The following is a 55,093-nucleotide window of genomic DNA, read 5'->3' on the forward strand; positions in this document are numbered from 1 at the left end:
ATGAACATCACCTGGCCATCGGGAGCGCCCCAACGGCTACCCGCGACCACGAAGGCCAGGGCGGCGGCGTTCATCATGATTTCCAGACTCATGAGCACGAAGAGGATGTTGCGGCGGACCATCAGGCCCACCAGGCCAAGGGCGAACAGGGCGCCGGCGAGGGCCAGGCCGTGTTCCAGAGGTATGGCGTTCATTGGCTGTTCTCCAGTCCTTGGCGACTCACTCGCCGATCCCGTCTTTGACGTCGCTGCGACCCAGGTGGTAGGCCGCGACCAGGGCACCCAGCAACAGCATGGAAGCCAGTTCGACCGCCAGCAGATAGGGTCCGAACAGGCTGATGCCCACGGCCTTGGCTTCCACCGAGGTATGGCCGATGGCGGCGCCGCCCGGGGTGCGCGACAGCACCACCAGCAATTCCACCAGCAGCGCACCGGCGAGGATCGACGGACCGATCCAGACCTTGGGGGTCAGCCACTTGCGCTCCTGCTCGGCGACGACCGGCCCGAGGTTGAGCATCATCACCACGAAGACGAACAGCACCATGATGGCGCCGGCGTAGACGATGATCTCCAGGGCCCCGGCGAAGGGTGCGCCCAGGGCGAAGAACACCATGGACACGGCCAGCAGCGAGATGATCAGGTACAGCAGCGCATGCACCGGATTGGTGTTGGTGATCACCCGGAAGGTGGCCAGGACGGCCACCCCAGCGGAGAAATAGAAGGCGAATTCCACGACAGCTCCTTAGGGCAGCAGGCTCTTCACGTTGATCGGCTCTGCCTCGCTCTGCGCGGCACCCTTGGGCTTGCCCGCGATGGCCATGCCGGCCACGCGGTAGAAGTTGTATTCCGGATACTTGCCCGGACCCGAGATCAGCAGGTCCTGCTTCTCGTACACCAGCTCCTGGCGCTTGAACTCGGACATCTCGAAGTCCGGGGTCAGCTGGATGGCGGTGGTGGGGCAGGCCTCCTCGCACATGCCGCAGAAGATGCAGCGCGAGAAGTTGATGCGGAAGAACTCGGGGTACCAGCGACCGTCTTCGGCCTCGGTCTTCTGCAGCGAGATGCAGCCGACCGGGCAGGCCACGGCGCACAGGTTGCACGCCACGCAGCGCTCCTGGCCGTCGGGGTCACGGGTGAGCACGATGCGGCCGCGGTAGCGCGGCGGCAGGTACACGGGTTCCTCGGGGTATTGCAGGGTGTCGCGCTTGCGGAAGGCGTGGCCGAAGACCATCACCACGCTGCGCAACTGGGTGTAGGTGCCATGCAGGACGTGCAGGATTTCCTTGATCATGACGGATACCTCACTGGCCGATGGCCGGCGTGGCGCTGTAGAGCACCACCGCGCCGGTCACCAGCAGGTTGATCAGGGTCAGGGGCAGGCAGAACTTCCAGCTGAAGGCCATTACCTGGTCGTAGCGCGGACGCGGAATGGACGCGCGCAACAGGATGAAGATCATGATGAAGAAGGCGGTCTTCAGGGCGAACCAGACAAAGGACAGCCAGGGCAGGGTATCCAGGAAGGGACCGTGCCAGCCGCCAAAGAACAGGGTCACCAGCAGCGCCGAGATCAGCACGATGCCGATGTACTCACCGACGAAGAACATGCCCCACTTCATGCCCGCGTATTCGATGTGGTAACCGTCGGCGAGCTCCTGCTCGGCCTCCGGCTGATCGAAGGGGTGACGGTGGGTGACGGCGATGCCGGCGATGAAGAAGGTGCAGAAGCCGAAGAACTGGGGAATGATGAACCACCAGCCCTGGTGCTGCGCCTCGACGATGTCCCTCATGTTGAAGGAGCCGGTCACCGCGACGATGCCCATTACCGACAGACCCATGAACACCTCGTAGGAGAGGGTCTGGGCCGCGGCGCGCATGGCGCCCAGCAGCGAGAACTTGTTGTTGCTCGCCCAGCCGGCGAAGAGCACCGCATAGACGTTGACGCCGGCCATGGCGAAGAAGAACAACAGGCCGATGTTCAGGTCCGCCACGCCCCAGGTGGGGGTGATCGGGATGACCGAGAAGGCCACCAGCAGCGAGCCCATGGCGATCACCGGTGCCAGGGCGAAGATCATCTTGTCGGCGAACGGGGGCGTCCAGTCCTCCTTGAAGAACATCTTCAGCATGTCGGCGCCCAGCTGGAAGGCGCCGAAGGGACCGACCCGGTTGGGACCGTGGCGGTCCTGCCAGAGACCCAGCAGGCGCCGTTCGACGAAGCTCAGCAGCGCCCCGCAGATGACCACCGCCAGCAGGATGACGATGGCCTTGAGGACGCCGATCACCACGGCGATGAGGGTGGGGGTGAGCCAGGTCATGCCGCGGCCTCCTGCAGTCCTTCCACGCTGAGGCCGGCGAAGTCCACCGGAATCCCTTCGAAGCCGGCGGGCAGACCGACCAGGCCGGCGGACAGCTCGGGCTTGATCTGCAGCGGCAGGCGCAATTCCTGACCGGCGACCTGCAGGCGCAGCAGGGCCCCTTCGTTGACGCCCAGGCGGTCGGCATCGGCCTTGGCCAGCGCCACGTAGGCGGCCGGGATGCGCTCACGCACCGGCTCGGCGCGCGAAGAGGTCTCTTCGCTCCCGAACAGGTGGTACAGCGGCACGGCCTGGAAGCCGGACGCGGTACCGCGGACGGCGGCGGCCGGGACGGCGAACCAGTTCAGGCGATCGCCCTGGGTCTCGATCAGGCGCACGCCCGGATCGCCGGCGCGCAGGTGACCACCGACCTCGTCCTGGAACTTGTTCCAGGCCTGGGGCGAGTTCCAGCCCGGGGACCAGGCGAAGGGGATCTGCTGACGCGGCTCGGCACTGCCGGCATAGCCTTCCATGGAGAAGGCGAAGGCGGTGTCGGCGTCCTGGGGGGCGCGCGGCTCGTGCACGCTGAGGTTGGCGCGCATGGAGGTGCGGCCGCTGTAGCGGTGCGGTTCGCGGGCGAGCTTGAGGCCCTTCACCCGGAAGCTGGCGTTGGGCGCGGCGTCGCGGATGCCGTCCAGTTGCGGCGCGGCAGTGGCCACGGCGTCGGTGACATGATCCAGCTGGGTCCAGTCCACCGGACGGTTGTCCAGGGTGTTGCGCAGGGCGTGGAGCCAGCGCCAGCCTTCGCGGACCAGGCTGGAGGGATCGTAGTAGCTCGGCTCATAGACCTGGAAGAAGCGCTGGGCGCGACCTTCCTGGCTGACGAGGGTACCGTCGCCTTCGGCGAAGCTCGCTGCCGGCAGCACCAGATCGGCACGCTGGGCGGTGGCGGTGCGCTGGTGATCCAGCACCACCAGCACCTGAGCGCGGGCCAGGGCCTGATCCACCTGCTGGGCAGGGGCGCGGCGATAGAGGTCGTTCTCCAGCACCACCAGGGCATCGGCCTGGCCGTTTTCCAGGGCCGCGAAGGCGTCTTCGACGGACTCGCCGCCATAGAGCGCCAGACCCAGGCTGTTGGCTTCGGGCACCACCAGGCTCAGGGAGCCGGCCTTGCCCTTGGCGGCCAGAGCCTTGGCCAGGTTGGCGGCGGCTTCGATCAGCGCCGGTTCACCCAGGGAGGTACCGGACACCACCAGCGGACGTTCGGCCGCCAGCAGGGTCTCGGCCAGCAGACGCGCCTGCTCGGCGACTTCGTCGCTCAGACCGTCGACGGCCGGGGCGCTGGCGTCGATGGCATGGGCCACGGCATGGCCGAAACGGGCCAGTTCCAGCGGCGAGCCATGCAGACGGGCGTCGGCGACGTCGTCCAGGCGGGTGGCGGCGACGCTGGCGATGAACAGCGGATTGCGCTCGCTCTGGCCGATATTCTGCACGGCCGCGTTGAGCCAGGGCTGGATCTTCTGCGCCGCGGCCATGGCCTCGGGCTTGCCCTTGACGGACTGCCGCAGGGACAGCGCCAGGCGGGCCGCGGTCTGGGTCAGGTCCTCGCCGAGGACGAAGACGGCGTCGTGCTTTTCCATGGCGCGCAGGGTCGGGACGGGCAGGGGGCTGTCCTTGAGCACCTGCAGCACCAGGCGCACATTGGCCAGGTCACGGGCGCTCATGCCGCTGTAGAAGTTCTCGGCGCCGACCAGTTCGCGCAGGGCGTGGTTGCTTTCCAGGCTGGCACGCGGCGAGCCGATGCCGATCACCTTCTTGCCGCGCAGCAGCAGGGCGGCGCGATCCAGGGCGGCGTCGATGCCGGTTTCCAGGCTGCCATCTTTCAGCAGGGCCTGGCGCGGACGATCCTTGCGATTGACATAGCCATAGCCGAAGCGGCCACGGTCGCAGAGGAAATACTGGTTCACCGAACCGTTGAAGCGGTTCTCGATGCGGCGCAGTTCGCCATAGCGCTCGCCGGGGCTGATGTTGCAGCCCGACGAGCAGCCATGGCAGATGCTCGGGGCGAACTGCATGTCCCACTTGCGGTTGTAGCGCTCGGAGTGGGTCTTGTCGGTGAACACCCCGGTGGGGCAGACCTCGGTCAGGTTGCCGGAGAATTCGCTCTCCAGGGCACCGTCCTCGACGCGGCCGAAATAGACGTTGTCGTGGGCGCCATAGACGCCCAGGTCGGTACCGCCGGCGTAATCCTTGTAGTAGCGCACGCAGCGATAGCAGGCGATGCAGCGGTTCATCTCGTGAGCGACGAACGGGCCGAGGTCCTGGTTCTGGTGAGTACGCTTGGTGAAGCGATAGCGGCGCTTGTTGTGGCCGGTCATCACCGTCATGTCCTGCAGGTGGCAGTGGCCGCCTTCTTCGCAGACCGGACAGTCATGAGGATGGTTGGTCATCAGCCATTCGATGACCGAGCTGCGGAATTCCTTGGCTTCGGCGTCTTCGATGGAGATGTAGGTCTTGTCGCTGGACGGGGTCATGCAGGACATGACCAGGCGCCCGCGGGTGTCGTTCTCGTCGGCGAACTGCTTCACCGCGCACTGGCGGCAGGCGCCGACGCTGCCCAGCGCCGGGTGCCAGCAGAAATAGGGGATGTCGAGCCCCAGGGACAGGCAGGCTTCGAGGAGGTTGTCCGCCCCGTCGACCTCGTACGTCTTGCCGTCTACGTGGATAGTGGCCATAGGGTTTTCTTCTCACCCGCGCAGGGCGGGTCTGGCTAATGGGAAAACGTTCGCGCCGCCCTGGCGATCGCCAGGGGCAGCGCCGGCCGGAACGGGTCCGGCCAGAAAGCGATGGAAGCGGCCCCCGCGGCGGCCGATTCTCAGGTCACGCTCGCCGAAGCAGTCGGCCGCGGCTCGCTGGGCGCCTTGCGCACACCGGCCTCGAACTCTTCGCGGAAATACTTGATGGCACTACCCAGGGGCTCGACGGCACCCGGTGCGTGGGCACAGAAGGTCTTGCCCGGGCCGAGGAAGTTGACCAGCTGCAGCAGGGTGTCCAGATCGCCCTGCTGCCCCTCGCCCTTCTCCAGGCTGCGCAGGAGCTTGACGCTCCAGGGCAGGCCGTCGCGGCAGGGGGTGCACCAGCCACAGGATTCCCGGGCGAAGAACTCTTCCATGTTGCGCAGCAGCGAGACCATGTTGACGCTGTCGTCCACGGCCAGGGCCAGACCGGTACCCATGCGGGTGCCGACCTTGCCGATGCCGCCGGCGTACATCTGCGCCGAGAGATGCTCGGGCAGCAGGAAGCCGGTACCGGCGCCACCGGGCTGCCAGCACTTGAGCGTGAAGCCGTCGCGCATGCCGCCGGCGTAGTCCTCGAACAGCTCCTGGGCGGTGATGCCGAAGGGCAATTCCCAGACGCCGGGATTCTTCACCTTGCCGGAGAAGCCCATGAGCTTGGTGCCCATGTCTTCGCTGCCTTCGCGGGCCAGGCTCTTGTACCAGTCGACGCCGCCCGCGACGATGCCCGGCACGTTGCACAGGGTCTCGACGTTGTTGACGCAGGTCGGCTTGCCCCAGACGCCGACGGCGGCGGGGAAGGGCGGCTTGGAGCGCGGGTTGGCGCGGCGGCCTTCCAGGGAGTTGATCAGCGCGGTCTCTTCGCCACAAATGTAGCGACCGGCGCCGGTGTGGACGAACAGCTCGAAGTCGAAGCCGCTACCGAGGATGTTCTTGCCCAGCAGGCCGGCGGCCTTGGCTTCTTCCACCGCGCGCCGCAGGTTGGCGGCGGCGTCGACGTATTCGCCACGCAGGAAGATGTAGCCGCGATAGGCCTTGAGCGCCCGGGCACTGATCAGCATGCCTTCCACCAGCAGGTGCGGCAGCTGCTCCATGAGCAGGCGGTCCTTCCAGGTGTTGGGCTCCATCTCGTCCGCGTTGCACAGCAGGTAGCGGATATCGAGGGATTCGTCCTTGGGCATCAGGCCCCATTTCACGCCGGTTGGGAAGCCCGCACCGCCGCGGCCCTTGAGGCCGGAGTCCTTGACTTCCTGGACGATGGCATCGGGGGCCAGCTCGGTCAGCGCCTTGCGCGCGGCGGCGTAGCCGTCCTTCGCCTGGTATTCCTCCAGCCAGACCGGAGCGCCGTCTTCACGCAGGCGCCAGGTCAGGGGATGGGTCTCGGGGGTACGGGCGATGCTGTTGGCAGGCCCGAAGGAGGTCAGTCTCATGCGTATCCCTCCAGCAGTTTGGCCACGCCCGCGGGTTGGACATCGCCATGGGTGTCGTCGTCGATCATCAGCGCTGGGGCCTTGTCGCAATTGCCCAGGCAGCAGACCGGCAGCAGGGTGAAGCGGCTGTCGGCGGTGGTCTGGCCCAGGCCGATGCCCAGCTGGCGCTGGATCTCGCCGACCACGGATTCGTGGCCGCCGATGTAGCAGGTCATGCTGTCGCACACCCGGATGATGTGGCGGCCGACCGGTACGCGAAAGATCTGGCTATAGAAGGTGGCCACGCCCTCGACATCGCTGGCGGGAATGCCCAGCACCTCGCCGATGGCGTAGATGGCGCCGTCCGGCACCCAGCCACGTTCCTTCTGGACGATCTTCAGGGCCTCGATGGACGCCGCGCGCGGGTCCTCGTAGTGGTGCATCTCGTGCTCGATGGCCGAGCGCTCGGTTTCGCTCAGGACGAAACGGTCGGTTTGGATCAGGGTTTCGGTGCTCATGCTCAGCGGTCCACGTCGGCCATGACGAAGTCGATACTGCCCAGGTAGGCAATCAGGTCGGACACCATGCTGCCGCGGATGACGGCCGGGATCTGCTGCAGGTGCGGGAAGCTCGGCGTCCGGATGCGGGTGCGGTAGCTCATGGTGCTGCCATCGCTCGTCAGGTAGTAGCTGTTGGCGCCCTTGGTCGCCTCGATCATCTGGAAGGCTTCGCCGGCCGGCATCACCGGACCCCAGGACACTTGCAGGAAGTGGGTGATCAGGGTCTCGATGTGCTGCAGGGTGCGCTCCTTGGGCGGCGGCGTGGTCAGCGGGTGATCCGCCTTGTACGGGCCTTCGGGCATGTGCTGCAGGCACTGCTCGATGATGCGCAGGCTCTGGCGCATCTCCTCGACGCGCAGCATGCCGCGGTCATAGCAGTCGCCGTTGTGGGCGATGGGCACTTCGAATTCGAAGTTCTCGTAGCCGGAGTAGGGGCGGGCCTTGCGCAGGTCGAAGTCCAGACCGGTCGCGCGCAGGTTGGGACCGGTGACGCCCCACTCCAGGGCTTCCTTGGTGTTGTAGACGGCGACGTTCTTGGTCCGGCCGATGAGGATGCTGTTCTTCATCGCCGCCTTTTCGTACTCGTCCAGACGCTTGGGCATCCAGTCGAGGAATTCGCGGACCAGCTTGTCCCAGCCACGCGGCAGGTCATGGGCGACGCCGCCGATGCGGAACCAGGCGGGGTGCATGCGGAAGCCGGTGATGGCCTCGATCACCTTGTAGGCGCGCTGACGGTCGGTGAAGGTAAAGAACACCGGGGTCATGGCGCCGACGTCCTGGATATAGGTACCCAGGTACAGCAGGTGGCTGTTGATGCGGAAGAACTCGGCCATCATCACGCGGATGAAGTCGACCCGCGACGGCACCTTGATGCCGGCGAGCTTTTCCACCGAGAGGACATAGGGCAGGTTGTTCATCACCCCGCCCAGGTAGTCGATCCGGTCGGTGTAGGGGATGTAGCTGTGCCAGGACTGGCGCTCGGCCATCTTCTCGGCACCACGGTGGTGGTAGCCGATCTCCGGCACGCAGTCGACGATCTCTTCGCCGTCCAGCTGCAGGATGATGCGGAAGGCACCGTGGGCGGAGGGGTGGTTCGGCCCCAGGTTGAGGAACATGAAGTCGGAATTCTCCGCATGCTCCTTCATGCCCCATTCCTCGGGCTTGAATCTCAGGGTTTCCTGTTCGAGGTCCTGCTTGGCGGCATTCAGCGCATAGGGATCGAACTCGGTCGCGCGCGCCGGATAGTCCTTGCGCAGCGGATGACCCTGCCAGTTGTCGGCCATCAGCATGCGCTTGGGCAGCGGGTGGCCGTCGAAGTGGATGCCGTACATGTCCAGCACTTCCCGCTCGTACCAGTTGGCATTGGGGAAGATGCCGGTGGCGGTGGGCAGGCGCAGGTCGTTGGCGGACAGGGCCACCTTGAGCATCACATCGCTGTTACGGTCGATGGACAGCAGGTGGTAGAAAACGGTGAAGTCCGCGTTGGGCAGGCCGCGGCGGTGGGTCCGCAGCCGCTCGTCGACGCCATGCAGGTCATAGAGCATGACGTAGGGGCGGGGCAGATTGCGCAGGAAGCGCAGTACTTCGATGATTCGTTCGCGTGCCACCCAGATCACCGGCATGCCGGTACGGGTGTCTTGCAGGGTCAGGGCGTCGGCGCCGAATTGGCCCTGGAGTTCGCCAACCACCGACGCTTCGCCGGCAGGGGCGAGCGCAGAGGCGGACAGAGCGGTGTCTGCGGTCATGATGTTCCGTCGCTAATCGATCGTCGTCAGCGTGCAGGTCCCGAAGGGGACTTACACTTCGTCTGGGCTGCGCAGGTTGGTGACCTGGATGCGGCGCTCGCGGTTCTGCTCGCGCTGCGAAGGCATCTCGGCGCGGTAGATACCCTGGTCGCCCACCACCCAGGAAAGGGGGCGGCGCTCTTCACCGATGGAGTCCTGCAGGAGCATCAGGCCCTGGAGGAAAGCTTCGGGACGAGGCGGGCAGCCGGGCACGTAGACGTCGACGGGCAGGAACTTGTCCACGCCCTGAACGACCGAGTAGATGTCGTACATACCGCCGGAGTTGGCGCAGGCGCCCATGGAGATCACCCACTTGGGTTCCAGCATCTGCTCGTACAGGCGCTGGATGACCGGAGCCATCTTCATGAAGGGGGTGCCGGCGATGACCATGAAGTCGGCCTGACGCGGCGAGGCCCGGATGACTTCGGCGCCGAAGCGGGCGATGTCATGAGGCGCCGTGAAGGCGGTGGTCATTTCCACATAGCAGCAGGACAGGCCGAAGTTGTACGGCCACAGGGAATTCTTGCGTCCCCAATTGACCGCGCCCCGCAGGACATCTTCGAGCTTGCCCATGAAGATGCTGCGGTTGACCTGACTTTCGACGGGGTCGGCCACGGTTTCCCGCTGGCCGGCCGGATAGCGGTCTACTGCCGCATCGGGATCGATCCGGGTGAGATTGTATTGCATTGCCAAAGCCTCATTGTTTCGACTTCGCCTGCCGCTCGCGACGGCTCGCAGGCGCCCAATCGAGCGCTCCGATTCGCCACAGGTAGACAAGACCCGCCAACAGAATTGCTATGAAAATGGAGGCTTCCACGAAGCCGGCCCATCCCGATTCACGGATGGACACCGACCAGGCGAAGAGAAAGAGGGCTTCGACGTCGAAGATCACGAAGAGCATCGCGACCAGGTAGAACTTGGCAGAGAGACGGAGACGGGCACCCCCGGTGGGGACGATGCCGGACTCGAAGGGATCGTTCTTGCTACGGCCTACGGCTTTGCTGCCGAGCAGGCTCGAGACTCCGAGCATGAAGGCGATCAGACCGACCACGCCCAGGAGAAATACCGCGAAGCTCCAGTTGTGGGTCAGTAGGCTGATCGACTCAGACATGCTTTGAATCCTTAATTATTGGGTATCAGGCGCTATCAGTGCGACACGGTGTCGCAAGACAGACAGATTTTATGCTCTATCGATTCATTCTGTAAATTTATTGGTCCAAAAAGATTCTATTGGACTGCTTTGAATCAAACTAAACAGAACTTCCGGATTATTTGAGAATGAATATAAGAATTATTCGCAAATAACTTCCTGCTGTTCCTGTGTCCTAGATTGCCAGGCGCCGCAGGAGTTCTGCCGTTCGCCGGTTTGCTAGTCGATGAGGTCGGCGCGGATGCTCAGCTGACGGTCGTCACGGCCTTCGGTGGAGTAGTGGCGGACAAGGCCGCTCTGCTCGCCCTCGATTTGCTGCCGGAAGCCGCCCAGGTCCAGCCACTGGCCCAGGGGGCCGCTGATGCGGGTGGCGGCGCTCTGGGTTTGCACCGTGCCCGGACGCATGGCAGCGGCCCGGTCATCGACGCTGCTGATGTCCAGGTGCACCAGATTGCCGCTCAGGCGGGCGGTGACCTGAAAGCCCCGTTCGAGGCGGCGATAATCGGTCTGGGCGTAGCTCTGACCATAGGGCGAGGTCTGGTAGGTAGTCACCGGGACGTCTTCACCGAAGCGGATGAAGGCGGGGTAGCCCTCGGTGACCTGGACGCGCTGGGCGCCATCCTCCTTCTGGTCGGTGCTGTCTTCGATGATGCGTACCTGGGGCGCACGCACGTCGCCGTTTACCGAATAACCCTGACTGGCGCCCGAGCTGCCGGCGCGGGTGGCCAGGGTGATGAGCAGGCGCTGCGGCTGGGTGTCCAACTGGGCCAGCAGACTCTTGAGTTCGGCCAGCTTGGCCGGCTCGGCATTGACGATCAGCTGGTTGCCGTAGACGTTGACCTTGCCTTCGCTGCCAAGGACGGCTTGCAAGGTGGGCAGCAGATCGTCGGCGGTGCGGTATTGCAGGGGTATGACCTCGGTACGAGGGGCGGCCCAGGCTGTGGCCGTCAGCAGCAACAGGAACGCCAGCAAACCTTTCACAGCACCATCCTCCGCAATTCCTGATCCGGCTGGCTGCTGGCCCAGAGGCGATCGAAGACCTGCTGCTGAACCTTGACGGCGGCGCGGTCGCCGTAGCGGACGAAGCCGGTAGGCGCGCTGCCCGAACGGCGCAGCATAGCCTGGTCGTCGACGATGAGGCAGCTGCCTTCCGGTTGCTGCTCGGCCGGTGGCCGCCGGATCAGCAGATTGCTGGTCAGGCGTTGCGCCAGGGCGATGAGTCGGTGCCCCTGGCGCATGGCGAGGGCGCTGTCGTTGATGAGGATGCGGACCTGATGCCGTGGATGCCCCAGCAGCAGACGCTTGATCGCCGCTTCGACGGCGGGATTGTCGTAGAGCGGTGCTTCCAGGTCGGGCGTCTGGATGCTCAGCTGGCGGCTGGCTTGGCCGATGAGGCGGACACCGTGCTCACGCAGGGCGTCCAGGCCTTCGAGGCGCAGGGAGAGGTCCTGGCCGAGCCGGGGTTCGGGCAATCCGTCCAAGGTCAGATCGGCAAAGAACTCGTCCACGGCGGCTCCCTATCACTCGTCGTCGTCTTCTCCGGCGAAGATCAGGCTGCCCTGCTGGAGCAGTTCGCGGATCAGGCGCATGGCATCGTCGTCCTGCAGCCAGGGCGCGAGATTGGCCTCGTGCAGGACGTCCGCCGAGCATAGCAGGTCGAGCAGCGGTTGCAGCCGCATGGGCAGCAGGCGGCTCTGGCCGCTGGCGAAGACCATCACCTCGTCTTCCAGGCGACTCCAGGCGATGCGGCCGCTGGGGTTGCGCATCAGCAGGGCGCCTTCGTCGAGTTCCTTGCGCAGCTGCTTGGCGCTGAGGTTTTCTCCGGCGACGCGCTCCGGGTAGCGCGGCTCGGTCATGTGCTGGCCGAACCAGGCCAGCAGCAGGCGATCGTCGCTCAGGTGACGCTCCATCAGGCCGCGCAGCCGCTCGATGGCCTCGGGCGGGATCTCGGCCGGATGCTCGCTGGCCGGGGCGCAGCCGGCGTCGCTGTAGCGCTCGTCCTCGGGGATGAACTGGTTGAGGAAGTCGGTGAAATGGGTGAGCACCTCGCCGGCACTGGGGGCGCGGAAGCCGATGGAGTAGGTCATGCACTCGTCTTCGGCGATGCCGTCGTGGGCCAGGCCCGGCGGCAGATAGAGCATGTCGCCCGGTTCCAGCACCCATTCGTCGGTCTGCTGGAAGTCGGCGAGGATCTTCAGCTCCAGGCCGTCGATCAGCGGACTGTCGGCGGTGCACGGCTGACCGATGCGCCAGCGACGGCGGCCATGGCCCTGCAGCAGGAAGACGTCATAGTGATCGTAGTGGGGGCCGACACCGCCACCGGGGGCGGCGTAGCTGATCATGACGTCGTCCACGCGCCAGCTGGGCAGGAAGCGGAAGGCCTCCAGCACCTCGGCCACCTCGGGAACGAACTGGTCGACCGATTGCACCAGCAGGGTCCAGTCGCGCTCGGGCAGGCTGGCGAAGGTGTCTTCCGGCAGCGGGCCGCGGCGCAGCTCCCAGGTGCGGTCCTGGCCGATGATCAGGCGGGATTCGATTTCTTCTTCCAGCGACAGGCCGGCCAGCTCGTCCGGTTCCAGGGGGCTCTGGAAATCCGGGATGGCCTGGCGGATCAGCAGGGGTTTCTGCTGCCAGTAGTCGCGGAGGAATTCACGGGCGGTCAGGCCGCCGAGCAGTTGCAGGGGTTGATCCGGGTTCATGCACACCTCGCGCAATGAAAAACGCCCGGCGAGGCCGGGCGTGAAAAAGAAGGCAGCCTCAGACCCGACGGGCCTGCTCGGCAGCGTTACCGATATAGCCGGCCGGGGTCAGCTGGCGCAGTTCGGCCTTGGCGGCTTCAGGGATTTCCAGGCCGTCGATGAAGTCCTGCAGGGCGCTGGCGCTGATGCCCTTGCCGCGGGTCAGCTCCTTGAGCTTCTCGTAGGGGTTGGCCACGCCATAGCGGCGCATCACGGTCTGCACCGGCTCGGCCAGGACTTCCCAGCAGGCGTCCAGGTCTTCGGCGATGCGCGCGGCGTTGAGCTCCAGCTTGCCGATGCCCTTGAGGGTGGCTTCGTAGGCGATCACGCCGTGGGCCAGGCCGGTGCCCAGGTTGCGCAGCACGGTGGAGTCGGTCAGGTCGCGCTGCCAGCGGGAGATCGGCAGCTTGCTGGCCAGGTGCTGGAGGATGGCGTTGGCGATGCCCAGGTTGCCTTCGGAGTTCTCGAAGTCGATGGGGTTGACCTTGTGCGGCATGGTCGAGGAGCCGATCTCGCCGGCCACGGTCTTCTGCTTGAAGTAGCCGAGGGAGATGTAGCCCCAGATGTCCCGGTCGAAGTCGATCAGGATAATGTTGAAGCGGGCGATGGCGTCGAACAGCTCGGCGATGTAGTCGTGCGGCTCGATCTGGGTGGTGTAGGGATTCAGGGTCAGGCCGAGGTCGCCTTCGATGAAGGTGCGCGCATTGGCTTCCCAGTCGACGTCCGGGTAGGCGGACAGGTGGGCGTTGTAGTTGCCCACCGCGCCGTTGATCTTGCCCAGCGGCCGGATGGCGGCGATCTGTTCGATCTGGCGCTCCAGGCGATAGACCACGTTGGCCAGTTCCTTGCCCAGGCTGGTGGGGGAGGCGGGCTGGCCATGGGTGCGCGAGAGCATGGGCACGTCGGCGAAGCGATGGGCCAGCACGCGGATCTCGCCGGCGATCTGGCGCATCAACGGCAGCAGCACCTGGTCACGGCCTTCGCGCAGCATCAGCGCGTGGGACAGGTTGTTGATGTCCTCGGAGGTACAGGCGAAGTGGATGAATTCGCTGACCGCGGCCAGTTCCGGTAGGCCGGCGACCTCTTCCTTGAGCAGGTACTCGATGGCCTTGACGTCGTGGTTGGTGGTGCGCTCGATGTCCTTGACCCGCTGCGCCTGCTCGACGCTGAACTCGGTGGCCAGCTTGTCCAGCAGGGCATTGGCCTCGGCGGAGAAGGGCGCGACCTCGGGAATGCCCGCGTGGGCGGCCAGGCGCTGCAGCCAGCGGACCTCGACCTGGGCGCGGAAACGGATCAGGCCGAATTCGCTGAAGATGGGGCGCAGGGCGGCGGTCTTGCCGGCGTAACGGCCGTCGATGGGCGATACGGCGGTGAGCGAGGAGAGCTGCATGGGCATTCTCTTGGTAGCGGGGGAGAAAGGGGCGGAATTCTACACGCAAAGGCCGGGGCTTTAGTACCGCCGCCGGCCGGTCCGGGATCATCCGTTGCGCAAGGGATAGAGGTTGTCGAGCAGCTTGCGGCGGTTCAGCACCAGTTGCCAGCGATGACCGCCGAGCTGCCGCCATAGACGCGCGGAGCGGATACCGGCCAGCAGCAGGGCGCGCACCCGCGAGGCGGTGGCGGATTGCTGCAGGTAGCGCATCTCGCCTTGCACCTGGATGCGCTGCTTGAAGGTGCTCAGGGTGTCCTCGTAGAGACCCCCGCAGGCCGCGATGACGTTCTCGTGAGCGACCCCGAAGTGCTCGACCTGGGACTGGATCTGGGTGAGGCGCCGGCCAATGAGATCGAGCAGGTCGCCGCGCTTCTCCAGCTTGCGTTCCAGGGCGGTCATCGCCAGGGCATAGCGCAGGGGCTCGCGCTGCAGGCTGTTGGGGTTGCGCTCCAGGGTGCTGGAAAGGGCGCCCAGGCCCTCACGCAGGGGTGTGACGCTGCCGCCATAGACTTCCAGGGTGCTGCCCGGATCGCGCACCAGTAGGCTGCCGAGCAGGCAGGCGAGGGGTTCTTCCGCGACCTGGCCGGTGCGTGCCAGCTGGTCGACCAGCACGGCGGCCTGGAAGACGCCGCCCAGGGCGATGAGTTGTTCCTGGGTACGATTCATGCGGCGGGCGCCTCGGCGCAGGCGGGTTGATAGTGTTCGATCACACCGCCGCCCAGGCAGACGTCGCCGTCGTAGAAGACCACCGACTGGCCGGGGGTCACGGCGCGCTGGGGTTCGTCGAAGACCACCCGGTAGCCGGCGCCCTGGCGCTCGATCCGGCAGGGCTGGTCCTGCTGGCGATAGCGGACCTTGGCGGTGAGGCGGCGTGGTTGGGCGAGCTCCAGGTCATTGACCCAGAACATCTCGCTGACGGTCAGCGCCTCGGCGAACAGCCAGGGGTGGGCATTGCCCTGGCCGACGATCAGCACGTTGCGGGTCAGGTCCTTGCTCAGGACGTACCAGGGATCGTCACCGGCGTCCTTCATGCCGCCAATGCCCAGGCCCTGGCGCTGGCCGATGGTGTGGTACATCAGGCCGTGGTGGCGGCCGATGACCTCGCCGGTGGTGGTCTCGATGTCGCCCGGCTGGGCCGGCAGGTACTGCTTGAGGAAGTCGCTGAAGCGACGCTCGCCGATAAAGCAGATGCCGGTCGAATCCTTCTTGCGCGCGGTGGCCAGGCCATGCAGCTCGGCGATGGCGCGGACCTCGGGCTTTTCCAGCTCGCCCACCGGGAAGAGGGTGCGCGCCAGCTGCTCGCCGCCCACGGCGTGGAGGAAATAGCTCTGATCCTTGTTGGCATCCAGGCCCTTGAGCAGCAGGGTCTGGCCGTCGACGTCGCGGCGGCGCACATAGTGGCCGGTGGCGATCAGGTCGGCGCCCAGGGCCAGGGCGTAGTCGAGGAAGGCCTTGAACTTGATCTCGCGGTTGCAGAGGATGTCCGGATTCGGCGTGCGGCCAGCCTTGTATTCGGCGAGGAAGTGCTCGAAGACGTGATCCCAGTACTCGGCGGCGAAGTTGGCCGTGTGCAACTTGATGCCGATGCGGTCGCAGACCGCCTGGGCATCGGCCAGGTCTTCCTTGGCCGTGCAGTACTCGGTGCCGTCATCCTCGTCCCAGTTCTTCATGAACAGGCCCTCGACCTGATAGCCCTGCTCCTTGAGCAAGAGGGCCGAGACCGAGGAATCCACTCCGCCGGACATGCCGACGATGACGCGGGTGCCGTTCACTTCAAAAACCTCTCATATCTACGATCATCGACAGGGGATAGCGGTGGCCGTCCAGGTATTTCTCGATGGCGTCCAGGACCAGGGGGCTGCGCAGGCGGGCCTGCTCGGCACGGATCTCGTCGAGCGTCAGCCACACCGCGCGGGTGATGTCGGCATCCAGGGCGCGCTCCGGCTGGTGGGCCAGGGGGCGGGCATGGAAGGCCGTGCGATAGTAGGTGACGCCATTGGCCGGGGCGACATAGAGGCCGATGCCGATCACGCCGAGGATCTCCACCTGCCAGGCGGTTTCTTCCAGGGTTTCGCGCCGCGCCGCCTCGATCAGGCTCTCGCCTGGCTCCAGGTGCCCGGCCGGCTGGTTGAGCACCAGGCGACCCTGCTTCTCTTCTTCCACCAGCAGGAAGCGACCGACGTCTTCCACCACGGTGGCCACGGTGACGTGGGCGTGCCAATCCATCTCGGACTCCGCTATCGGTAATCGCGCAGTATACGCCTTAAGCTTTGCGTGCCCCAAATGCAGCGAACCCCGGTCGGGGCCGGGGTTCGCTGTGATCACCCATTCAGGCTGCGGACGCAGCCCTCAGGTTCAGCCCTTGAGCTGTTCCAGGGCGGCGTTGAGCGTGGCGCTCGGACGCATGGCCTGGCGGGTCTTGGCCTGGTCGGGGTGGTAGTAGCCACCGATGTCCACGGCCTGGCCCTGGACGCCGTTCAACTCGGCGACCACCTTGGCTTCGTCGGCGGTCAGCGACTTGGCCACGGGCTCGAACTGGGCCTTGAGCTGGGCGTCTTCGCTCTGCTCGGCCAGGGCCTGGATCCAGTACAGCGCCAGGTAGAAGTGGCTGCCGCGGTTGTCCAGTTCACCGGCCTTGCGCGACGGCGACTTGTTGCTGTCGAGGAACTTGCCGTTGGCCTGGTCCAGGGTCTTGGCCAGGATCTTGGCCTTGGCGTTGCCGGTGGTCTCGCCCAGGTGGTTCAGGGATTCGGCCAGGGCCAGGAACTCGCCCAGGGAATCCCAGCGCAGGTGGTTTTCCTGCACGAACTGCTGGACGTGCTTGGGCGCGGAGCCGCCGGCACCGGTCTCGAACAGGCCGCCGCCGTTCATCAGCGGGACGATGGACAGCATCTTGGCGCTGGTGCCCAGTTCCATGATGGGGAAGAGGTCGGTCAGGTAGTCGCGCAGGACGTTGCCGGTCACCGAGATGGTGTCCTCGCCCTTGCGGATGCGCTCCAGGGACACGCGGGTGGCTTCCTCGGGCGCCAGGACGCGGATGTCCAGGCCGTTGGTGTCGTGGTCCTTGAGGTAGCGCTCGACCTTGGCAATGACCTGGGCGTCGTGGGCGCGATTCTGGTCCAGCCAGAAGATGGCCGGGGTGTTGCTGGCGCGGGCGCGGTTGACGGCCAGCTTGACCCAGTCCTGGATCGGCGCGTCCTTGGTCTGGCACATGCGCCAGATGTCACCGGCCTCGACCGGATGCTCGAAGACCACCTTGCCCTGGTCGTCGGTCACGCGCACGGTGCCGTCGGTGGGGATCTGGAAGGTCTTGTCGTGGGAGCCGTATTCCTCGGCCTTCTGTGCCATCAGACCGACGTTGGGCACGCTGCCCATGGTGCTGGGATTGAAGGCGCCGTGCTGCTTGCAGTCCTCGATCACCACCTGGTAGACGCCGGCATAGCAGCGGTCGGGGATGATGGCCTTGGTGTCCTGCAGGTTGCCTTCGGCGTTCCACATCTTGCCGGAGTCACGGATCATGGCCGGCATGGAGGCGTCGACGATGACGTCGCTCGGCACGTGCAGGTTGGTGATGCCCTTGTCGGAGTTGACCATGGCCAGCGCCGGACGCTGGGCGTACTGGGCGTCGAAATCGGCCTTGATGGCGGACTGGGTGGCTTCCGGCAGGCTGGACAGGCGGGCGTAAAGGTCGCCGATGCCGTTGTTGCGATCGAAGCCGGCTTCTTTCAGCGCGGTTTCGTGCTTGGCCAGCACGTCCTTGTAGAACTCGCCGACGATGATGCCGAACATGATGGGGTCGGAGACCTTCATCATGGTGGCCTTCAGGTGCACGGAGAACAGCACGCCCTTGGCCTTGGCGTCTTCGATCTGGGCGGCGATAAAGCTCTGCAGGGCCTTGCGGCTCATGGTCGAGGCGTCGACGATCTCGCCGGCCTTGACCGCGGTCTTCTCTTTCAGGACCTTGCTGCTGCCGTCCTTGCCGATCAGTTCGATCTTCAGGCTGCCGGCGTTCTCGATGGTGGCCGAGCGCTCGCTGCCATAGAAGTCATGGGCGTCCATGTGGGCGACGTGGGACTTGGAGTCGGCGCTCCAGGCGCCCATGCGATGGGGGTGCTTGCGGGCGTAGTTCTTGACCGACAGCGGCGCGCGGCGGTCGGAGTTGCCTTCGCGCAGGACCGGGTTCACGGCGCTGCCCTTGACCTTGTCGTAACGCGCCTTGACGTCTTTTTCCTTGTCGTCCTTGGGCTCGTCCGGATAGTCCGGCAGGGCGTAGCCCTGACCCTGCAGTTCCTTGATCGCCGCCTTGAGCTGCGGGACCGAGGCGCTGATGTTGGGCAGCTTGATGATGTTGGCTTCGGGAGTGGTGGCCAGTTCGCCGAGTTCGGCGAGGTGGTCGGAGATGCGCTGCTCTTCCTTCAGGTACTCGGGGAAGAGGGCGATGATGCGACCGGCAAGGGAGATGTCACGGGTTTCGAGGGCGACGCCGGAGGAGGCGGTGATGGCCTCGACGATGGGTAGCAGCGAATAGGTCGCCAGGGCGGGCGCTTCGTCGGTCAGGGTGTAGATGATCTTCGACGTGGTGGACATGTCTTGCTTTAACTCCTCTTTATCACAGCTGTGGCGCGAAGCCGGGCGAGCGAGGATCGACCCTTGAGTCGATAGACGCCCCAAGAAGGCGTTATCGGGCCGCGCGACAGGCGCGGCGGCGATGGACGTGCGATGCGACAAAGCGTCGCTGCGGAAATTGCGGGATCGGCCGATACAGCCAGCGGAACCGGCAGGGCCTGCAGCGACCCGTCAGTCGGCGGAGTATACCAGCGCGGCGCCTGGCGTGCATTCGCGCTGCCTCGGCCTGGCGGTGGGCAGAGGTTGCCGCTGTGCTGGGTCCGTTGGAAGCGATCGCCTGCATCGAACAACCAGGTCAAGAGACTTGACCATTCGACGGCTGGCGCTGCACGGCAGTTGCTTAAGGGACTAAACTATTGCCCCTCTTAATCTGATGAGGTCGTTATGAAAACCAAGGACAATGCGTCCAAGAGTCGTTCCTGGGCTATCGTCGGGCTGGAAACGCTCGTCATCGTCGCCCTGTCGCTGTACGTCGCCTTTGGCGCCGGGCTGTTCATCAAGCACCACTGCTGGGACACCCTGACCCCGCAGCAGCAAGACCAGATCCTCGAGCAGATGAGCCGCAGCGCTCAGGAAAATACCCTGCTCACCTGATTCGCCTTCGCTCGAATCCCTTCCTTTCAAACAATAAGAATCCTTCTTTTTTCTCCCGCGCACTCCCTGGGTGTCGAGGGGGCCTCGTCACGTCCGCAGTTCTAGCAGACCAGGTGTTTGGCTGGACTCACGGGGGCGGTGGGGGTGGCCTTGGGCAGCACGCTGGGCGAGGAGGTCGCCACGGGTCTGGCGCGACGTGCCAGGCGCAGCATGGCCCAGAGTATGGCCAGCGCCAGGGCCAGCCAGCCCAGAATCAGAAGAAGGATGTAGGTCGCAGGAGTCATTGACGTTCACCGTACGGCTGTCTCGGAAAGGTGTCTCTGCTGGGACACATTTCACTAGACTCGTCAATAGCTATCCTGTTCAGGCTTTCCCGACGAGGGGTCCGACCGGGCGCCGCCGATGCGGCGCCCGGTCGGCGCGGATCACAGGAACAGGTGCGCCAGCCAGAACAGGCCGGCGGAGAGGGCCATGGAGGCCGGCAGGGTCAGGACCCAGGCCATCAGGATGTTGCGCACCGTGCTGCCCTGCAGGCCGCTGCGATTGGCGACCATGGTGCCGGCCACGCCCGAGGACAGCACGTGGGTGGTGGAGACGGGCAGGGCGAAGACGTTGGCCATGCCGATGGCGGCCACGGCCGTCACCTGGGCGCTGACGCCCTGGGCATAGGTCATGCCCTGGCGCCCGATCTTCTCGCCGACGGTCAGCACCACCCGGCGCCAGCCGACCATGGTGCCGATGCCCAGGGCCAGGGCGACCGCGATGATGACCCAGAAGGGCGCGTATTCGGTGGTGCTGGTGAGATCCTTGCGCAGGCGGCTCAGGTCGTCGCGATCGCGCGCGGTCAACACCGGCAGCTTGCTCACCTTCTTGGCGGTGTCGTCCAGGCACAGCAGGTAGCGGCGCACCTGCTGGCGATGGTCGTCGCTCATGGCCCGGTAGTCGGTGATGCCTTCCAGATCGGCCAGCAGTGCCTGCAGTGTCGGCACGGTCATGTGCGGGGCGCAGCGGAATTCCTGGGGCAGGTCGCGATTGCCGGGCACTTCGGCGAGGAAGTCCTTGAGGTTGTCGCCCTGGCGCTCGTAGAACTGACCCAGGTGGATGGCGGCGTCGCGGGTGCGCTCGATCTGGTAGGTGGTGCTGTCCAGGTCCAGTACGAACTTGGCCGGGACGATGCCGATCAGCACCAGCATGATCAGGCCGATGCCTTTCTGGCCGTCGTTGGAGCCATGCACGAAGCTCATGCCCATGGCCGAGAGGACCAGCATCAGACGATTCCAGAACGGCGGATGCTTCTTGGCGTCCACTTCGCGGCGCTGTTCCGGGGTCTTGTGCATCTTCGACAGCGGCCGCCAGCGCTTGAGGGCGAGCAGCAGCAGGCCGGCGACGGCGAAGCCGGCCAGCGGCGAGAAGATCAGCGACAGACCGATGTCGATCGCCTTCTGCCAGTTCACCCCTTCGCTCATCGGGATGCCGGTGAGCAGGGCGTTGGTCACGCCGACGCCGAGGATGGAGCCGATCAGGGTGTGGGAACTGGAGGCGGGGATGCCGAAGTACCAGGTGCCCAGGTTCCAGGTGATGGCCGCGGCGAGCAGGGAAAACACCATGGCCAGGCCGTGGCCGGTGTTGACGTTGATCAGCAGCTCCACCGGCAGCAGGTGGACGATGGCGTAGGCGACGCCAACGCCGCCGAGCAGCACACCGAGGAAATTGAAGATGCCGGAGAAGAACACCGCGAGGTGCGGCGGCATGGCCTTGGTGTAGATCACCGTGGCGACGGCGTTGGCGGTGTCGTGGAAGCCGTTGATGAATTCAAAGGCCAGCACAAAGGCCAGGGCCAAGACGAGGCTGATGGCGACCCAGGCGTGGAGTCCGCTGAAAAGTTCGAACATGGGGATACGTCGACAGTTGGCAGGCGCGAATTATGGCAGAAAAATGACTGCCGCCATCGCCACCTTGAATGGGAGGGGCGAATTAGTCGCCGCGGTAGATGCAGCCGCAGGTGCAGGTCTCATGGACGCGGACCTGGCTGAGCTCGGGGAGCTGGGGCTTGAGTTGTTGCCAGATCCAGCGGGCGAGCACCTCGCTGGTAGGGTTTTCGAGGCCCGGGATGTCGTTCAGGTAGTGATGGTCGAGACGCTCGTACAGGGGTTTGAAGACGGCCTTGATGTCGGCGAAATCCCGGACCCAGCCGGTATGGGGATCGACCGCGCCTTCGATGTGCAGGCCTACCTTGAAGGAATGCCCATGGAGACGGCCGCACTTGTGACCTGCCGGAACATTGGGCAGGAAGTGCGCGGCTTCGAAAATGAATTCTTTGAAAATTTCCACGATAACCACTCGCGTTGGGCCACGGGGTGTGGCGGCTGCGGGGCGGCAGTCTATCAGCTCGACAGCGCCTTGCCGAACCTCCCGCTGCCCGGCAGCGGCCAGCGGCTAGCCCGGCATCGACCAAGGTTCCAGCCGATGGCCGTCGTGCGCCAGTTCCAGGCGGGTCCGCTCGATCAGCGCGGCGAGGTGGCCGGCGTGGCTGTACTGGCTGCGGGCGACGTGGGCGACCGAGGCCAGGACCTGGCTGCCGTCCGTCACCACGAAGGAAAAGCTGGCGTCGCTGGGGTCTTCACGGACCTCGCCGTGCAGCGGCAGAAAGGCCTTTTCGACGATGTGGACGGCGCGGGCGAGATCGATGGTCATGGACGGATTCCTCTGCAGATCGCCTTCTATAGAGGGCCGGGTAGCGGAGAAATTCTGATTTGCCAACGCCTGCGGGCTTAGGCAGTCTCCCGGTCTTTGTCTGGACGTTTCCCATGCGCAACAGCAATCCTCGTACCTTCTGGGCTCTGGTCGGCCTGGCCGCGGTCTTCGGTCTCGCCGGCCTGATCGGCAATCGGGTGGGCTGGGAGCGACTGGAGATCGGCTATCGGACGGTGCCGTCGCCCAGTGGCCTGGACATCGGCGTGGCAGGGCAGGTCATCACCGGTCTGCCGGCGCTGTGCATAGCCCTGGCGCTGGTCACGATAGTGACGGCGCTGATCATCCGCGGTGGCCGCCGCTTTCGTTCGCGGCTGCCCCTGCCGGTGACGGCGGGCATTCTCTGGGTGCTGCTGGCGGGCCTGCTGGTGCTGTTCTATCCCAGTACCCTGGCGTTCCAGTGGGAGAATCATCGCAGTGCGGCGGACATCGACTTCTATGTGCTGCAGGAGCGCCAGGGCCCGTTCCAGGGTACCGCGCAGAAAAGCCAGCGGCTGACCTACTACCGCGACTGCGGCGCCACCGGGCAGGCGGCCTGCCCGGTGTTCGAGTGCGTGGTGGAAAGACGCAGCTGGCTGGGCGGCCTGCAGAAGATCGAAGGCTTCTACCCGGGCCTGGACCAGGAGCGTCAGTTGGAGCTGCTGCGCACCCGCTGCCTGCCCGGCACGCCGTGACCGACGAAACCGCCGGTCTGGTGGCGCCATAGGCGGGCATAGAGACCGTTGTAGGCGATCAGCTCGTCGTGGGAACCCATCTCGACGATCTGGCCGCGCTCCATGACCACCAGGCGATCCATGCGCGAGATGGTCGACAGCCGGTGGGCGATGGCGATCACCGTCTTGCCTTCCATCAGGGTTTCCAGACTCTCCTGAATGGCCGCTTCCACCTCGGAGTCGAGGGCGGAGGTGGCTTCGTCCAGCAGCAGAATGGGCGCGTCCTTGAGCAGGGTGCGGGCGATGGCGATGCGCTGGCGCTGGCCGCCGGAGAGCTTGACGCCGCGTTCACCCACCTGGGCGTCCAGGCCGGTACGGCCATGGGCGTCGGTGATGCGAGCGATGAAGTCGTCGGCCTTGGCCTTGCGCAGGGCGGCGTGCAGCTCCTCGTCGGTGGCCTCGGGGCGGCCGTAGAGCAGGTTCTCGCGAATCGAGCGGTGCAGCAGCGAGGTGTCCTGGGTGACCACGCCGACCTGGCATCTCAGGCTTTCCTGGGTGACGTGGGCGATGTCCTGGCCATCGACCAGGATGCGACCGCCTTCCAGGTCATAGAGACGCAGCAGGACGTTGATCAGGGTGGACTTGCCGGCACCCGAAGGGCCGACCAGGCCGATCTTCTCGCCCGGGGCCACGTCGAGGGTCAGGCCTTCGATGATGCCGGCGCCCTTGCCGTAGTGGAAATGGATGTCCTCGAACAGCACGGCGCCACGGCTCACCTGCAAGGGCTTGGCGTCCGGGGCATCGCCGACCTGACGCGGCTTGGCGATGGTGCTCATGCCGTCCTGCACCATGCCGATGTTCTCGAAGATGCCGTTGACCACCCACATGATCCAGCCGGACATGCTGTTAATGCGGATCACCAGGCCGGTGGCCAGGGCAATGGCGCCCACGGAGATGACGCCCTGGTGCCAGAGCCAGAGGGCGAGGCCAGTGGTGCCGGCGATGAGGAAGCCGCTGAGGATGGCGATGGTCACGCCCATGGCGGTGATCAGGCGCGCGGCGCTCTCGGCCTTTTCGGTCTGCTCTTCCATGGCCTGGCGGGCGTATTGCTCCTCCTGGGCCGAATGGGAGAACAGCTTGAGGGTGGAGATGTTGGTGTAGCCGTCGACGATGCGCCCGGAGAGTTGCGAGCGGGCTTCGGAGGCGATGGCCGAGCGCTCCTTGGTCTGGGGCACGAAATACCAGAGGGCGATGACGTAGCCGATGATCCAGAGGACCAGGGGCACCATCAGCCAGACGTCGGCCTGGGCGAACAGGATCAGCGAGGTGACGGCAAAGATCAGCACGTGCCAGATGGCGTCCACCGCCTGCACCGCCGAATCGCGCAGGGAGACACCGGTCTGCATGATGCGGTTGGAGATGCGCCCGGCGAAGTCGCTGTGGAAGAAGCCCAGGCTCTGCTTGAGCACATAGCGATGGTTCTGCCAGCGGATCAGGGTGGTGAGGCTGGGGGTGATGGTCTGGTGCACCAGCAGGTCGTGCAGGCTGATGAACAGCGGCCGGATGACCAGGGTGACAACCGCCATCCAGATCAGGGTGCCGCCGTGTTCTTGGAAGAACACCGTGCTGTTGGGCGCGCTGCCGGCCAGGTCGACGATCTGGCCGATGAAGTTGAACAGGGCGACCTCGATCAGGGCGCCGATCAGGCCGACCGCCAGCAGCAGGGCGAAGGCCGGCCAGGCTTGTTTGAGGAAGTGCAGATAGAAGGCGCCGACACTGGCGGGGGGCATTTCGTCGGGGGCTTCCCGAAACGCATCGATGATGCGTTCGAAGCGGCGAAAGATCATGCGGGGTCCTTGTGAGGGGGAGACAGCGTCTCGCGTCGCTGGGTAGGGACCTCGCCACTCGGGCTGGACGGCGCGGGGCCCTCCAGCCGGACGGGTCGGCTTACAGCCGTTTGGCAGCGAGAATCATGACCGGTTCACGGGGAATGTCGCGCAGCATGCCCTGGCGAGTGGTCTGCACCCCGGCGATCTGGTCGACGACTTCCATGCCGCGCACGACCTTGCCGAACACCGCATAGCCGAAGTCGCGCGAGCCGTGGTCGAGGAAAGCATTGTTCTCGACGTTGATGAAGAACTGACTGGTGGCGGAGTTGACGTCCGAGGTCCGCGCCATGGCCAGGGTGCCGCGCAGATTCTTCAGGCCGTTGTCGGCTTCGTTCTTGATCGGCGCCTTGGTGCGCTTTTCCTGCATGTCGCGGGTGTAGCCGCCACCCTGGATCATGAAGCCGGGGATGACCCGGTGGAACAGGGTGCCCTTGTAGAAGCCGCTGTCGACGTAGCCGAGGAAGTTCTCGGTGCTGACCGGTGCCTTGGCCGCGTCCAGCTCGACCTCGATGTCACCCTTGTTGGTGCTGATGAGCACGTGCGGATTGTCCGCGGCCCAGGTGGAGGAGGCGACGAACAGCGCGCAGGCGGCAAGCAGGGCTTTGAACATGATGGATCCTTGAGTGGCAGAGACGACTGGCGAACGATAGCAACCCGGCCGGCACCCCGCCACGGTCAGCGTGGCAGGGCATGCTTGCGCAGCAGGTTCATGAGGATCTGCGAGGCCGGGCCCAGCTCGTGCTGGCGGGTCTTGTAGAGCTGGAAGGGATGAAAGCGCTGGGCGCCCTGTTCCAGCGGCAGCGGCTTGAGCAGGCCGGCCTCGAGATCGGTCTGGATGGCGTCCCGGGGCAGCCAGGCGAAGCCCAGGCCGTCCCGCAGGAAGGTCGCCGCGGTGCTGATGCTGCCCACCGTCCAGCGCTGCTCGGCGGCCAGCCAGCCGGCATCCCGTGGCTGGGCGCGGCCGCTGTCGCGGATCACGATCTGCAGCTGTTCTTCCAGATCGGCGGTCACCAGGGTGCGCTGCAGCTGGTGCAGGGGGTGCTCGGGATGGGCCACGGCGACGAATTCCACGGTGCCGAGGGAGGCCCCCAGGTGCGCGGCGATCACCAGCCCGGTGATCGCCAGGTCCGCCGAGCCGTCGAGCAGGGCCTCTTCCACGCCGGACAGCACCTCTTCGCGCAGCCGTACCCGGCAGCCGCGACTCTGCGGCATGAATTCGCGCAGGCACAGCAGCAGCGGGCGGGTGGGGTAGGCGGCGTCCACCACCAGCCGCACCTCGGACTCCCAGCCCTGTTCCATGTGGTAGGCCAGTTCCTCCAGCTGGCTGGCCTGCTGCACCAGGCGGCGCGAGCGACGCAGAAGCACGGCACCGGCATCGGTCAGTACGGCGCGGCGTCCCTCCAGGCGCAACAGCGGCACGCCGAGCTGCTCCTGCATGCGCGCGACGGTATAGCTGACCGACGACTGGGAACGATGCAGCACCTCGGCGGCCTGGGCGTAGCCGCCGTGATCCACCACCGCCTGCAGGGTCCGCCACTGATCGAGGGAAACGCGAGGAGTCTTCATCAAGCGCTCTGGGCTCACGAAAGGGCGCATGTTAGTGTCTAGCCTGGCAATGGCAAAACGCGGCGTCCATCACGGCATGAAAAAATGTCGGCTGGCGGGTCAAATGTCCCGCCGGCGCCAGCCTCCAAGCCTGCCGATGAGTTTCCCACTCTAGGCAAGACAAGGAGTCTCCATGTCGTCATTCAAGGCGTTGCTGGGTTGCTGTCTGGTCATCGCGCCGCTGCTGGTCCAGGCCGAGGAATCTCGCGCGGCGGCCGCCGATCCCATCGATATCGAAGGCATGAACATCACCCGGACCCTCGACTGCGAGGGGCGCGACGTGTCCCTGTCCGGCGAGGGCAATACCCTGACCCTGAAAGGCCAGTGCGGTGAGGTGTCGGTCTATGGCAGCCATCATCGCCTGGTGCTCGACAGCGCCCGGGCGCTAACCATCCATGGCCTGGGCAGCGTGACCACGGTCAGGGGCGCCGTGGCCAGCCTGAGCATCGGCGGCGGCTATCAGCAGGTGCAGGCCAAGGTGCGCGGCAGCGATGGCCTGGCCAAGGTCGATGCCTACGGCTACGGCGCCAAGGCGCGGCTGACCCTGCTCAGCCAGGCCGACATCGCCGTGGGCGGTTCCAGTCAGCAGGTCTACTGGTCCCGCGCGGCCGGGGTGGCCGAGCCCAAGACGCTGGTCTCTGGCGCCGACAACGTGCTGCAGGCCAACCAGTCGGTGGCGGGCCTCACCGGCGGCGAACCCTCGGGCCTGAACGCCACCCGCTAGGCCGCGACGGGCCGGGGGTTTTCCTCGCGCGGCGGGCACGTTAAGGTCGCGCACCTTTTTCGTGCGTCGCCGTCATGCCTTATCTCCTGCTCGTCACCCTCATCTGGGCGTTTTCCTTTAGCCTGATCGGCGAATACCTCGCCGGTCGGGTCGACAGCGACTTCGCCGTGCTGGTCCGCGTGGCCATCGCCTTCGTGCTGTTCCTGCCCTTCACCCGCTGGCGCGGGGTGCCGGGACGCTTCGCCCTGGGGCTGATGGCGGCGGGCGCGCTGCAATTCGGCATCACCTATCTGTGCCTGTATCGCAGCTTCGCGGTGCTGACGGTGCCCGAGGTGCTGCTGTTCACCGTGCTCACGCCCATCTACGTGACCCTGCTGGACGACGCCTGGGAGCGGCGCTTGCGCCTCTGGTCGCTGCTGGCGGCCGTGGTGGCGGTGGGCGGCGCGGCGCTGATCCGCTTCCAGCCGCTGACCGGTGACTACCTGCTGGGTTTTCTCCTGCTGCAGGTGGCCAACCTGACCTTTGCCGCCGGCCAGGTGCTGTGCAAGCACCTGGGGCATGCCTATGCCGGGCAGGGCGCCCTGCATCGCCATTTCGGGCTGTTCTTTCTCGGCGCCCTGCTGGTGGCGGCGCTGTCCTTTCTGCTGTTCGGCAATCCGGCGCGGCTGCCCGGCACCCTGTTGCAATGGGGCGTGCTGGTGTGGATGGGCGTCTTCGCCACGGCGCTCGGGCTCTACTGGTGGACCCTGGGCTCGTTGCGAGTCAACGGCGGCACCCTGGCGATCATGAACGAAGCCCATGTGCCGGCGGGCCTGCTGGTCAGTCTGCTGATCTGGCAGCACCCGGCCGATCTGCCTAGGCTGTTGCTGGGCGGTGGGATCATCCTGCTGTCGCTATTCATCAATCGTCTGGGGCGTCAGTCATGAACGTGCTGTCCGGCAAGGGCCTGGGCCTTTCGGTGCTGTCGTCGGTGCTGTTCGCGCTGATGCCGGTGTACTTCGCCTGGCTGGCGCCGCTGGACGGCCTGCAGGTGGTGGCCCTGCGGGTGGTCTGGTCGCTGCCTATGGTGCTCCTGCTGGTGGTGGTGCTGCGGGAGGGCAAGGCCCTGTGGGCCACGCTCAAGCGACTGGTGCGCGAGCCCCGGCTGTGCCTGGCGATCCCGGCGGCGGCGCTGCTGATGGGCATCCAGTGGTGGGTGTTCGTCTGGGCGACCATGAATGGCGAGGCCATGGCCATGTCGCTGGGCTACTTCCTGCTGCCCCTGGCCATCGTGCTGACCGGCCGGCTGGTCTATGGCGAGCGCCTGCGACCGCTGCAGCGACTGGCGGTCGGCTGCGCGCTGCTGGGGGTGGTCAACGAAGTCTGGGTGACCGGGGCGCTGTCCTGGGTCAGTCTGCTACCGGTGGTGGGCTATCCGCCGTATTTCGTCCTGCGCCGCTGGATGGCGGTGGACGCCCTGTCCGGCTTCGTCCTGGAGATGGTCTGCCTGCTGCCCTTCGCGCTGCTGGCGCTGCACTGGTTCTCGCCCGGCGTCATCCTGCAGCAGTCGCCCTGGCTCTGGGCGCTCCTGCCGGGCCTGGGCCTGCTCAGCGCCATCGCCTTCGCCGCCATGCTGGCGTCGAGTCGCATGCTGCCGCTGAGTCTGTTCGGCATCCTCAGCTATGTGGAGCCGGCGCTGCTGGTGTTCGTCGCCCTCTATGTGCTCGGTGAGCAACTGCCGGAGGGCGCGATCTGGACCTATGGTCCCATCTGGCTGGCGGTGGCCTGGGTCTGCCTGGACAGTGCGCGCCTGCTGCGCAAGCAGCTCAGGCGCGCGCCGGTGGCACCCTAGAGCGCCAGGGTCGGGCACTCCGCGGCCGCGAAAAAGAACTCGTCGCAGTTGGGCAGGCTGCCGGCGCGATCGACGATGAGGAATTCGTCTTCGTCGCGCAGGGCCAGCACCGGGTGGTGCCAGACGCCGGCATGGTAGTTGATGCCCTGGCGGCCATCGGTGCGGAAGACGCGGATGGCACCGGCGTCCGGCACCGCCGCCGGCGGCGCCACCACCACCAGGAAAGGTTCGCCGCGTAGCGGCACGAAGGCCTGGCTGCCGTGGGGATGGCGTTCGAGCATGGCGATGGTCAGCGGATAGTCCAGCCGCCGGGCGCGAAAGATGCTGATGATCGCCGCGCCGTCCGCCGGCCCCGTCTCGACCCGCGCCAGGGCGTGGTATCTCTGGGTCGAGCCGTTGTTGATGGGATACCAGTCCCGGTCCGCCGTCTCTATGACCTCGCCGAAGGGCGCGAAGCCCTCGGCGGTCAGCGGCTCGATGCGCAGTGGCCGGCTCATGCCTGGCCCCGCGCCACCTTGCCGAACAGTCGCAGTCGGCTGACGCCGCCGTCCGGGAAGATGTTCAGGCGCACGTGGGTGATGGGGCCGAGGTCGCGCACCTGCTCGCGGAAGCTGTGCTCCTGGTGCATCTGCAGCTTTTGCGGCGGCAGCAGCTCCTTCCAGAACAGACTCTGGGTCTCGATCTGGCCGTCGGTGCCGCCGCGCACATAGGCGCCCTGGATCTGGCAGCTGTCCGGGTAGTTGCCCTTGAAGTGCAGGGTGTCCACCAGGATTTCCTCGACGATGCCGGCGTGGCCCAGGGCGACGATCACCCAGTCGTTGCCGGGGGTGCGGCGGCGCGCGGTTTCCCAGCCGTCGGCCATGCTGGCGGCGCGGCCCGGGTTGAGGATGTTGCTCATGCGGCCATAGTGCTCGTCGTTGCAGGCCAGGGCGCGGCCACCGTTGAGGGCGGCGGCCAGGTCCAGCACCTCGTCGTCGGCCTGGGCCGACCAGTCGCGATGGGGAATGCCATAGACCCGCAGGCGGGCCACACCACCGTCGGGATAGATGTTCAGGCGCAGGTGGGTCCAGGGACGGTCATCGGCGATGGCGTGATAGTGGTGGCTGTTGCCCTGCATCTCGATGGCCGGCAGCACCTCGGTCCAGGCGGCATCGGCGGCCGGGTCGCCCTCGGCGCAGAAGCAGGCTTCCAGGGAGGCGGAGGGTGGGTAGTTGCCGGTGAACCAGCGGGTGTCGATGTCGACGCCCTTGATCGAACCGGGTACGCCCAGGCGGATCACCGCATGGTCGTAGCCTTCGAAACGCTTGCGCCGCGACTCCCAGCCGTCCATCCACTTGCCGTTGTCGTCGTAGACGCCTTCCTTCCACTCCGGCTCGTGGGGTTGGAGCATGCGGTCGGCGGCGGCGAACCAGTCGTCGGTGACGCTGATGACCCGGGTACCGAGGCGGGCATCGGCGAGGTTGAGGTATTTCTCGAAGGGCGCGGCGTAGGTGCGTTTCATGGGGGACTCTTGTCGGGGAAAGGTCAGAGGGTCTGCAGGCGGAAGAGGGCGATGCGGTCGATCTCGGCCAGGGCGCGCTGGAATTCCTGCTCCGGGCTGTTGGGCAGGCGTTCTTCGAAGGCGGCCAGGATCAGGTGCCGGTTGCTGCCCTTCACCGCCATGATGAAGGGGAAGCCGAATTTGGCGCGGTAGGCCTCGTTGTGGCGGGTGAAGCGTTCGAGTTCGTCCGGGGTGCATTGATCGAGGCCGGCGCCGGCCTGTTCGCCACTGCTGGCGGCGGTCAGTTCCCCGGCCAGGGCGGCGCGGCCGGCGAGATCCGGGTGCGCCTGGATCAGCGCCAGCTGTTCGGCCCGGTTGGCGCGGGCGACCTGGGCGGCGAGGCGCTGGTGCAGGGCTTCGACGCTGTCCGGCAGCGGCTGGCCCTCGTCGAAGGCGCGCTCGGCGACCCAGGCGGAATGCTCGTAGATGCCGCCAAAGGTCGCGACGAAGGCGGCGCGCTCCAGTTGGCTGGGGGTAACGGTCTGGAAGGTGCTCATGCCGGTGGATGCTCACTGTGCCAGTGACGGGCGATGTCCACCCGACGGGCGAACCAGACGCGCTCTTGGCTCTGGGCGTATTCGAGGAAGCGCTTGAGGCCCACCAGGCGACCGGGGCGACCGATCAGCCGGCAATGCAGGCCGATGGAAAGCATCTTGGGTGCGCTGGCGCCTTCTTCGTAGAGGGTGTCGAAGGCGTCCTTGAGGTACTGGAAGAATTGCTCGGCGGTGTGGAAGCCCTGGACCTGGGTGAATCTCATGTCGTTGGTGTCCAGGGTGTAGGGAATCACCAGGTGCGGCTTGCCGGTCGGGGTGTCGGGTTCCCAATAGGGCAGATCGTCGTCGTAGGTGTCACTGTCGTAGAGGAAGCCGCCTTCCTCCATCACCAGGCGCCGGGTATTGGGACCGGTCCGGCCGGTGTACCAGCCCAGCGGTCGCTCGCCGGTCAGCTCGGTGAGGATTTCGATGGCGCGCTGCAGATGGGCGCGCTCCTCGGCTTCGTCCATGTACTGGTAGTCGATCCAGCGATAGCCGTGGCTGCAGATCTCGTGGCCGGCCTGGACCATGGCGCGGATGACCTCGGGATGGCGCTCGGCGGCCATGGCCACGGCAAAGACGGTCAGGGGCACCTGGTGCTTGGCGAACAATTCCAGGATGCGCCAGACGCCGGCGCGACTGCCGTATTCGTAGAGCGATTCCATGGACATGTTGCGTACGCCCGGCAATGGCTGGGCGGCGACCATCTCGGAAAGAAAGGCCTCGGACTCCTTGTCGCCGTGGAGGATGTTGCGCTCGCCACCCTCTTCGTAGTTGAGCACGAAGGACAGGGCGATGCGGGCGTCACCCGGCCAGCGGGGGTGGGGCGGCTGGGCGCCATAGCCGATGAGATCACGGGGATAGGTCATGGAAGGGGCATCCTGGCAGTCGAGATGTTTTGTATACAATGTTTGGAGACCTTTGCCGAGTCCCAGCAAGAATCCTGCCTAACTGGTCTGACCGGTCTGAAGACTTTCAACCAGCTGGAACGCGCCCAGGGCGCAAACAGAGCCTCAGGCAGGGCTGTATACAATCGCTGGCTGAAAAACTGCTAGGCTGGCTCATCCCCCTGCAGGAGCTCTCCCATGTCCGTTTCTCTCCCTGGCGGTTACCTGACCACCCATGTGCTGGACACCGCCGGTGGCTGTCCGGGCGCGGATATCGCCTTTCGCCTGTACCGTCTGGAGGGGGCCGCGCGGCAGGCCCTGGGTGAAGGGCGGACCAACGCCGATGGCCGCAGCGATACGCCGCTGTTGCAGGGCGGCGCCTTCACGGCTGGGGTCTATGAGCTGGAGTTCGAGGTGGGCGCCTACTACCGGCGCTGCCAGGTGGCGCTGGATGAGCCGGCCTTTCTCGATACCGTAGTCCTGCGCTTCGGCCTCGCCGACGAGGGCGCGCACTACCACGTGCCGCTGCTGGTCTCTCCCTACAGCTACTCCACCTACCGTGGCAGCTAGCGGCAACTGCTCCGCGGCGGTGCGCTTCCGCCCGAATCGGCACCAGGGTAGGGCGCAGGTCCCGCGGAGCTAGTGGAAGGTCGGCTCGGTGTTGAGTCGCGCGGTGGCGAGCAGCGGGCGATCTGGCACGGCACTGCCGGGCCAGGTCTGGGCGATGCGTTCCAGCACCACCTGGGCCAGCATGCTGTGGGTACGACTGGCGAAATGCCCGCGGGCGCCAAAGATATAGGCCTGGTCGGCGCCCGGTTCGACGTAGCTGTCCGGATCGCAGAATTCGCGACCCGGCAGGCAGGCATCCCCTTCGGCATGGGTGAAGCCGTAGTTGCCGTAGTGGGCGAAGACCTCTTCCATCACCCGGTAGGCATCCACCAGCAGCAGGCGGTCTCCAGCCGGCAGGTTGGCCTGCAGGGTGTCGTTGTAGAGCTTGACCAGGTCATGGTTGCGCTGCGCCACCTGCTCGGTCCAGGGCTCGAGATAGGGCGCCTTGCCGTAGTCGGTGTTGTTGAGCACCACCAGCCGCTGGGCACCCAGGCTCAGCAGATAACGCAACAGCTTGACCTCGTTCAGGGCGGTATGCCGGATCCGCGCCTCGACTTGCTCGCGGACCTCGGGGGGCAGCGGGGCGTCGGCCATCAGCGCGGCCTTGAGCTTCTTGTCGTAGAAGGGGCCGATGATGTCATTGCCGCCGATCTGCACCAGCACCAGATCCTGCTGGCGAAAGCGGCCATGCTGCATCTCGAAGTTGCGGATCTGCTGGGAAAAGGCCAGCGGCGCCTCGTTGTGGTCGAAGCCCGGTTCGGTGAAGCTGCCGGTCACGGCGCCGCCCTCGGCGTAGCAGAGGCCGTCGGGATCGCTCGGCCCTTCGTGGCCATAGCCTTCCACCTGGCGATTGGGACCCAGCTCGATGCCGTAGGCGTCGGCGATTTCCTGAGGGTAGGTACGTCCCGGATTGGTCGCGTAGATGTGGCCGAAGGTGCCGCAATCCATGAGGCTGTCACCAAAGGCGATGACCCTCTGGATACCCCGCGCCTCGGCGATGGGCTCGGGGCTGGGTACGAGGGCGAGTAGCGCGGCGACACCCGCCAATGCGGTGGCCAATCCCCAGTGCTTGCCCATCCTCTACCTCCCGGCAGCGCCCAGCGTCTGTGCTGCCCGTGTCTGTTGCAACCTTCATACCGGGAAGAGCGGAAAAAATGGCGGAGAGTTCCCCGCGCCCGGACCAGGCGAGACGGCAGGCGACGACAGGCACGGACCTCGGGTAGGGCAGGACGATTGCGGCCCGCCCGCTGCCATTCAGGGTGGGTCAGTCCGGTTTGACGACGGGATCGGAAGATTGCGCCAGGATGGCTGCCATCAGACCGGGGAAGCGCTGATCCAGGTCTTCGCGCCGCAACTGGTTCATGTGCGTGGTACCGGCGTTGCGGGTGTGCACCAGGCCGGCGTCGCGCAGGACACGGAAGTGATGCGACATGCTGGACTTGGGACGGCCGCCGTCGAGTTCGCCACAGGTGGCCTCGGCGACCCGCGCCAGGTAGCGGACGATATCCAGGCGCACGGGATCGCTGAGCGCGTGGAACAGACGCTCAAGGGAAAATTCGTCGGGACTGGGATGTTTGAAAGGGCGCATGCGCCAATCATACACCGGGGGTTGGCGATTATGTTATGTTCTATTAATATCGAATTAACGAACAAGACTTCGACGTACACCTTGTCACCATACGGGAGACCGCTCAGATGTCCGCATTGTTCCAACCCTTCACCCTCAAGGACGTGACGCTGCGCAACCGCATCGCCATTCCGCCCATGTGCCAGTACAGCGCCGTGGACGGCGTCATCAACGACTGGCACCAGGTCCACTATGCCGGCCTGGCCCGTGGCGGTGCGGGTCTGGTCGTCGTCGAGGCCACGGCGGTCTCGCCGGAAGGCCGCATCACGCCCGGCTGCGCCGGCATCTGGTCGGACGCCCATGCCCAGGCCTTCGTGCCGGTGGTCCAGGCGATCAAGGCTGCCGGTTCGGTGCCGGGCATCCAGATCGCCCACGCCGGCCGCAAGGCCAGCGCCAACCGGCCCTGGGAAGGTGACGACCATATCGCCGCCGACGACGCCCGCGGCTGGGACACCATCGCCCCATCCGCCGCGGCCTTTGGCGCCAACCTGCCCAAGGTCCCCAAGGCCATGACTCTGGACGACATCGCCCGGGTCCGTCAGGACTTCGTCGACGCCGCCAAGCGCGCCTACGAGGCCGGCTTCGAGTGGCTGGAACTGCACTTCGCCCACGGCTACCTGGCGCAAAGCTTCTTTTCGGTGCACTCCAACCAGCGTGACGACCAGTACGGCGGCGACCTCGCCGGCCGCAGCCGCTTCCTGCTGGAAACCCTGGCCGCGGTGCGCCAGGTCTGGCCGGAGCACCTGCCGCTGACCGCACGGTTCGGCGTGATCGAATACGACGGTCGCGACGAAGAGACCCTGGCCGAATCCATCGAGCTGGCCCAGGGCTTCAAGCGCGAAGGCCTGGACCTGCTGAGCGTCAGCATCGGCTTCTCCACCCCGACCGCCAACATCCCCTGGGGCTCGGGCCTGCTGGCGCCCATCACCGAGCAGGTGCGCAAGGCCACCGGCCTCAAGGTGGCCTCGGCCTGGAACATCGACACCCCGGCCCTGGCCAACCAGGTGGTGGCCGACGAGCAGCTGGATCTGGTGATGGTGGGTCGCGCCCACCTGGCCGATCCGCACTGGCCCTACTATGCGGCCAAGGCCCTGGGCATCGACAAGCCGTCCTGGGTGCTGCCGGCGCCCTACGCCCACTGGCTGGAGCGCTATCGCACCAGCTGAGTCGGCTTAGGCTGAACATGAAAACCGCCCCTTGGGGCGGTTTTTTTATGCGTATTGGGTGGGGTGTAAGCGGTTCTTGTTGGGCTTTGCTGACGCTCAACTCAACCTATGTTGATGGGTAGGTTGGGTTGAGGCGGCTCCATCGCCGAAGCTTAATAGACCTGGGCATCTTGGCTCCGCCCTTGGCCCACCAGTGGAAAACGCTGCGCGGTTTTCCACGCTACCGGATTGAGGCTCGGCCTTGGTCGTTTGGGTTTGTTGGGCTTCGCTACGCTCAACCCAACCTACGGTGATCGGTGGGTTGGGTTGGGGGGGGCGTCGCCGAAGCCCGGCAGGCTCAGGCGTCGCGGCCGTGTACCCGGCGGCCGGCGGCATGGGTTTCCCGTACTACGCGGTCGTCGCCCAGGGTGGTAAGGACGAATAGGGTTTCTTCCAGACTCTTTGACTGCTGCAGGCGGTAGTCCAGCAGCGGAGTGGCCTTGAGGTCGAGCACCACGAAGTCGGCGTCGTGGCCGGGCGTCAGGCTGCCGATGCGATCCTCCAGGCGCAGGGCGCGGGCGCCGCCGAGGGTGGCCAGGTACAGCGACTTGAAGGGATGCAGGCGATGACCGCGCAGTTGCTGCACCTTGTAGGCCTCGCCGAGGGTCTGCAGCAGCGAGAAGCTGGTGCCGGCGCCGACATCGGTGCCGAGACCGACATTGACCTTGAAGGCTTCCATCCGCTCGAGATCGAACAGCCCGCTGCCGAGGAAGAGGTTGGAGGTGGGGCAGTGCGCCACCGCCGAACCGGTGTCGTGCAGGCGCTGGCATTCGGCGTCGCAGAGGTGGATGCCGTGGGCGAACACCGAGCGCGGACCGAGCAGCTGGAAGTGGTCGTAGACGTCCAGATAGTTGCTGCGCTCCGGGAACAGCGCCTTGACCCAGTCGATTTCCTTGAGATTCTCGGAGAGGTGGGTGTGCAGATAGACGTCCGGGTACTCGGCCAGCAGGCGGCCGGCGGCTGCCAGTTGCTCCGGCGTGCTGGTGGGGGCGAAGCGCGGGGTGACGGCATAGTGCAGTCGGCCCTTGCCGTGCCAGCGCTGGATCAGCGCCTTGCTGTCGGTGTAGGCGGACTCGGCGGTGTCCTGCAGATAGTCCGGGGCATTGCGGTCCATCAGCACCTTGCCGGCGATCATGCGCAGATCGAGGCGTTCGGCGACCTCGAAGAAGGCATCCACCGACTGCGGATGGACGCTGCCGAATACCAGGGCGGTGGTGGTGCCGTTGCGCAGCAGTTCGCCGACGAAGACCTCGGCCACCTTGGCGGCCTTGGCCGGATCGGTGAAGGTGCCTTCGGTGGGGAAGGTGTAGGTGTCCAGCCAGTCCAGCAGCTGCTCGGCGTAGCTGGCGATCATGCCGGTCTGCGGATAGTGGATGTGGGTGTCGATGAAACCGGGGGTGATCAGGGCGTGGGGGTGCTCGATGACCGGGGTGCCGGCGGGTAGGGTGGGCAGCAGCTCGGTGGCCGGACCCATGGCCTGGATGCGGCCGTTCGCGACCAGCAGGAGGCCGTCGGCGTGGTATTCGTAGGAGGCGTCCAACCCCACCTCGGCCGGGTCGGCGAGGCTGTGGAGCAGGGCGGCACGATGGGCGATGGCAGTCATAACGATCTCTGAAAGACGAAGCGGCGGAAAAGGGATCAGCTGGGCGCGACGGCGTTGACCAGGCGCAGCGGCTGGTCCGCCTGCCGGGCCTGGCGGCCGTAGTGGGCGATGACCTCGCCGGCCACGGCGATGGCGATCTCCAGCGGCAACTTGCCCTGGACCTCGTGCAGGCCCAGCGGGCAGCGCACCGTGGCCAGGCGGTCGGCACCATGGCCGCGCGCCGCCAGGCGGTGACGGAATTTGGCCCACTTGGTCTTGGAGCCGATCAGGCCGAAGTAGCCATGGTCGCCGCGGGCGAGGATGGCGTCGGTCAGCTCCAGGTCCAGGGGGTGATTATGGGTCATGACGATGTAGTAGGCACCCGCCGGCATGCGGGCGATCTCGTCGACCGGCTCGTCGGTGAGGCGCTTTTCCACGCCGGCGGGCAGGACGGCGGGAAATTCTTGGGCACGCGAGTCCACCCAGCGCACCGCGCAGGGCAGCCCGGCGAGCAGCGGCACCAGGGCCCGGGCGACGTGGCCGGCGCCAAAGACGATCACCGGGACGTCCTGCGCCAGCTGAGGTTCGAACAGCAGGGTGGTGACGCCGCCACAGCACTGGCCGAGGCTGGCGGCCAGGGAGAAGCGCTCCAGGCGCGGCTGGCGGGTGCCGGCGGCGAGCATTTCCCGGGCGATGTCCACCGCGCGGTACTCGAGATGACCGCCACCGATGGTCAGGTGCTGTTCCTCGCGCCCCACCAGCATCTTGGTGCCGGCCTCGCGAGGGGTGGAGCCCTGTTCGTCGGCCACGGTGATCAGCACGCAGGGTTCGCCGCGTGCCTCGAAGTCGGCCAGCAGGGCCAGCCAGCCACGTTTGGGGTTCATGCGGGCTCCTCCGTGGCGGGGGCCGGGGTGGTCTGCAGCTCGGCGGCCAGGCGGCGCATGCGCTCCACGCCCCAGAGCACCCGTTCCGGGGTGGCGGGCGCGTCCAGCGCGGGATGGAAGCGGTAATCCGCCACGCTGGCCACAGCGTCCTGCAGGGCGCACCACACCGAGATGCCGAGCATGAAGGGCGGCTCGCCCACGGCCTTGGAGTGGAACACCGTAGCCTCGGGATTCTGCCGATTCTCCACCAGGCGCACGCGCAGATCCGGTGGCACGTCGCTCACCGCCGGAATCTTGTAGGTAGAGGGGCCGGCGGTGAGCAGCTTGCCGGCGTCGTTCCACACCAGTTCTTCCATGGTCAACCAGCCCAGCCCCTGGACGAAGCCGCCTTCCACCTGGCCGATGTCGATGGCCGGATTCAGGGAGGCACCGACGTCGTGGAGGATGTCGGTGCGCAGCAGGCGGTATTCGCCGGTGAGGGTGTCGATCAGCACCTCGGAACAGGCGGCGCCGAAGGCGTAGTAGTAGAACGGCCGACCGCGGGCCTGGTCGCGGTCGTAGTGGATCTTGGGCGTGCGGTAGTAGCCGGTGCTGGACAGCGACACCTGGCCGACATAGGCCAGCTGGATCAGCTCCTCGAAGCTCAGCAGGCGATCGCGCACCCTGACGTGGCCATTGCGGAAATCGACCTCTTCGGGCCCGACGTGGAAGTGTCGACTGGCGAAATCGATCAGCCGGTCCTTGATGGTCTGGGCGGCGTTCTGCGCGGCCTTGCCGTTGAGATCGGTGCCGCTGGAAGCGGCGGTGGGCGAGGTGTTGGGCACCTTGTCGGTGTTGGTGGCGGTGATCTGGATGCGGCCTATGTCGACCTGGAAGACCTCGGCCACCACCTGGGCGACCTTGGTGTTGAGGCCCTGGCCCATCTCGGTGCCGCCATGGTTCAAGTGGATGCTGCCGTCGGTGTAGACATTGACCAGGGCGCCGCCCTGGTTGAGGAAGGAAGAGGTGAAGGAGATGCCGAATTTCACCGGGGTCAGGGCCAGGCCCTTCTTCAGTACCGGACTGCTGCGGTTGAAGTCACGGATGGCTTCGCGGCGGGTCTGGTAGTCGCTGCTGGCGGCGAGGTCCGCGGTCATCTCCTCGAGCAGGTTGTCTTCCACCACCTGGTGGTAGTGGGTGAGGTTGCGCGTCTCTTTGCCGTAGTAGTTGCGCCGCCGGACCTCCAGCGGATCGAGACCGCGATGGCGGGCGATGGCGTCCATCACGTTCTCGATGGCCAGCATGCCCTGGGGGCCGCCAAAGCCGCGGTAGGCGGTGTTGGACGCCAGGTGGGTCTTGCATCTGTGGCCGGTGATCTGGGCATTGCCGAGGTAGTAGGCGTTGTCGGCATGGAACATGGCGCGGTCGATGATGGCGTTGGACAGGTCCGGTGAATAGCCGCAGTTACCCGCCAGTTCGAAGCGGATGCCCAGCAGACGGCCGTCGTCGTCGAAGCCGACGTCGTACTCGATGTGGAAGGGATGGCGCTTGCCGGTCATATGCATGTCTTCGAACCGCGGCAGGCGCATCTTCACCGGCCGCCCGGTGAGATGGGCGAACACCGCGCAGAGCGCCGCCGGCATGCCGGCCTGGCTCTCCTTGCCGCCGAAGCCACCGCCCATGCGTCTCATGTCGACGGTAACCCTGTTCATGGAGACGCCGAGCACCTCGGCCACCTGTTTCTGCACCTCGGTGGGATTCTGGGTAGAAGAATAGACCAGCATGCCGCCGTCTTCGGTGGGCATGACCGAGGCCATCTGGGTTTCCAGGTAGAAGTGCTCCTGGCCGCCGATGGCCAGTTCGCCCTGCAGACGATGGGGGGCAGCGGCCAGGGCGGCGGCCGCGTCACCCAGGTGGTGGCTGTGGCTGGGCGAGATGAAGTGCTCGCGGCGCAGCGCTTCCTTGACGTCGAGGATGGCCTCCAGCGGCTCGTATTCGATGAGGGCGGCCTGGGCCGCACGGCGGGCGGCGTCGAGGCTGGTAGCGGCCACCGCCAATACCGGCTGGCCCAGGTACTGCACCTCGCCATCGGCGAGCAACGGATCGCCGGGGAGGACGGCGCCGATGTCCAGCTGGCCCGGTACGTCGGCGGCGGTGATGGCCAGGGCCACGCCGGGAATCCCGTAGCAGGGCGCGAGATCGATGTGCTTGATCCGCGCATGGGCGTGCTCGCTCATCCGCGCATAGACGTGCAACTGGTTGGGGAATTCCAGGCGATCGTCGATATACAGGGCCTCGCCACTGACATGCTTGTCGGCGCTCTCGTGCTTGAGCGATTTTCCGACGCCGGTGGCAAGGCCCGCGGCGAAGGCCGCGGCCATTTCCTCGGGGGTGCGAACGGGGAGGGTGCTAGACATGGGCGGTGACCCTCGTGGCGAGCGTGGGCTGGGTGGTCTCCAGGTGACATTTACGCAGCAGATTCTGCGCCGTCAGCAGGCGGTATTCGCGACTGGCGCGAAAATCCGACAGCGGGGCGAAATCCTCGGCCAGGGCCTGGACGGCGCGTTCGATGGACGCGGCATTCCACAGCTGGCCGAGCAGCGCCTGCTCGCACTGAGCGGCACGCTTGGGCGTGGCGGCCATGCCGCCGTAGGCGATGCGTACCGCTACGACGCGGTCCCGGTCGAGCTCCAGGGCGAAGGCGGCGCAGACCGCGGAGATATCGTCATCCAGTCGCTTGGACACCTTGAAGGCGCGGAACACCAGGCCCTCACGCGCCCGCGGCACCCGTACCGCCTGGATGAATTCGCCGGGTTCCAGGGCCGTCTTGCGGTAGTCGAGAAAGAAGTCGTCCAGCGCTAATTCGCGCAGGCGTTCACCCTGGCGCAGCAGCAGGCTGGCGCCCAGCGCCAGGAGCAAGGGCGGACTGTCGCCGATGGGCGAGGCGTTGCCGATATTGCCGCCCAGGGTGCCCTGGTTGCGGATCTGCAGGGAGGCGAAGCGTTGCAGCAGGGCGCCGAAGTCCGGGTAGTCGGCGGCCAGGGCGGCGGCGCAGTCGGCCAACGGAGTGGCGGCGCCGATCTCGATAGAATCGTCGCCGACGGTGACGCCGCGCAATTCCGGGAGGTTGCCCAGGTAGATCAGGGTCTCCAGACGGCGATGCTGCTGGGTGACCTCCAGGGCCAGGTCGGTCCCGCCGGCCAGCAGCCGGGCCGCGGGATGGGCCTGGTAGAGCGTCGCCAGCTCGGCCAGGGTGGTGGGGCTATGACTGCGCCGATCGGCGCCTTCGAGACGGGTCTCGGGCTGCGGCGCCAGGGCTTGCAGGCGCTCCAGGGTCTGGCGTTCGCGGGCATCGAACTGATCCGGCTGCCGACTGGCGCAGGCCTGTTCGGCCGCGGCCAGGATCGGCCGGTAGCCGGTGCAACGACAGAGATTGCCGGCCAGAGCCTCGTGGGTCGCGGCGTCATCCGGCGCGGCGACGTTCTTTTGCAAGGCGAAGAGCGACATGACGAAGCCCGGGGTGCAGTAGCCGCACTGGGAACCGTGGCAGTCGACCATGGCCTGCTGCACGCTGTGCAGGCGGCCCTGATGCTTGAGGTCCTCCACGCTGATCAGCTGTCGGCCATCCAGGGCTGCGACGAAGGTCAGGCAGCTGTTGACCGTGCGATAGCGCAACCGGTCACCGTCGGGCTCGGCCAGCACCACGGTGCAGGCGCCACAGTCGCCGGAGGCGCAGCCTTCCTTGGTGCCGGTCTTGCCGCAGCGCTCGCGCAGGTACTGCAGCACGGTAAGGTTGGGATCGAGCCGCTCTTCAACGCGCAGCTCCTGGTCCAGCAGAAACCTGATCACGGCCGCTCTCCACCTGGTCTCGAATGCCTTGATGGTGGGTAAAGCTGACCGATAGGTCAACATTTGCCCGGGTGAGTGGCGCCCCTCTGTCGTTTTTGAGCAAGAGGTGCTGGAAAGGCTGCGCCGTCGTGGCGCACTTGGTGCTTCGGCGCCCACGGATGGTGCAAAAGCAGCCGCTCTAGCGAGCCCTTCTCCGGAATATTTATGCGAAGGCTTCAAGCCGCCCAAGGTAGTGCCGATAAAAAGGCAGACGATTACGGCCTGGCCGCCTGCCGTCAGCACCCCCGTACAACCCGTTGCGACAGGTCGCTATCGTGCCTACCCAACTCAATCGCGTCGCCCGTCAGGCCTCCCTCGGCTTCTTCGCGCTAGTTACCCTCATCTTCGCCCTGGCGGGCTGGATGCTGTTCGACCTGTGCGCGCGCATCGACGAGCAGCAACGCCACCACAGCGAGGCGGATGCCCAGCGCGCGCTGGAAACGCGGCAGGACAAACTGGGCCGGGTGCTCACTGATTATTCGTTCTGGATCGAAGCCTATGCTCGGACCAACAAGAAGGTGGACGTCAACTGGGCCTACGAGGAGGACAATGTGGGTCCGTCCCTCTACAGCGGCTACGGGGTGAGCGGCGCCTTCATCCTGGCACCCAATGGCGTGACCCGCTATGCCGTGGTCGGTGGCGGCCGCAGCAAGATGCAACTGGACACCTGGCTCGGCGACGACCAGACGGCGCTGCTGGCGCTGGCGCGGGAGCGCTCGCTAAAGGATGGCTATGCCCAGGGCTATTTCCTGATCGATGGCCAGCCGGCCAGCGTGCTGGCCGCGGTCATCCGCCCGGATGCGACCTACCAGGACTTCAAGCGGCTGTCCTATATGGTGTTCGTCGACATCCTCACGCCGGACAAGCTGGCCCAGCTCGGGCACACCTTCGAATTGCCCGGGCTGACCGCGGAGCCCGGGGACCTGCCCGCCCTGGCGGAGCGGCCGACCCTGGTGGTGAGGTCCGATCCAGGTATCGCGGTGACCTTCCACTGGCTGGTGCACGGCATGGGGCATCGCCTGCTGACGCAATTCGTGCCGCTGCTGGCAGCCATGTGTGGTCTGGCGCTGCTGCTGGTCTGGTACCTGCGCCGGCGGATCGCCCTGGCGGCGCGGCAGACCGACGTGGCCGAAGATGCCCTGAGGCACAGCGAGCAGCGCTTTCGTACCGTTTCCGAGGCCTCGTCCGACTGGATCTGGGAGAGCGACGCCGAACAGCGGCTGGTCTATCTCTCGGAGCGCTTCGTGGCGGTGACCGGCTTCCGTCGGGAGGACTGGCTGGGGCGTCCGTTGCACGAATTGCTGGGCTATGCGCCGAGCCAGGTCGAGGAGGTGGCCCGGACGCCGCTGGCCGCCGGCCGTACCCGTCGTCCGCTGCCCTGCGAGATGCGCGATGCCCAGGCCAAGCTCAGGTACTGCCAGCTCTCGGCGCAGCCCATCATCAGCGGCGGCCTGCTGGTCGGCTTCCGTGGCACCGTGTGCGACGTGACCGAGGAGATCGAGGCCAAGGCCCGCATCGAGCACATCAGCCAGCACGACGCCCTGACCGGACTGGCCAACCGTCATCAGCTGCACCGCTACCTGGCGCAACGCTTCGCCGAGGGTGTCAGTGCCAGTCAGCCGCTGCATCTGCTGGCCCTCGATCTGGACCGCTTCAAGCCGGTCAACGACTCCCTCGGCCACGGGGCGGGCGATCAGGTGCTCTGCCAGGTCGCCCGGGAATTGCGCGCCAGCGTCCGGGAGGGCGATCTGGTCGCGCGCATCGGCGGCGATGAATTCCTGATCGCGGTGAACGGCTGCCTGAGCGCCGAGCAGGTGAGCCTGATGGGCAACCGGATGCTGGAGGGCATCGGCCGGACCATGCGCATCGACGAGCACGACATCAATATCGGCGCGAGCATCGGCATCGCCCAGGCGCCCCAGGATGGCCATGGCGCCGAGGATCTGCTGCGCTATGCGGACATCGCCCTGTACGAAGCCAAGGCCGCCGGGCGCAACACCCTGAGGTTCTATGAGCCCACCATGAACCAGCGCATCCTCGAACGGCGCCAGCTGGAGACCGAATTGCGCCTGGGGTTGCAGCGGCTGGAATTCGAGTTGGACTTCCAACCGCGCTTTGCCGCCAATGGCCAGCGCCTGCTGGGCGCCGAGGCGCTGGTGCGCTGGAATCATCCCGCCCGCGGGCGCCTGGCACCCGCCGAATTCATCGGGGTGGCGGAGGAGACCGGACTGATCCTCGGCCTGAGCGACTGGGTGCTGCAAGAAGCCTGCAGCCAGGCGCTGCTCTGGGACCCGGAGCTGATCGTGTCCATCAACCTGTCGCCGCTGGAGTTCCAGCGCGACGATCTGGTCGCGCGGGTCCGCAAGGTGCTCGACCGCACCGGTATCGATCCGGTGCGGGTCGAGCTGGAGCTGACCGAGAACGTCCTGCTGGACGACGCCGCGGGCGCCCTGGAGTTGATGAAGAAGCTCAAGGCGCTGGGGGTGCGGCTGTCCATGGACGACTTCGGCACCGGTTATTCCTCGCTGAGCTATCTGCGTACCTATCCCTTCGATTGCCTGAAGATCGATCGCAGCTTCGTCTCCAACATCGAGGTGAGCGAGAGCAACGCGGCCATTGTCGAGGCCATCGTCAGCATGGGGCGGGCGCTGTCGCTCACGGTGGTGGCCGAGGGTATCGAGACCGCCGGCCAACTGGCGCGCATCGCCGATCTCAGGTGCGACCAGGCCCAGGGCTTCCACCTGCAGCGACCGCTGTCCCAGGCGCGTTTCGCGGCCTTGCGGCAGGAACAGTCACGGCCGCGGGAAGCGTCCAACGACGTCAGTCGCACCCTGGTCGCCACTAGGCACTAGGAGAGCTCAGGGCCGCACTCAGCAGCAGCGCGGCGAACAGCAGAAAGAGTCCGCCCGCCGCCCGGTTCAGGCGCGCGAGGGTAGAGCCTGCGGTCAGGTGGGTACTCAAGGCTGCCGCGGCCGCGGCGTAGCTGCAGTGAATGAGCAGGCTCAACAGGCAGAAGCTCGCCACCAGCAGCACCAGCTGCGGCAGCACCGGGCGGTCGGCCTGGATGAAGGGCGGAAACAGCGCCAGAAAGAAGATGATCAGCTTGGGATTGGTGAGGGACACCAGCAGACCTTGCCGGAGGCGTCTGGCGACGCCGATCGCCGGCCGGGTCTTGCCGGTCCACTGGCCTGGGAGCGAGCCCTGGCGCAAGCGACTCAGACCCAGCCAGCCCAGATAGAGCGCGCCGAGCAGTTGCAGCCCCTGCAGCGCCCGTGGCGAACTGCTCACCAGGGCGCCGAGCGCGGTGCTGGCCAGAATGGCTACCAGCAGGATGCCCAGCACCACGCCGAGGATGCCGGGTAGGGCGCCGCGCCACTGCAGCAGCAGGGCATTGTTGATCGTGAGCAGTACGCCCGGACCGGGACTGGCAATGGTGAGGCCGCACAGCAGCAGGTAGAGGGCAAAGGTGTCCATGGCTTTCCCGGGCGGTCTGGTGGCCGGTCCTGGGCTGGCCGGTCCTGCGCTGCCGGCGACCGAGCGCTGACAACGACGCCCAGTCTGGCGACAGGGCGCGCCGGCGTCGCCGTCCAGAGGGACGGCTTTTCCACCGTACAGCGGCCGGCGCGTGGCTTAGGACACCCGGAAGCGGCCGACCAAGACTTGCTGCTGTTCGGCGAGGCGGGCCAATTCACGGCTGGTGACCGCGGTCTGCTCGGCGCCGGCGCTGACCTGGATCACCAGGTCGTTGATGTCGTTGACGTTGCGGCTGATCTCTTCGGCGACCTGGCTCTGCTGTTCGGCGGCCGAAGCCACCTGGATGGTGCGATCGTTGATCAGGATCACGCCCTCGGCGATCTCGCCCAGCAGCTCGCCGGCGCGAACCACGTTGCTGGCGCCGGTCTGCACCTGGCTCAGGGTTTCCTGCATGGCCTGGGTGGCGCGGTCGGAGCCGCTTTGCAGATTATTGATCATCTGCTGGATGCTGCCGGTGGATTGCTGGGTCTTTTGCGCCAGGGAGCGCACCTCGTCGGCTACCACGGCGAAGCCACGCCCGGCCTCACCGGCGCGGGCGGCTTCGATGGCGGCGTTGAGCGCCAGCAGATTGGTCTGCTCGGCGATGCCACGGATCACGTCCAGTACCGAGGAGATGGCATCGCTCTCGTGCTTGAGTTCGGCGATGATGTCCGAGGTCCGTTCGGCCTGTACCGACAGCCCCTGCACCAGGCCGATGGTGGCCTGCAATTCGCGACGACCCTGGCGGGTGTTGCCCTCGACCTGGCGCGAGCCCTCGGCGGCCTCGGTGGTGCTGCGGGCCACGTCCTTGACGGTGGCGCTCATCTCGGCGATGGCGGTGGCCACCTGATCGGTGCCCATGCGCTGCTGGGCGACGTTCTGGCTGGTCTGGATGGCGACTGCCGAAGCCTCCTCGGCAGCGGTGGCGACCTGCACGGTGGCCGCGCGGATCTCCTGGATCACCTGGCCCAGCTCCTGGCTCATCTGGTTGAGGTTGCCGGTGATGGTGCCGAATTCGTCCCGGCCCTGATAGGCGCAACGAGCGGTGAGGTCGCGGGTGGCCAGGCGGGTGAGGGTGCCATTGACCTGTTCGACCGCCTGCTTGATGTTGCGGATGATCACCCAGGCCAGCGCCGAGACGGCCACCAGCACCAGCAGCACCAGGCCCAGGGTGATCCAGAGGTCACGAACGGCCTTGGCGCGGGCCTGCTCGGCCTGGGCCCCCACGCTGGCGCCGAGGTCCGCCTCCACCTTGCCCATCAGGTCGATGCGCTGGGTGGCCAGGTTGAACCAGTCTTCCGGCTTAACGCCCAGGGCGTCGCCAAGGGGGACGGTAAAGGCCAGTTGCTGCAGGCGGCTGACTTCCTGAGCGCTGGGTTGCTTGAAGGTGTCGTCGAGCTGGCGGATGAAGTCGGGCGTGGCCTTGCGCTGGAAGGCGTCGGCATAGGCGGAGAATTCACCCAGGTTGCGGGCGAAGCGCGACAGCAGGCTGGCATCGAAGCGATTCTGGTTGAAGGCCAGACCCAGCAGCACCCGCTCGCGGCCGGCGCGTTCCTTCATCTCGACGAACAGATTGAGGGCGCCCAGGGCGCGCAGGATGGCCGGATCGTCGACCCCGGCTTCCAGCGAGTGGGTGTAGCCGATCAGCGTCTTGATCAGGTCGGTGTAGGCCGCACCGGACTGGGTGCTGTTGAGCGCCAGGCCGTCCACCTTGGTGCGTAGATCACGTAGACCATCCAAAGCGCGCACGGCCGTCTGGATCGCGGTGTCGTCACCGGTGGCCAGAGCCCGCAGCTCTTTCTCCGCCTTGTCACTGTCTTCGCGAAAGGTCTTGAGCTTGTCTTGCATCGACTTGCCGCCGCTGCCCAGGAACACGCCGCTGGCGCCGCGTTCGCGCTGCAGGCTGGTGACCACGGCACTGACACGCTGGGCCGTGGCACTGGCGGTCACGGTGTGCTCCATGTCCTTGAAGGTTTCGTAGCGGTCGGCGGTGTAGAGGCCCGAGATCACCAGGAATCCGGCCAGTGGCAGGAGCAGGATCAGCAGGAGCTTGGTACTTAGGGGGGCATTCCTGAGCATGGTGGACTTCTCTGAGGCGGTCAGCGGGTACGTCGGCGGCAAAGGGGAAGCCGGCGCGGGCAAGATCGATTCCGGTTATGTCGGCACCCGCGGACGAACCTTGACAGTCAAGTTGTTCATCGGCGTGAGTGGCGCAGCGCCCGGGGAGGCCGGGCGCTATCGTCAGACGTCAATCAGCCAAGGTGCGCCTTGACGAGCAGGACGTAGCCGAGCACCAGCAGCGGCCAGCCCACCGCCGGCCCGAACAGCAGGCGCCAGAGCCACAGGCGCGGCACGAAGCCGACGCCATGGACCAGCCCGGCGGAGACACCGAGCATCACCGCCATCAGCAGCGGATGGCTGTAGTAGCCGCTGGCGTCGAGCATCAGCCCGGGATGGATCAGCAGCAGCAGGGCCAGGGGCGCCGCCAGCAGCAGGGACAGCGTCCGCCCCAGCGGGTGGACGCGGGGCAGGGCTTCAGCATTCGGCATCGTCATGGACGTCCAGCTCCCGGGTGCTTTCCAGCCAGAGGGCGTTGATGATGCCGAAGCTCGCGGCGAGCAGGACACCGAGGATCCAGGTGAAGTACCACATGGTGTGTCTCCTTGAGAGGCTGATCAGTAGAGGCCGTGGGGGTTGGCGTCGATGAAGCGGTCATCGACCTTGCCCCACATGCGGACGTAGCTCCACAGGGTGTAGGCGAGGATGAGCGGCACGAAGAGGGCCGCGGCGACGAACATGATGCCCAGCGTCTTGTGGCTGGAGACGGCGTCCCAGACGGTCAGGCTGGAGGCCGGATCCAGGCTCGACGGCAGCACGAAGGGAAACAGCGCACAGCCGGCGGTGGCAAGGGTGCCGACGATGGCCAGGGCCGTGCCGGTAAAGGCCAAACCGGCCTGACGCCAGCTGCTGCCCAGCAGCGCCAGAACGCTGCCCAATACGGCCACGACCGGGGCGATCAGGGTCAGCGGCTGCTGATGATAATTGGCCAGCCAGCCCGGGTTGCCGGCGGTCACCACCTTGTGCAGCGGATTCAGGGCAGTGCCCGGATCGCCCTGGCTGATCAGCACATAGCCGTCGATGCCATGGGCCAGCCAGACGCCGGCCAGGCCAAAGGTCGCGAGATGCAGCAGGGCGCACAGGCCGGTGGCGCGGCGGGCGCGCTCGCCCAGGGCCTGGTGGGTGCGCAGCATCAGCCAGCTGCCGCCATGGGCGCAGAGCATGGCCAGGCTGACCCCGCCGCAGAGCAGCGCGAAGGGGTTGAGCAGGGCGAAGAAGCTGCCGCTGTAGGTGGATCTCAGGGTGTCGTCGAGCTGGAAGGGCACGCCCTGGAAGAGATTGCCGAAGGCCACGCCGAACACCAGTGCCGGAACCAGGCTGCCGGTGAACAGGCCCCAGTCCCAGGCGCTGCGCCAGCGGCCGTTGTCCAGCTTGCTGCGGTAGTCGAAGCCCACCGGGCGCAGGAACAGGGCGAAGAGCACCAGCAGCAGCGCCCAGTAGAGTCCGGAGAAGGCGGTGGCATAGACCAACGGCCAGGCGGCGAAGAGGGCGCCGCCGGCGGTGATGAACCACACCTGGTTGCCGTCCCAGTGCGGGGCGATGCTGTTGATGGCGGCGCGGCGTTCCTTGTCGGTCTTGCCGATCAGGGGCATGAGGATCATGGCGCCCATGTCGAATCCGTCGGTGAGGGCGAAGCCGATCAGCAGCACGCCGATCAGCACCCACCAGATGAGCTTGAGGACTTCATAGTCGAACATGGCGGTCTCCTCAGACGTTGGCCGGGGCAGCGGGCTTGGCCACCGCGGCCTGGCGAAGGGCGTCGCCGACCTGGGCGGCGCGTTCATGGTAGTAGCGGCCGGTATGCAGGCTGCTCGGGCCGAGGCGGGCGAAGCGGATCATCAGGTACAGCTCCACGATCAGCAGCAGGGTGTAGAAGGTCACCAGGGCGCCGATGGAGCCGAGCAGATCGCCCGGGGCCAGGGTCGAGGCCGAGAGGTGGGTGGGCAGCACCTCGCTGATGGTCCAGGGCTGGCGACCGTGCTCGGCCACCCACCAGCCGGTCTGGGTGGCGATCCAAGGCAGCGGCAGGCTGAGCAGCGCCCACTTCAGCAGCCAGGGCTTGTTGAGCTCGTTGCGCCGGGTCGAGGCCCAGAAGGCGCAGAGGAACAGCGCCAGCATCAGCACCCCGCTGGCGACCATGATGCGAAAGGTCCAGAACAGGCTGGCGACGCCGGGAATGGTGTCCCGCGCGGCCTGGCGGACCTGCTCGGGGGTGGCCGTGGCGGGATCGTTGACGTACTTCTTCAGCAGCAGGCCATAGCCCAGGTCTTGCTTGTGGGCGTCGAAGGCGGCGCGGGTGGCGGCGGAGTCGTCGCCGGCGCGCAGGCGCTCCAGCAGGGCATAGGCCTGGGCACCGTTGCGGACGCGGGCCTCGTACTGGCTGACCAGGTCCTTGATGCCGGTGACCTGTTCGGTGGTGGAGCGGGTGGCGATCAGGCCCATCAGGTAGGGGATCTTCACCGCGTAGTCGGTGCGCATCTCCTGCTGATTGGGAATGCCGAAGAGCGTGAAGGAGGCCGGGGCTGCCTCGGTCTCCCATTCGGCTTCGATGGCGGCCAGCTTGACCTTCTGCACCTCGCCGACACGATAGCCGGATTCGTCGCCCAGCACGATCACCGAGATGACCGCGGCCATGCCGAAGGCGGCGGCCACGGCGAAGGAGCGCCGGGCGAAGCCGATGTCGCGGCCCTTGAGCAGGTAGTAGCTGGAGATCGCCAACACGAAGATGGCGCCGGTGACGTAACCCGAGGCCACGGTGTGGACGAACTTCACCTGGGCCACGGGATTGAGCAGCAGGGCGCCGAAGTCGACCAGCTCCATGCGCATGGTGACGTAGTTGAATTCGGCGCCGACCGGATTCTGCATCCAGCCGTTGGCCACCAGGATCCACAGCGCGGAAAGATTCGAGCCCAGGGCCACCAGCCAGGTCACCAGCAGGTGCTGCCCTTTCGACAGCCGCTCCCAGCCAAAGAAGAACAGCCCGATCAGCGTCGATTCGAGGAAGAAGGCCATCAGGCCCTCGATGGCCAGGGGCGCGCCGAAGATGTCGCCGACATAGTGGGAGTAGTAGGCCCAGTTGGTGCCGAACTGGAACTCCATGGTCAGGCCGGTGGTGACGCCCAGGGCGAAGTTGATGCCGAACAGCTTGCCCCAGAACTGGGTCATGTCCTTGTAGACCTGTTTGCCGGTCATCACATAGACCGACTCCATGATCCCCAGGATCACCACCAGCCCCAGGGTCAGGGGCACGAAGATGAAGTGATACAGCGCGGTCATGCCGAATTGCAGGCGTGACAGGTCCACGACGGATTCCGAGATCATCCCGGCAATCTCCTCAAGCGAAGGGAAGGGGTACTAGTCCAGCAGGTGGGCGCTGACCGCCTGGGTGGCGTCGGGCGGAACCGTGGGGGCGCTGAACCAGAGGCTCTTGATCGCCATGAGCAGCGCCAGCTTGATCAGCAGGATGATCAGCAGTTCCTTGACCAGGCGTCCGTTCATGGCGACCTCGCGAGCCGTGGCGCCGCTCCAGGACGGAGTGGCGGCTGCAGGCAGGATGCGCCTGCTGGCGCTGGGCAAAACTGATCCAGATCAATTGGCCAGTGGCCATCGCCTGGGGCAGGTTGTCGCAGCTGTTCAGGTCGGGTTCAGAGGGGTTAAGACAGCGTTAAGACGCCTGGGCGCAAGGTGGAACCGTGACTGACGCCGGACCGCTGCCGCGGCGACGCCAGCCCCCGTGTTCAAGACAGGAGGATCCACCATGAACGTCTTCAACAAGATGGCCGCACTCGCCCTGCTCAGCACCGCCAGCTACACCGCCATGGCCGCCGAGATCAACGAAAGACGCGCCCAGGCCGCACTGCAGCCGAAGGCAGCCCAGTCCGAGGTGGTCGCGGTGCAGGCGCAGGCACCGGCACGCTGGGACCAGGTGCTCGATCCCCAGGCCTATGGCCAGGCGTCGGTGCGCTATCAGGCAAGGGTCGTGGATCCGGCGCTGCTGCGGACCGTGAACCTCGGCTAGCGTCGCGGCGGGCCGGGCGGACCCCGGCCCCCGTTCGCATGCTATGTTGCATCCCTCAAGACGTGCGCAGGGGACGCCGATGCAGCCGGTCACAGCCATATCCGCGGGACTCGGGCCGATCCGCTGGGAGGCGCATGCCTGCCTGCCCCTCATGCCGGGGCAGGACATGTCCGGCTTGCATCGCTATCGCGCGGCCGGCTTCCATCATGTGTCGATCAACGTCGGCATGGACATGACGCCTTTCGCGACGGTGGTGCAAACCCTAGCGGATTTCCGCGCCTGGCTGGCGCGGCATGACGCGCACTTCCGTCTGGTCGGCACGGTGGCCGACATCCACCAGGCGCGTGAGCAAGGCAGGCTGGCCGTGTCCTTCGATCTCGAAGGCTCGACCATGCTGCTAGACGATCCAGCGATGGTCGGGCTCTATGCCAGTCTCGGGGTGCGCCAGATGCTGCTCGCCTACAACCGCGACAACAGCTGCGCCGGGGGTTGCCATGGCGCGGGGGGCGGTCTGACGGCGCTGGGTCGCGAGATGGTGGCGGCCGGCAATGCGGCCGGCATCACCCTTGACTGTGCCCACGCGAGCGAGCGCGCCAGCCTGGAGATCATGGCGGTGTCGACGCGGCCGGTGGTCTTTTCCCACACCAATATCAAGGCGCTCCACGAGCATCCGCGGACGGTGAGCGATCGGCAGATCCGCGCCTGTGCCGACCAGGATGGGGTGATCGGCCTGACCGGTCTGAGTCTCTTTCTCGGCGATCCCGCGGCTTCGGTGGCCAGCTTTGTCCGCCAGATCGACTACCTGGCGGAGCGGGTCGGGACTCGCCATATCGGCATTGGGCTGGATACCGAATTGTGCCCGGCCGACCATGCCCTGCCCGCTGGCGTCGACGCCGAGGACTGGTGGCCCGCACGCCACTATGGACAGCCGCACGGTCATACCCAGCTGCAACCCGAGGCGCTACCTGAACTGATACGCCAACTGACGGGGCGGGGCTATACCGCCGCCGACATCGACGCCATTCTGGGCGGGAATTTCCTGCGCATCGCGAGCCAGACCTGGCCGTCTGCGGCTGCCTGAGTCCAGGCGCAAAGCGCTTTCCCCTGGCCTAGACGTACTGCGCCGCCGCGTAACCCGAGGCCCAGGCCCACTGGAAGTTGAAACCGCCCAGGTGGCCGGTGACATCCAGCACCTCGCCGATGAAGTACAGACCGGGCGACTTGAGCGACTCCAGGGTCTTGGACGACACCTCGCGGGTGTCGACGCCGCCCAGGGTGACCTCGGCGGTCCGATAGCCCTCGGTGCCCGCCGGGACCAGTTGCCAGTCGTGCAGGCGGGCGGCGATGGCCTTGAGTTCGTCCGGGGTGTATTGCTTCAGCGGCCGGGACTGGAACCAGCTGTCGGCGAGCAGCGTGGCCATCTTCTTGGTGAACAGCTCGCCCAGCAGGGTCTTGAGTTCGCTGTTGGGCCGCGCCTGGCGCTGCTCGGCGAGCCACTGGGCCAGGTCCAGGTGCGGCAGCAGGTCGATGCTGAGGCTGTCGCCGGGTTGCCAGTAGGAAGAGATCTGCAGGATCGCCGGACCGCTGAGGCCACGGTGGGTGAACAGCAGATTCTCGACGAAGCTCTGGCCGTTGCAGCTGATCCGGCAATCTTCCACCGCCGTGCCGGACAGGGCGCTGCAGAATTCCTTGAGCTGCGGATCGGTGATGGTGAAGGGCACCAGACCGGCGCGGGTCGGCAGCAGCTGATGGCCGAACTGGCGGGCGACCTGATAGCCGAAGCCGGTGGCGCCGAGGGTCGGGATGGACAGGCCGCCGGTGGCGATCACCAGGGACTCGCCACGCACCGGGCCCAGGCTGGTCTGCAGCTGATAGCCGCCCGGGTCGAGGCGGGCGATCTCCTGCACCGAGGTATTGAGGCGGATATCGACGCCGCCCTGTTCGCACTCGTCCAGCAGCACGGCGAGGATGTCGCTAGCCTTGTTGTCGCAGAACAGCTGGCCGAGCTTCTTCTCGTGGTAGGGCACGCCGTGTTTGGCCACCAGGGCGATGAAGTCCCATTGGGTGTACCGCGCCAGTGCCGATTTGCAGAAATGCGCGTTCTGCGAGAGGAAGTTGGCGGGCTCGCAATAGAGGTTGGTGAAGTTGCAGCGGCCGCCGCCGGACATGAGGATCTTCTTGCCGGCCTTGTTGGCGTGGTCGAGTACCAGCACCCGGCGCCCGCGCGCGGCGGCGCTCAGGGCGCACATCAAACCGGCCGCGCCGGCACCGATGATGATGACCTGGGTCTCGAACACTGTGACTCCTTACCGAGAGAAAGGGGCCACTGGCCCGCGGCGGCGCATGTTACCCGATCGCTCGCCCGGGGTGGATGGCCGCCGTCGCATCGCGGGTCCGGCTGTCCGGGCACCCTCCGACAGGCGCGGGCCGGGGCGGGCGGCGATCATGGGCACCCTCGGCCATGGCCGGACGCGCGGCAGCGGGCAGTCTCAGCGACGGCTGCCCGCCGCCCGTCCGCGCAGGTGATTGGTCGGTAGGGCGGTGGTGTACTTCACCTGGCTCAGGGCGAAGCTCGATCTGATGCTGGCGACGACGGGGATGGTCGTGAGGCAATCCAGCAGCAGCGTCTGGTACTTGGCCAGGTCTTCGCTCACCACCCTGAGCATGAAGTCGGCCTCGCCGCTCATCAGGTAGCACTCCATGACCTCCGGACGCTCCTTGATCGCATCCGTGAAGACCTCCAGCGACTGCTTGTCCTGCAGCTTGAGCGACACATGCACGAAGACGTTGATGGCGAGCCCCAGCGCGGCCGGATCGACCAGGGTCACGGCGCCGCGCAAGACGCCATGCTCCTTCATGTCCGCCACGCGCCGCCAACAGGGGGACGTCGAGAGTCCGGCGATTTCCGCCAGTTCGGCATTGCTCAGTTCGGCGTTCTGCTGGAGGGCATCCAGGATGCGCAGGCTGGCATCGTCGAGTTTGGCGCGGTTCACGGTAGAAATTTCCTCTTTTAGAGCTCTGCAGGGTTGGATGTACCGATATTTCCATTTTTCACGAAGAGAAAGGTGCGTTTTCGCGCGTGAGCGGAAATAGCATAACTCCGAGTGATCCATGGGCAACAGGGTGGCATCGTGAGCGCTACGATTCGGCAAAACCTCGACCTTCCAGGCAAGGCCTTCGGGCTTTCCTCCACCTATGTCGCGCTCGGCGTCATGGTGCTGCTGTGGGGAAGCAGCTGGCCGGTGACCAAGCTCGCCCTGCAATCGGTGCCGCCGCTCTGGCTGGCGACCGTGAGATTCGCCAGCGCCGCGGTTTGCCTGTGCCTCTACCTGGCGCTGCGGGGACAACTCAGGCTACCCACCCGGCAGGACCTGCCGATCATCGCCAGCGTGGGACTGCTGCAGATGATGACCTTCACCGGGCTTGGCATGGTGGCCATGGTGCAGATCGACACCAGCAGGGCCGTGCTGCTGGCCTACACCACGCCCCTGTGGTGCGTGCTGGTCGCCTGGCTGCTGTTTCGCCAGGCGCCGTCGCGCCTGCAGCTCACCGGATTGGCCATCGGCATGGCCGGGGTGGTCGCCGTCTGCAGTCCCGCGGAACTCGACTGGACGCAGCCGGGCACCGTGAAGGGGGCGCTCTTTCTCCTGCTCGCCGCGGTGAGCTGGGCGCTCGTTATCCTCCATGTGAAGCGCCATCGCTGGGTGACGTCGCCGCTGGCACTGGCACCCTGGCAGATGCTGCTGGCCGTGGTGCCCCTGGCCTTTGCCGCCTGGCTGAGCGAAGGCTGGCCGACCGCCGTCACCCTGGATACCCGGCTGTTGCAGGAGCTGTTCTTTATCGGTCCGATCGCCACCTCGGCCTGTTTCGTCATCTCGG

At 66.3% G+C, this 55,093-nt stretch carries 55 protein-coding genes (2 of these 55 running past the window's edge); 11 read left to right on the forward strand and 44 right to left on the reverse strand.

The window, feature by feature from the left end:
- From nuoK to CFE50_RS03680, 18 genes are all read right to left on the reverse strand, one after another.
- Positions 1 to 194: the 5' portion of an NADH-quinone oxidoreductase subunit NuoK gene (gene nuoK, locus CFE50_RS03595; protein WP_007158894.1), read on the reverse strand. Its footprint begins 115 nt before the window's first position; 194 of the gene's 309 nt are visible here — the first part of the coding sequence; the start codon lies at positions 192 to 194; the stop codon falls past the left edge of the window.
- Positions 195 to 219: 25 nt separating this feature from the next.
- Positions 220 to 732 (reverse strand): NADH-quinone oxidoreductase subunit J, encoded by a 513-nt coding sequence (gene nuoJ, locus CFE50_RS03600; protein ID WP_027599799.1) that lies wholly within the window; start codon positions 730 to 732, stop codon positions 220 to 222.
- Between the two features lie 9 nt (positions 733 to 741).
- Positions 742 to 1,290 carry an NADH-quinone oxidoreductase subunit NuoI gene (gene nuoI / locus CFE50_RS03605; protein WP_007158892.1) on the reverse strand — a complete coding sequence of 183 codons (549 nt, stop codon included), beginning with the start codon at positions 1,288 to 1,290 and terminating at the stop codon, positions 742 to 744.
- Positions 1,291 to 1,300: 10 nt separating this feature from the next.
- Complete coding sequence (gene nuoH / locus CFE50_RS03610) at positions 1,301 to 2,311, reverse strand: NADH-quinone oxidoreductase subunit NuoH (RefSeq protein ID WP_286731268.1); 1,011 nt, start codon at positions 2,309 to 2,311, stop codon at positions 1,301 to 1,303.
- On the reverse strand, positions 2,308 to 5,025 hold the full coding sequence (gene nuoG, locus CFE50_RS03615; RefSeq protein WP_286731270.1) for an NADH-quinone oxidoreductase subunit NuoG: 2,718 nt from the start codon (positions 5,023 to 5,025) through the stop codon (positions 2,308 to 2,310). The genes nuoH and nuoG overlap by 4 nt, the downstream gene beginning before the upstream one ends.
- Positions 5,026 to 5,165: 140 nt before the next feature.
- Positions 5,166 to 6,515 (reverse strand): NADH-quinone oxidoreductase subunit NuoF, encoded by a 1,350-nt coding sequence (gene nuoF / locus CFE50_RS03620; RefSeq protein WP_058790402.1) that lies wholly within the window; start codon positions 6,513 to 6,515, stop codon positions 5,166 to 5,168.
- Complete coding sequence (gene nuoE / locus CFE50_RS03625; RefSeq protein ID WP_007158888.1) at positions 6,512 to 7,012, reverse strand: NADH-quinone oxidoreductase subunit NuoE; 501 nt, start codon at positions 7,010 to 7,012, stop codon at positions 6,512 to 6,514. The genes nuoF and nuoE overlap by 4 nt, the downstream gene beginning before the upstream one ends.
- Before the next feature lie 2 nt (positions 7,013 to 7,014).
- Positions 7,015 to 8,799, reverse strand: a complete 1,785-nt coding sequence (nuoC, locus tag CFE50_RS03630; RefSeq protein ID WP_017642311.1) for an NADH-quinone oxidoreductase subunit C/D — start codon at positions 8,797 to 8,799, stop codon at positions 7,015 to 7,017.
- A gap of 51 nt (positions 8,800 to 8,850) precedes the next feature.
- The gene (locus CFE50_RS03635) at positions 8,851 to 9,525 is read right to left on the reverse strand and encodes a NuoB/complex I 20 kDa subunit family protein (protein ID WP_007158886.1); all 675 of its coding nucleotides are present in this window, start codon (positions 9,523 to 9,525) and stop codon (positions 8,851 to 8,853) included.
- 10 nt (positions 9,526 to 9,535) lie between these two features.
- Positions 9,536 to 9,949, reverse strand: coding sequence for an NADH-quinone oxidoreductase subunit A (locus tag CFE50_RS03640; RefSeq protein WP_007158885.1), 414 nt, complete (start codon positions 9,947 to 9,949; stop codon positions 9,536 to 9,538).
- A gap of 258 nt (positions 9,950 to 10,207) precedes the next feature.
- Positions 10,208 to 10,969, reverse strand: a complete 762-nt coding sequence (locus CFE50_RS03645) for a secretin N-terminal domain-containing protein (RefSeq protein WP_286731275.1) — start codon at positions 10,967 to 10,969, stop codon at positions 10,208 to 10,210.
- The gene (locus CFE50_RS03650; protein WP_286731277.1) at positions 10,966 to 11,496 is read right to left on the reverse strand and encodes a DUF7931 domain-containing protein; all 531 of its coding nucleotides are present in this window, start codon (positions 11,494 to 11,496) and stop codon (positions 10,966 to 10,968) included. Before CFE50_RS03650 ends, CFE50_RS03645 begins: the two co-directional genes overlap by 4 nt.
- Before the next feature lie 12 nt (positions 11,497 to 11,508).
- Positions 11,509 to 12,687, reverse strand: coding sequence for a ribosomal protein uL16 3-hydroxylase (locus CFE50_RS03655; RefSeq protein ID WP_027599795.1), 1,179 nt, complete (start codon positions 12,685 to 12,687; stop codon positions 11,509 to 11,511).
- A gap of 58 nt (positions 12,688 to 12,745) precedes the next feature.
- Positions 12,746 to 14,116 carry an adenylosuccinate lyase gene (gene purB, locus CFE50_RS03660; protein ID WP_241809328.1) on the reverse strand — a complete coding sequence of 457 codons (1,371 nt, stop codon included), beginning with the start codon at positions 14,114 to 14,116 and terminating at the stop codon, positions 12,746 to 12,748.
- Positions 14,117 to 14,203: 87 nt separating this feature from the next.
- Positions 14,204 to 14,824 (reverse strand): high frequency lysogenization protein HflD, encoded by a 621-nt coding sequence (gene hflD / locus CFE50_RS03665; RefSeq protein ID WP_286731281.1) that lies wholly within the window; start codon positions 14,822 to 14,824, stop codon positions 14,204 to 14,206.
- Positions 14,821 to 15,930 (reverse strand): tRNA 2-thiouridine(34) synthase MnmA, encoded by a 1,110-nt coding sequence (mnmA, locus tag CFE50_RS03670; RefSeq protein ID WP_027599793.1) that lies wholly within the window; start codon positions 15,928 to 15,930, stop codon positions 14,821 to 14,823. The genes hflD and mnmA overlap by 4 nt, the downstream gene beginning before the upstream one ends.
- Before the next feature lies 1 nt (position 15,931).
- Complete coding sequence (locus tag CFE50_RS03675) at positions 15,932 to 16,384, reverse strand: NUDIX hydrolase (protein WP_241809710.1); 453 nt, start codon at positions 16,382 to 16,384, stop codon at positions 15,932 to 15,934.
- A gap of 129 nt (positions 16,385 to 16,513) precedes the next feature.
- Positions 16,514 to 18,745 (reverse strand): NADP-dependent isocitrate dehydrogenase, encoded by a 2,232-nt coding sequence (locus CFE50_RS03680; protein WP_241809711.1) that lies wholly within the window; start codon positions 18,743 to 18,745, stop codon positions 16,514 to 16,516.
- A gap of 423 nt (positions 18,746 to 19,168) precedes the next feature.
- On the opposite strand from CFE50_RS03680, the gene CFE50_RS03685 reads away from it, so the two are divergent.
- Positions 19,169 to 19,378, forward strand: coding sequence for a hypothetical protein (locus CFE50_RS03685; RefSeq protein WP_007158876.1), 210 nt, complete (start codon positions 19,169 to 19,171; stop codon positions 19,376 to 19,378).
- A gap of 101 nt (positions 19,379 to 19,479) precedes the next feature.
- Here the strand turns inward: CFE50_RS03685 and CFE50_RS03690 are convergent, their stop codons facing one another.
- From CFE50_RS03690 to CFE50_RS03705, 4 genes are all read right to left on the reverse strand, one after another.
- A complete protein-coding gene (locus CFE50_RS03690; protein WP_042133499.1) occupies positions 19,480 to 19,662 on the reverse strand; it encodes a hypothetical protein in 183 nt (60 codons plus the stop codon).
- A gap of 141 nt (positions 19,663 to 19,803) precedes the next feature.
- Positions 19,804 to 21,270 (reverse strand): inorganic phosphate transporter, encoded by a 1,467-nt coding sequence (locus CFE50_RS03695; protein ID WP_007158874.1) that lies wholly within the window; start codon positions 21,268 to 21,270, stop codon positions 19,804 to 19,806.
- An 82-nt stretch (positions 21,271 to 21,352) separates the two neighbouring features.
- Complete coding sequence (gene queD / locus CFE50_RS03700; RefSeq protein WP_074583066.1) at positions 21,353 to 21,709, reverse strand: 6-carboxytetrahydropterin synthase QueD; 357 nt, start codon at positions 21,707 to 21,709, stop codon at positions 21,353 to 21,355.
- A 105-nt stretch (positions 21,710 to 21,814) separates the two neighbouring features.
- Positions 21,815 to 22,072, reverse strand: a complete 258-nt coding sequence (locus tag CFE50_RS03705; protein WP_278441629.1) for a DUF1652 domain-containing protein — start codon at positions 22,070 to 22,072, stop codon at positions 21,815 to 21,817.
- Positions 22,073 to 22,185: 113 nt separating this feature from the next.
- On the opposite strand from CFE50_RS03705, the gene CFE50_RS03710 reads away from it, so the two are divergent.
- Positions 22,186 to 22,803 carry a hypothetical protein gene (locus CFE50_RS03710; RefSeq protein ID WP_286731295.1) on the forward strand — a complete coding sequence of 206 codons (618 nt, stop codon included), beginning with the start codon at positions 22,186 to 22,188 and terminating at the stop codon, positions 22,801 to 22,803.
- Here CFE50_RS03710 and CFE50_RS03715 read toward each other — a convergent pair.
- From CFE50_RS03715 to CFE50_RS03725, 3 genes are all read right to left on the reverse strand, one after another.
- Positions 22,758 to 24,629 carry an ABC transporter ATP-binding protein gene (locus tag CFE50_RS03715; RefSeq protein WP_286731297.1) on the reverse strand — a complete coding sequence of 624 codons (1,872 nt, stop codon included), beginning with the start codon at positions 24,627 to 24,629 and terminating at the stop codon, positions 22,758 to 22,760. The genes CFE50_RS03710 and CFE50_RS03715 overlap by 46 nt on opposite strands.
- Positions 24,630 to 24,729: 100 nt before the next feature.
- On the reverse strand, positions 24,730 to 25,284 hold the full coding sequence (locus CFE50_RS03720) for a peptidylprolyl isomerase (protein ID WP_027599788.1): 555 nt from the start codon (positions 25,282 to 25,284) through the stop codon (positions 24,730 to 24,732).
- Positions 25,285 to 25,346: 62 nt separating this feature from the next.
- Positions 25,347 to 26,237 (reverse strand): LysR family transcriptional regulator, encoded by an 891-nt coding sequence (locus tag CFE50_RS03725; RefSeq protein WP_007158868.1) that lies wholly within the window; start codon positions 26,235 to 26,237, stop codon positions 25,347 to 25,349.
- A 172-nt stretch (positions 26,238 to 26,409) separates the two neighbouring features.
- Between CFE50_RS03725 and CFE50_RS03730 the strand changes: the two genes are divergently transcribed.
- From CFE50_RS03730 to rarD, 3 genes are all read left to right on the forward strand, one after another.
- The gene (locus tag CFE50_RS03730) at positions 26,410 to 27,000 is read left to right on the forward strand and encodes a DUF3060 domain-containing protein (protein ID WP_286731301.1); all 591 of its coding nucleotides are present in this window, start codon (positions 26,410 to 26,412) and stop codon (positions 26,998 to 27,000) included.
- Between the two features lie 74 nt (positions 27,001 to 27,074).
- Complete coding sequence (locus tag CFE50_RS03735; protein WP_286731304.1) at positions 27,075 to 27,926, forward strand: EamA family transporter; 852 nt, start codon at positions 27,075 to 27,077, stop codon at positions 27,924 to 27,926.
- Entirely contained in the window at positions 27,923 to 28,831 is a 909-nt protein-coding gene (gene rarD, locus CFE50_RS03740) for an EamA family transporter RarD (RefSeq protein WP_077172528.1), read from the forward strand. The genes CFE50_RS03735 and rarD overlap by 4 nt, the downstream gene beginning before the upstream one ends.
- Here rarD and CFE50_RS03745 read toward each other — a convergent pair.
- From CFE50_RS03745 to puuE, 4 genes are read right to left on the reverse strand one after another with little or no spacing between them, the layout of a single operon-like run.
- Positions 28,828 to 29,328, reverse strand: a complete 501-nt coding sequence (locus CFE50_RS03745) for an ureidoglycolate lyase (protein WP_007158864.1) — start codon at positions 29,326 to 29,328, stop codon at positions 28,828 to 28,830. The two genes, rarD and CFE50_RS03745, sit on opposite strands and share 4 nt — an antisense overlap.
- Positions 29,325 to 30,332 (reverse strand): allantoicase, encoded by a 1,008-nt coding sequence (alc, locus tag CFE50_RS03750; protein ID WP_007158863.1) that lies wholly within the window; start codon positions 30,330 to 30,332, stop codon positions 29,325 to 29,327. The genes CFE50_RS03745 and alc overlap by 4 nt, the downstream gene beginning before the upstream one ends.
- Positions 30,333 to 30,355: 23 nt before the next feature.
- Positions 30,356 to 30,868 carry a 2-oxo-4-hydroxy-4-carboxy-5-ureidoimidazoline decarboxylase gene (gene uraD / locus CFE50_RS03755; protein WP_286731309.1) on the reverse strand — a complete coding sequence of 171 codons (513 nt, stop codon included), beginning with the start codon at positions 30,866 to 30,868 and terminating at the stop codon, positions 30,356 to 30,358.
- A complete protein-coding gene (gene puuE, locus CFE50_RS03760) occupies positions 30,865 to 31,773 on the reverse strand; it encodes an allantoinase PuuE (protein WP_286731310.1) in 909 nt (302 codons plus the stop codon). The genes uraD and puuE overlap by 4 nt, the downstream gene beginning before the upstream one ends.
- A 216-nt stretch (positions 31,774 to 31,989) precedes the next feature.
- On the opposite strand from puuE, the gene uraH reads away from it, so the two are divergent.
- Positions 31,990 to 32,361, forward strand: coding sequence for a hydroxyisourate hydrolase (gene uraH / locus CFE50_RS03765; RefSeq protein WP_286731312.1), 372 nt, complete (start codon positions 31,990 to 31,992; stop codon positions 32,359 to 32,361).
- Between the two features lie 69 nt (positions 32,362 to 32,430).
- On the opposite strand, the gene CFE50_RS03770 is transcribed toward uraH, so the two are convergent.
- A complete protein-coding gene (locus tag CFE50_RS03770) occupies positions 32,431 to 33,477 on the reverse strand; it encodes an SGNH/GDSL hydrolase family protein (RefSeq protein WP_074583060.1) in 1,047 nt (348 codons plus the stop codon).
- Between the two features lie 187 nt (positions 33,478 to 33,664).
- Positions 33,665 to 33,988: an ArsR/SmtB family transcription factor gene (locus CFE50_RS03775; protein ID WP_286731315.1), complete on the reverse strand. Its 324-nt coding sequence runs from the start codon at positions 33,986 to 33,988 to the stop codon at positions 33,665 to 33,667.
- Between the two features lie 107 nt (positions 33,989 to 34,095).
- Between CFE50_RS03775 and CFE50_RS03780 the strand changes: the two genes are divergently transcribed.
- Positions 34,096 to 35,193: an NADH:flavin oxidoreductase/NADH oxidase gene (locus CFE50_RS03780; protein WP_286731317.1), complete on the forward strand. Its 1,098-nt coding sequence runs from the start codon at positions 34,096 to 34,098 to the stop codon at positions 35,191 to 35,193.
- A gap of 337 nt (positions 35,194 to 35,530) precedes the next feature.
- Here the strand turns inward: CFE50_RS03780 and guaD are convergent, their stop codons facing one another.
- The 4 genes from guaD to xdhA are packed head-to-tail and all read right to left on the reverse strand — an operon-like array spanning position 35,531 to position 41,526.
- Positions 35,531 to 36,835: a guanine deaminase gene (gene guaD, locus CFE50_RS03785; RefSeq protein WP_502694673.1), complete on the reverse strand. Its 1,305-nt coding sequence runs from the start codon at positions 36,833 to 36,835 to the stop codon at positions 35,531 to 35,533.
- A gap of 35 nt (positions 36,836 to 36,870) precedes the next feature.
- The gene (xdhC, locus tag CFE50_RS03790) at positions 36,871 to 37,698 is read right to left on the reverse strand and encodes a xanthine dehydrogenase accessory protein XdhC (RefSeq protein ID WP_286731320.1); all 828 of its coding nucleotides are present in this window, start codon (positions 37,696 to 37,698) and stop codon (positions 36,871 to 36,873) included.
- Complete coding sequence (gene xdhB, locus CFE50_RS03795; RefSeq protein WP_286731322.1) at positions 37,695 to 40,094, reverse strand: xanthine dehydrogenase molybdopterin binding subunit; 2,400 nt, start codon at positions 40,092 to 40,094, stop codon at positions 37,695 to 37,697. Before xdhB ends, xdhC begins: the two co-directional genes overlap by 4 nt.
- Positions 40,087 to 41,526, reverse strand: coding sequence for a xanthine dehydrogenase small subunit (gene xdhA, locus CFE50_RS03800; RefSeq protein ID WP_286731323.1), 1,440 nt, complete (start codon positions 41,524 to 41,526; stop codon positions 40,087 to 40,089). Before xdhA ends, xdhB begins: the two co-directional genes overlap by 8 nt.
- Before the next feature lie 314 nt (positions 41,527 to 41,840).
- Here xdhA and CFE50_RS03805 point away from each other — a divergent pair, with 314 nt between their 5' ends.
- Entirely contained in the window at positions 41,841 to 44,417 is a 2,577-nt protein-coding gene (locus CFE50_RS03805) for a bifunctional diguanylate cyclase/phosphodiesterase (protein WP_286731326.1), read from the forward strand.
- Here CFE50_RS03805 and CFE50_RS03810 read toward each other — a convergent pair.
- The 7 genes from CFE50_RS03810 to cydP form a co-directional block, all read right to left on the reverse strand.
- On the reverse strand, positions 44,407 to 45,039 hold the full coding sequence (locus CFE50_RS03810; RefSeq protein WP_286731328.1) for a LysE family translocator: 633 nt from the start codon (positions 45,037 to 45,039) through the stop codon (positions 44,407 to 44,409). The two genes, CFE50_RS03805 and CFE50_RS03810, sit on opposite strands and share 11 nt — an antisense overlap.
- A gap of 156 nt (positions 45,040 to 45,195) precedes the next feature.
- Positions 45,196 to 47,157: a methyl-accepting chemotaxis protein gene (locus tag CFE50_RS03815; protein ID WP_286731331.1), complete on the reverse strand. Its 1,962-nt coding sequence runs from the start codon at positions 47,155 to 47,157 to the stop codon at positions 45,196 to 45,198.
- Between the two features lie 173 nt (positions 47,158 to 47,330).
- The gene (locus tag CFE50_RS03820; RefSeq protein ID WP_286731953.1) at positions 47,331 to 47,627 is read right to left on the reverse strand and encodes a cyd operon YbgE family protein; all 297 of its coding nucleotides are present in this window, start codon (positions 47,625 to 47,627) and stop codon (positions 47,331 to 47,333) included.
- Positions 47,614 to 47,730: a cytochrome bd-I oxidase subunit CydX gene (gene cydX / locus CFE50_RS03825; protein ID WP_007158843.1), complete on the reverse strand. Its 117-nt coding sequence runs from the start codon at positions 47,728 to 47,730 to the stop codon at positions 47,614 to 47,616. The genes CFE50_RS03820 and cydX overlap by 14 nt, the downstream gene beginning before the upstream one ends.
- Positions 47,731 to 47,753: 23 nt before the next feature.
- Positions 47,754 to 48,893, reverse strand: a complete 1,140-nt coding sequence (cydB, locus tag CFE50_RS03830) for a cytochrome d ubiquinol oxidase subunit II (protein ID WP_286731339.1) — start codon at positions 48,891 to 48,893, stop codon at positions 47,754 to 47,756.
- Positions 48,894 to 48,903: 10 nt separating this feature from the next.
- Entirely contained in the window at positions 48,904 to 50,517 is a 1,614-nt protein-coding gene (locus CFE50_RS03835) for a cytochrome ubiquinol oxidase subunit I (RefSeq protein ID WP_286731342.1), read from the reverse strand.
- A gap of 33 nt (positions 50,518 to 50,550) precedes the next feature.
- On the reverse strand, positions 50,551 to 50,694 hold the full coding sequence (gene cydP / locus CFE50_RS03840) for a cytochrome oxidase putative small subunit CydP (RefSeq protein ID WP_007158840.1): 144 nt from the start codon (positions 50,692 to 50,694) through the stop codon (positions 50,551 to 50,553).
- Between the two features lie 259 nt (positions 50,695 to 50,953).
- Between cydP and CFE50_RS03845 the strand changes: the two genes are divergently transcribed.
- Positions 50,954 to 51,214, forward strand: coding sequence for a hypothetical protein (locus tag CFE50_RS03845; RefSeq protein WP_286731345.1), 261 nt, complete (start codon positions 50,954 to 50,956; stop codon positions 51,212 to 51,214).
- Positions 51,215 to 51,380: 166 nt separating this feature from the next.
- Complete coding sequence (locus CFE50_RS03850; RefSeq protein WP_353743997.1) at positions 51,381 to 52,295, forward strand: membrane dipeptidase; 915 nt, start codon at positions 51,381 to 51,383, stop codon at positions 52,293 to 52,295.
- 28 nt (positions 52,296 to 52,323) lie between these two features.
- Here the strand turns inward: CFE50_RS03850 and CFE50_RS03855 are convergent, their stop codons facing one another.
- Entirely contained in the window at positions 52,324 to 53,511 is a 1,188-nt protein-coding gene (locus tag CFE50_RS03855) for a BaiN/RdsA family NAD(P)/FAD-dependent oxidoreductase (RefSeq protein ID WP_144944593.1), read from the reverse strand.
- 192 nt (positions 53,512 to 53,703) lie between these two features.
- Positions 53,704 to 54,207 carry an Lrp/AsnC family transcriptional regulator gene (locus tag CFE50_RS03860; protein WP_197027415.1) on the reverse strand — a complete coding sequence of 168 codons (504 nt, stop codon included), beginning with the start codon at positions 54,205 to 54,207 and terminating at the stop codon, positions 53,704 to 53,706.
- Positions 54,208 to 54,345: 138 nt separating this feature from the next.
- On the opposite strand from CFE50_RS03860, the gene CFE50_RS03865 reads away from it, so the two are divergent.
- A protein-coding gene (locus CFE50_RS03865; RefSeq protein ID WP_286731353.1) for a DMT family transporter crosses the window boundary here: on the forward strand, positions 54,346 to 55,093 show its 5' portion. Its footprint extends 188 nt past the window's final position; the window shows 748 of its 936 coding nt (coding positions 1-748); the start codon lies at positions 54,346 to 54,348; its stop codon lies beyond the right edge, outside the window.

It is taken from the genome of Pseudomonas sp. PGPPP4 (genome assembly GCF_002256045.1).
In the GTDB taxonomy this organism is placed as follows: domain Bacteria; phylum Pseudomonadota; class Gammaproteobacteria; order Pseudomonadales; family Pseudomonadaceae; genus Chryseomonas; species Chryseomonas oryzihabitans.

Excerpts from the sequence above, each read along its gene's own strand:
- CFE50_RS03835 (WP_286731342.1), bottom strand. The coding sequence starts at position 50,517 with ATGATCTCGGAATCCGTCGTGGACCTGTCACGCCTGCAATTCGGCATG.
- CFE50_RS03675 (WP_241809710.1), bottom strand. The coding sequence starts at position 16,384 with ATGGATTGGCACGCCCACGTCACCGTGGCCACCGTGGTGGAAGACGTC.
- CFE50_RS03710 (WP_286731295.1), top strand. The coding sequence starts at position 22,186 with ATGCGCAACAGCAATCCTCGTACCTTCTGGGCTCTGGTCGGCCTGGCC.
- cydB (WP_286731339.1), bottom strand. The coding sequence starts at position 48,893 with ATGTTCGACTATGAAGTCCTCAAGCTCATCTGGTGGGTGCTGATCGGC.
- CFE50_RS03780 (WP_286731317.1), top strand. The coding sequence starts at position 34,096 with ATGTCCGCATTGTTCCAACCCTTCACCCTCAAGGACGTGACGCTGCGC.
- CFE50_RS03705 (WP_278441629.1), bottom strand. The coding sequence starts at position 22,072 with ATGACCATCGATCTCGCCCGCGCCGTCCACATCGTCGAAAAGGCCTTT.
- uraH (WP_286731312.1), top strand. The coding sequence starts at position 31,990 with ATGTCCGTTTCTCTCCCTGGCGGTTACCTGACCACCCATGTGCTGGAC.
- CFE50_RS03735 (WP_286731304.1), top strand. The coding sequence starts at position 27,075 with ATGCCTTATCTCCTGCTCGTCACCCTCATCTGGGCGTTTTCCTTTAGC.
- CFE50_RS03685 (WP_007158876.1), top strand. The coding sequence starts at position 19,169 with ATGAAAACCAAGGACAATGCGTCCAAGAGTCGTTCCTGGGCTATCGTC.
- nuoI (WP_007158892.1), bottom strand. The coding sequence starts at position 1,290 with ATGATCAAGGAAATCCTGCACGTCCTGCATGGCACCTACACCCAGTTG.
- nuoE (WP_007158888.1), bottom strand. The coding sequence starts at position 7,012 with ATGAGCACCGAAACCCTGATCCAAACCGACCGTTTCGTCCTGAGCGAA.
- CFE50_RS03770 (WP_074583060.1), bottom strand. The coding sequence starts at position 33,477 with ATGGGCAAGCACTGGGGATTGGCCACCGCATTGGCGGGTGTCGCCGCG.
- hflD (WP_286731281.1), bottom strand. The coding sequence starts at position 14,824 with ATGAATCGTACCCAGGAACAACTCATCGCCCTGGGCGGCGTCTTCCAG.
- nuoF (WP_058790402.1), bottom strand. The coding sequence starts at position 6,515 with ATGAGACTGACCTCCTTCGGGCCTGCCAACAGCATCGCCCGTACCCCC.
- CFE50_RS03715 (WP_286731297.1), bottom strand. The coding sequence starts at position 24,629 with ATGATCTTTCGCCGCTTCGAACGCATCATCGATGCGTTTCGGGAAGCC.
- guaD (WP_502694673.1), bottom strand. The coding sequence starts at position 36,835 with ATGACTGCCATCGCCCATCGTGCCGCCCTGCTCCACAGCCTCGCCGAC.
- CFE50_RS03815 (WP_286731331.1), bottom strand. The coding sequence starts at position 47,157 with ATGCTCAGGAATGCCCCCCTAAGTACCAAGCTCCTGCTGATCCTGCTC.
- CFE50_RS03655 (WP_027599795.1), bottom strand. The coding sequence starts at position 12,687 with ATGAACCCGGATCAACCCCTGCAACTGCTCGGCGGCCTGACCGCCCGT.
- CFE50_RS03725 (WP_007158868.1), bottom strand. The coding sequence starts at position 26,237 with ATGAAGACTCCTCGCGTTTCCCTCGATCAGTGGCGGACCCTGCAGGCG.
- uraD (WP_286731309.1), bottom strand. The coding sequence starts at position 30,868 with ATGAGCACCTTCCAGACCGTTACCCCCAGCCAACTGGAGCGCGCCGCC.
- alc (WP_007158863.1), bottom strand. The coding sequence starts at position 30,332 with ATGAAACGCACCTACGCCGCGCCCTTCGAGAAATACCTCAACCTCGCC.
- CFE50_RS03635 (WP_007158886.1), bottom strand. The coding sequence starts at position 9,525 with ATGCAATACAATCTCACCCGGATCGATCCCGATGCGGCAGTAGACCGC.
- purB (WP_241809328.1), bottom strand. The coding sequence starts at position 14,116 with ATGCAGCTCTCCTCGCTCACCGCCGTATCGCCCATCGACGGCCGTTAC.
- xdhC (WP_286731320.1), bottom strand. The coding sequence starts at position 37,698 with ATGAACCCCAAACGTGGCTGGCTGGCCCTGCTGGCCGACTTCGAGGCA.
- nuoH (WP_286731268.1), bottom strand. The coding sequence starts at position 2,311 with ATGACCTGGCTCACCCCCACCCTCATCGCCGTGGTGATCGGCGTCCTC.
- xdhB (WP_286731322.1), bottom strand. The coding sequence starts at position 40,094 with ATGTCTAGCACCCTCCCCGTTCGCACCCCCGAGGAAATGGCCGCGGCC.
- CFE50_RS03810 (WP_286731328.1), bottom strand. The coding sequence starts at position 45,039 with ATGGACACCTTTGCCCTCTACCTGCTGCTGTGCGGCCTCACCATTGCC.
- CFE50_RS03845 (WP_286731345.1), top strand. The coding sequence starts at position 50,954 with ATGAACGTCTTCAACAAGATGGCCGCACTCGCCCTGCTCAGCACCGCC.
- CFE50_RS03640 (WP_007158885.1), bottom strand. The coding sequence starts at position 9,949 with ATGTCTGAGTCGATCAGCCTACTGACCCACAACTGGAGCTTCGCGGTA.
- puuE (WP_286731310.1), bottom strand. The coding sequence starts at position 31,773 with ATGACCTATCCCCGTGATCTCATCGGCTATGGCGCCCAGCCGCCCCAC.
- CFE50_RS03820 (WP_286731953.1), bottom strand. The coding sequence starts at position 47,627 with ATGCCGAATGCTGAAGCCCTGCCCCGCGTCCACCCGCTGGGGCGGACG.
- nuoG (WP_286731270.1), bottom strand. The coding sequence starts at position 5,025 with ATGGCCACTATCCACGTAGACGGCAAGACGTACGAGGTCGACGGGGCG.
- CFE50_RS03690 (WP_042133499.1), bottom strand. The coding sequence starts at position 19,662 with ATGACTCCTGCGACCTACATCCTTCTTCTGATTCTGGGCTGGCTGGCC.
- nuoC (WP_017642311.1), bottom strand. The coding sequence starts at position 8,799 with ATGACCGCAGACACCGCTCTGTCCGCCTCTGCGCTCGCCCCTGCCGGC.
- rarD (WP_077172528.1), top strand. The coding sequence starts at position 27,923 with ATGAACGTGCTGTCCGGCAAGGGCCTGGGCCTTTCGGTGCTGTCGTCG.
- CFE50_RS03775 (WP_286731315.1), bottom strand. The coding sequence starts at position 33,988 with ATGCGCCCTTTCAAACATCCCAGTCCCGACGAATTTTCCCTTGAGCGT.
- CFE50_RS03730 (WP_286731301.1), top strand. The coding sequence starts at position 26,410 with ATGTCGTCATTCAAGGCGTTGCTGGGTTGCTGTCTGGTCATCGCGCCG.
- CFE50_RS03695 (WP_007158874.1), bottom strand. The coding sequence starts at position 21,270 with ATGTTCGAACTTTTCAGCGGACTCCACGCCTGGGTCGCCATCAGCCTC.
- CFE50_RS03680 (WP_241809711.1), bottom strand. The coding sequence starts at position 18,745 with ATGTCCACCACGTCGAAGATCATCTACACCCTGACCGACGAAGCGCCC.
- CFE50_RS03850 (WP_353743997.1), top strand. The coding sequence starts at position 51,381 with ATGTCCGGCTTGCATCGCTATCGCGCGGCCGGCTTCCATCATGTGTCG.
- cydP (WP_007158840.1), bottom strand. The coding sequence starts at position 50,694 with ATGAACGGACGCCTGGTCAAGGAACTGCTGATCATCCTGCTGATCAAG.
- cydX (WP_007158843.1), bottom strand. The coding sequence starts at position 47,730 with ATGTGGTACTTCACCTGGATCCTCGGTGTCCTGCTCGCCGCGAGCTTC.
- CFE50_RS03745 (WP_007158864.1), bottom strand. The coding sequence starts at position 29,328 with ATGAGCCGGCCACTGCGCATCGAGCCGCTGACCGCCGAGGGCTTCGCG.